The 57,671-nt window shown below is 61.5% G+C and carries 42 protein-coding genes, 5 tRNA genes and 2 pseudogenes (1 of these 49 running past the window's edge); 30 read left to right on the top strand and 19 right to left on the bottom strand.

Features of this window, described 5'->3' with window-relative positions:
* The 3 genes from pap to IE083_RS01090 form a co-directional block, all read left to right on the top strand.
* Positions 1-916, top strand: the 3' portion of a protein-coding gene (gene pap / locus IE083_RS01100) for a polyphosphate:AMP phosphotransferase (RefSeq protein WP_189351794.1). The gene continues 569 nt to the left of window position 1, outside the view; the window shows 916 of its 1,485 coding nt (coding positions 570-1,485); its start codon lies off the left edge, out of view; the stop codon is at positions 914-916.
* 223 nt (positions 917-1,139) lie between these two features.
* The gene (gene recD, locus IE083_RS01095) at positions 1,140-2,906 is read left to right on the top strand and encodes an exodeoxyribonuclease V subunit alpha (RefSeq protein WP_189351793.1); all 1,767 of its coding nucleotides are present in this window, start codon (positions 1,140-1,142) and stop codon (positions 2,904-2,906) included.
* Positions 2,907-3,004: 98 nt separating this feature from the next.
* A tRNA-Pro gene (locus tag IE083_RS01090) sits at positions 3,005-3,081 on the top strand.
* Between the two features lie 176 nt (positions 3,082-3,257).
* On the opposite strand, the gene IE083_RS01085 is transcribed toward IE083_RS01090, so the two are convergent.
* Positions 3,258-4,037 carry a ferredoxin--NADP reductase gene (locus tag IE083_RS01085; protein WP_189351792.1) on the bottom strand — a complete coding sequence of 260 codons (780 nt, stop codon included), beginning with the start codon at positions 4,035-4,037 and terminating at the stop codon, positions 3,258-3,260.
* Between the two features lie 244 nt (positions 4,038-4,281).
* Between IE083_RS01085 and IE083_RS01080 the strand changes: the two genes are divergently transcribed.
* Positions 4,282-5,274: an isocitrate/isopropylmalate dehydrogenase family protein gene (locus IE083_RS01080; protein ID WP_189351791.1), complete on the top strand. Its 993-nt coding sequence runs from the start codon at positions 4,282-4,284 to the stop codon at positions 5,272-5,274.
* Positions 5,275-5,348: 74 nt separating this feature from the next.
* Here the strand turns inward: IE083_RS01080 and IE083_RS15745 are convergent.
* A pseudogene (locus IE083_RS15745) lies at positions 5,349-5,417 on the bottom strand (GTP-binding protein); the annotation flags it as partial.
* Positions 5,418-5,563: 146 nt separating this feature from the next.
* A tRNA-Tyr gene (locus tag IE083_RS01075) sits at positions 5,564-5,648 on the bottom strand.
* Between the two features lie 134 nt (positions 5,649-5,782).
* Between IE083_RS01075 and IE083_RS01070 the strand changes: the two genes are divergently transcribed.
* On the top strand, positions 5,783-7,027 hold the full coding sequence (locus IE083_RS01070; protein WP_189351790.1) for a sensor histidine kinase: 1,245 nt from the start codon (positions 5,783-5,785) through the stop codon (positions 7,025-7,027).
* Positions 7,024-7,548, top strand: a complete 525-nt coding sequence (locus IE083_RS01065; protein ID WP_189351789.1) for a response regulator transcription factor — start codon at positions 7,024-7,026, stop codon at positions 7,546-7,548. The genes IE083_RS01070 and IE083_RS01065 overlap by 4 nt, the downstream gene beginning before the upstream one ends.
* 338 nt (positions 7,549-7,886) lie before the next feature.
* Here IE083_RS01065 and IE083_RS01060 read toward each other — a convergent pair whose 3' ends face one another.
* The 7 genes from IE083_RS01060 to IE083_RS01030 form a co-directional block, all read right to left on the bottom strand.
* Positions 7,887-9,269: an FAD-binding oxidoreductase gene (locus tag IE083_RS01060; protein WP_189351788.1), complete on the bottom strand. Its 1,383-nt coding sequence runs from the start codon at positions 9,267-9,269 to the stop codon at positions 7,887-7,889.
* Positions 9,266-9,598 (bottom strand): hypothetical protein, encoded by a 333-nt coding sequence (locus IE083_RS01055; protein ID WP_189351787.1) that lies wholly within the window; start codon positions 9,596-9,598, stop codon positions 9,266-9,268. The genes IE083_RS01060 and IE083_RS01055 overlap by 4 nt, the downstream gene beginning before the upstream one ends.
* Before the next feature lies 1 nt (position 9,599).
* The gene (locus IE083_RS01050; RefSeq protein ID WP_189351786.1) at positions 9,600-10,217 is read right to left on the bottom strand and encodes a glutathione S-transferase family protein; all 618 of its coding nucleotides are present in this window, start codon (positions 10,215-10,217) and stop codon (positions 9,600-9,602) included.
* 166 nt (positions 10,218-10,383) lie between these two features.
* Positions 10,384-11,016 (bottom strand): exopolysaccharide biosynthesis protein, encoded by a 633-nt coding sequence (locus tag IE083_RS01045; protein WP_189351785.1) that lies wholly within the window; start codon positions 11,014-11,016, stop codon positions 10,384-10,386.
* A gap of 81 nt (positions 11,017-11,097) precedes the next feature.
* Positions 11,098-12,453: an aldehyde dehydrogenase family protein gene (locus tag IE083_RS01040; protein ID WP_189351784.1), complete on the bottom strand. Its 1,356-nt coding sequence runs from the start codon at positions 12,451-12,453 to the stop codon at positions 11,098-11,100.
* A gap of 253 nt (positions 12,454-12,706) precedes the next feature.
* Positions 12,707-13,585 carry an NUDIX hydrolase gene (locus IE083_RS01035; protein ID WP_189351783.1) on the bottom strand — a complete coding sequence of 293 codons (879 nt, stop codon included), beginning with the start codon at positions 13,583-13,585 and terminating at the stop codon, positions 12,707-12,709.
* A 236-nt stretch (positions 13,586-13,821) separates the two neighbouring features.
* Positions 13,822-13,898, bottom strand: a tRNA-Arg gene (locus IE083_RS01030).
* A gap of 162 nt (positions 13,899-14,060) precedes the next feature.
* Here IE083_RS01030 and IE083_RS01025 point away from each other — a divergent pair.
* Positions 14,061-14,798, top strand: a complete 738-nt coding sequence (locus IE083_RS01025; RefSeq protein ID WP_189351782.1) for a c-type cytochrome — start codon at positions 14,061-14,063, stop codon at positions 14,796-14,798.
* Positions 14,799-14,879: 81 nt separating this feature from the next.
* Here the strand turns inward: IE083_RS01025 and IE083_RS01020 are convergent, their stop codons facing one another.
* Positions 14,880-16,895: a UvrD-helicase domain-containing protein gene (locus tag IE083_RS01020; RefSeq protein WP_189351781.1), complete on the bottom strand. Its 2,016-nt coding sequence runs from the start codon at positions 16,893-16,895 to the stop codon at positions 14,880-14,882.
* A gap of 176 nt (positions 16,896-17,071) precedes the next feature.
* On the opposite strand from IE083_RS01020, the gene IE083_RS01015 reads away from it, so the two are divergent.
* Entirely contained in the window at positions 17,072-17,899 is an 828-nt protein-coding gene (locus IE083_RS01015) for a symmetrical bis(5'-nucleosyl)-tetraphosphatase (RefSeq protein WP_189351780.1), read from the top strand.
* An 83-nt stretch (positions 17,900-17,982) separates the two neighbouring features.
* Here IE083_RS01015 and IE083_RS01010 read toward each other — a convergent pair whose 3' ends face one another.
* The 3 genes from IE083_RS01010 to mutM form a co-directional block, all read right to left on the bottom strand.
* Positions 17,983-19,308, bottom strand: a complete 1,326-nt coding sequence (locus tag IE083_RS01010; protein WP_189351779.1) for a dicarboxylate/amino acid:cation symporter — start codon at positions 19,306-19,308, stop codon at positions 17,983-17,985.
* Positions 19,309-19,534: 226 nt separating this feature from the next.
* Complete coding sequence (locus IE083_RS01005) at positions 19,535-20,323, bottom strand: lysophospholipid acyltransferase family protein (protein ID WP_229799534.1); 789 nt, start codon at positions 20,321-20,323, stop codon at positions 19,535-19,537.
* Between the two features lie 34 nt (positions 20,324-20,357).
* Entirely contained in the window at positions 20,358-21,173 is an 816-nt protein-coding gene (mutM, locus tag IE083_RS01000; protein WP_189351778.1) for a bifunctional DNA-formamidopyrimidine glycosylase/DNA-(apurinic or apyrimidinic site) lyase, read from the bottom strand.
* 79 nt (positions 21,174-21,252) lie between these two features.
* On the opposite strand from mutM, the gene IE083_RS00995 reads away from it, so the two are divergent.
* The 11 genes and pseudogenes from IE083_RS00995 (at position 21,253) to IE083_RS00945 (ending at position 28,411) form a co-directional block, all read left to right on the top strand.
* Positions 21,253-23,010, top strand: a complete 1,758-nt coding sequence (locus tag IE083_RS00995) for a tetratricopeptide repeat protein (protein WP_189351777.1) — start codon at positions 21,253-21,255, stop codon at positions 23,008-23,010.
* Positions 23,007-23,597, top strand: a complete 591-nt coding sequence (gene lolB / locus IE083_RS00990; RefSeq protein WP_189351776.1) for a lipoprotein insertase outer membrane protein LolB — start codon at positions 23,007-23,009, stop codon at positions 23,595-23,597. Before IE083_RS00995 ends, lolB begins: the two co-directional genes overlap by 4 nt.
* On the top strand, positions 23,594-24,448 hold the full coding sequence (gene ispE / locus IE083_RS00985) for a 4-(cytidine 5'-diphospho)-2-C-methyl-D-erythritol kinase (protein ID WP_189351775.1): 855 nt from the start codon (positions 23,594-23,596) through the stop codon (positions 24,446-24,448). The genes lolB and ispE overlap by 4 nt, the downstream gene beginning before the upstream one ends.
* A gap of 9 nt (positions 24,449-24,457) precedes the next feature.
* Positions 24,458-24,534: transfer RNA gene (locus IE083_RS00980), tRNA-Gln, on the top strand.
* A gap of 25 nt (positions 24,535-24,559) precedes the next feature.
* Positions 24,560-24,636 (top strand) — tRNA-Gln (locus tag IE083_RS00975).
* 88 nt (positions 24,637-24,724) lie between these two features.
* Positions 24,725-25,708 (top strand): ribose-phosphate pyrophosphokinase, encoded by a 984-nt coding sequence (locus tag IE083_RS00970; RefSeq protein ID WP_189351774.1) that lies wholly within the window; start codon positions 24,725-24,727, stop codon positions 25,706-25,708.
* Positions 25,709-25,778: 70 nt separating this feature from the next.
* Positions 25,779-26,066 (top strand): 50S ribosomal protein L25, encoded by a 288-nt coding sequence (gene rplY / locus IE083_RS00965; protein ID WP_189351773.1) that lies wholly within the window; start codon positions 25,779-25,781, stop codon positions 26,064-26,066.
* Between the two features lie 89 nt (positions 26,067-26,155).
* Complete coding sequence (pth, locus tag IE083_RS00960; RefSeq protein ID WP_189351772.1) at positions 26,156-26,737, top strand: aminoacyl-tRNA hydrolase; 582 nt, start codon at positions 26,156-26,158, stop codon at positions 26,735-26,737.
* A gap of 121 nt (positions 26,738-26,858) precedes the next feature.
* Positions 26,859-26,960, top strand: a pseudogene (locus IE083_RS00955) (GTPase); the annotation flags it as partial.
* Between the two features lie 438 nt (positions 26,961-27,398).
* On the top strand, positions 27,399-27,728 hold the full coding sequence (locus tag IE083_RS00950) for a hypothetical protein (RefSeq protein ID WP_189351771.1): 330 nt from the start codon (positions 27,399-27,401) through the stop codon (positions 27,726-27,728).
* Positions 27,729-28,018: 290 nt separating this feature from the next.
* Positions 28,019-28,411 (top strand): hypothetical protein, encoded by a 393-nt coding sequence (locus tag IE083_RS00945; RefSeq protein ID WP_189351770.1) that lies wholly within the window; start codon positions 28,019-28,021, stop codon positions 28,409-28,411.
* An 89-nt stretch (positions 28,412-28,500) separates the two neighbouring features.
* On the opposite strand, the gene IE083_RS00940 is transcribed toward IE083_RS00945, so the two are convergent.
* Positions 28,501-28,887 carry a hypothetical protein gene (locus IE083_RS00940; RefSeq protein WP_189351769.1) on the bottom strand — a complete coding sequence of 129 codons (387 nt, stop codon included), beginning with the start codon at positions 28,885-28,887 and terminating at the stop codon, positions 28,501-28,503.
* 141 nt (positions 28,888-29,028) lie between these two features.
* On the opposite strand from IE083_RS00940, the gene IE083_RS00935 reads away from it, so the two are divergent.
* A complete protein-coding gene (locus IE083_RS00935; protein WP_189351768.1) occupies positions 29,029-29,526 on the top strand; it encodes a helix-turn-helix domain-containing protein in 498 nt (165 codons plus the stop codon).
* A gap of 256 nt (positions 29,527-29,782) precedes the next feature.
* On the opposite strand, the gene IE083_RS00930 is transcribed toward IE083_RS00935, so the two are convergent.
* On the bottom strand, positions 29,783-31,165 hold the full coding sequence (locus IE083_RS00930) for a type II toxin-antitoxin system HipA family toxin (protein WP_189351767.1): 1,383 nt from the start codon (positions 31,163-31,165) through the stop codon (positions 29,783-29,785).
* A complete protein-coding gene (locus IE083_RS00925) occupies positions 31,165-31,554 on the bottom strand; it encodes a helix-turn-helix domain-containing protein (RefSeq protein ID WP_229799533.1) in 390 nt (129 codons plus the stop codon). Before IE083_RS00925 ends, IE083_RS00930 begins: the two co-directional genes overlap by 1 nt.
* A gap of 527 nt (positions 31,555-32,081) precedes the next feature.
* Between IE083_RS00925 and IE083_RS00920 the strand changes: the two genes are divergently transcribed.
* The gene (locus tag IE083_RS00920) at positions 32,082-32,402 is read left to right on the top strand and encodes a helix-turn-helix domain-containing protein (RefSeq protein ID WP_229799532.1); all 321 of its coding nucleotides are present in this window, start codon (positions 32,082-32,084) and stop codon (positions 32,400-32,402) included.
* 78 nt (positions 32,403-32,480) lie between these two features.
* Here the strand turns inward: IE083_RS00920 and IE083_RS00915 are convergent, their stop codons facing one another.
* On the bottom strand, positions 32,481-33,590 hold the full coding sequence (locus IE083_RS00915) for a replication initiation protein (protein ID WP_229799531.1): 1,110 nt from the start codon (positions 33,588-33,590) through the stop codon (positions 32,481-32,483).
* Between the two features lie 710 nt (positions 33,591-34,300).
* Between IE083_RS00915 and IE083_RS00910 the strand changes: the two genes are divergently transcribed.
* From IE083_RS00910 to IE083_RS00870, 9 genes are all read left to right on the top strand, one after another.
* Positions 34,301-34,597: a hypothetical protein gene (locus IE083_RS00910; protein WP_189351766.1), complete on the top strand. Its 297-nt coding sequence runs from the start codon at positions 34,301-34,303 to the stop codon at positions 34,595-34,597.
* Positions 34,598-34,999: 402 nt separating this feature from the next.
* Positions 35,000-40,315 carry a DEAD/DEAH box helicase family protein gene (locus IE083_RS00905; RefSeq protein WP_189351765.1) on the top strand — a complete coding sequence of 1,772 codons (5,316 nt, stop codon included), beginning with the start codon at positions 35,000-35,002 and terminating at the stop codon, positions 40,313-40,315.
* Between the two features lie 2 nt (positions 40,316-40,317).
* Positions 40,318-43,164, top strand: coding sequence for a DUF8741 domain-containing protein (locus IE083_RS00900; protein WP_189351764.1), 2,847 nt, complete (start codon positions 40,318-40,320; stop codon positions 43,162-43,164).
* 19 nt (positions 43,165-43,183) lie between these two features.
* Positions 43,184-47,620: an Eco57I restriction-modification methylase domain-containing protein gene (locus IE083_RS00895; RefSeq protein ID WP_189351763.1), complete on the top strand. Its 4,437-nt coding sequence runs from the start codon at positions 43,184-43,186 to the stop codon at positions 47,618-47,620.
* 78 nt (positions 47,621-47,698) lie between these two features.
* Complete coding sequence (locus IE083_RS00890) at positions 47,699-49,612, top strand: coiled-coil domain-containing protein (protein WP_189351762.1); 1,914 nt, start codon at positions 47,699-47,701, stop codon at positions 49,610-49,612.
* Between the two features lie 14 nt (positions 49,613-49,626).
* Positions 49,627-49,821, top strand: a complete 195-nt coding sequence (locus IE083_RS00885) for a hypothetical protein (protein WP_189351874.1) — start codon at positions 49,627-49,629, stop codon at positions 49,819-49,821.
* Between the two features lie 21 nt (positions 49,822-49,842).
* Positions 49,843-53,643 (top strand): hypothetical protein, encoded by a 3,801-nt coding sequence (locus IE083_RS00880; protein ID WP_189351761.1) that lies wholly within the window; start codon positions 49,843-49,845, stop codon positions 53,641-53,643.
* 619 nt (positions 53,644-54,262) lie between these two features.
* Positions 54,263-55,383, top strand: a protein-coding gene (locus IE083_RS00875) for an IS3 family transposase (protein WP_189351760.1) whose coding sequence is annotated in 2 segments (ribosomal slippage) — positions 54,263-54,521 and positions 54,521-55,383 — 1,122 coding nt in all. Because the reading frame shifts where the segments join, the coding sequence is not laid out codon by codon here.
* A 43-nt stretch (positions 55,384-55,426) separates the two neighbouring features.
* Positions 55,427-55,798, top strand: coding sequence for an HNH endonuclease (locus IE083_RS00870; RefSeq protein WP_229799530.1), 372 nt, complete (start codon positions 55,427-55,429; stop codon positions 55,796-55,798).
* Between the two features lie 362 nt (positions 55,799-56,160).
* Here the strand turns inward: IE083_RS00870 and IE083_RS15740 are convergent.
* The coding region (locus IE083_RS15740; RefSeq protein ID WP_229799529.1) for a hypothetical protein at positions 56,161-57,671 on the bottom strand (1,511 nt) is incomplete at its 5' end.

Here is a 57,671-nt window from a genome sequence, read left to right as displayed (position 1 = left end):
CAAGAACAATGCCGAGCACATGATGCGGCTGACCAACACCGCCTACGCGCCGTGGCTGGTGGTGGACGGCGAGGATGCCAACTACCGCAGCCTGACCGTCGGCCGCGCGCTGTTGCAGGCGCTGCAGCAGCGGCTGGCGCTGGATCACGTGTGGCAGGCGCGCTCCGACGTGGCGGCGATCACGCCGCCGGCGGACAACAAGCTGCTGCTGGAATCGCTGCAGCTGGATCAGGCGCTGTCCAAGGGCGACTACCAGCGGCAGCTGGAGGCGCTGCAGGGGCGGCTGAACGGGCTGACGCGGCATCCGAAGTTCGCCGAGCACTCGCTGGTGCTGGCCTTCGAGGGCAACGACGCGGCCGGCAAGGGCGGTGCCATCCGCCGCATCACCCAGGCGCTGGATGCCCGCCGCTACCGCGTGGTGCCGATAGCCGCTCCCACCGACGAGGAACGCGCACAGCCGTGGCTGTGGCGCTTCTGGCGTCACGTGCCGGGCAAGGGCAAGGTCGCCATCTTCGACCGCAGCTGGTACGGCCGCGTGCTGGTGGAGCGGGTGGAAGGCTTTGCCGAAACCGCCGACTGGATGCGCGGCTACTACGAGATCAACGACTTCGAGCACCAGCTGCGCGACAACAACGCCATCGTGCTCAAGTTCTGGCTGGCGATCAGCGCCGACGAGCAGCTGGCGCGCTTCAAGTCGCGCGAGGAAACCGGCTTCAAGCGCTTCAAGATCACCGAGGAAGACTGGCGCAACCGCGACAAGTGGGACGACTACAAGGTGGCGGTGTGCGACATGATCGACCGCACCAGCACCAGCGCGGTGCCGTGGACGCTGGTGCCGGCCAACAACAAGTACTACGCGCGCATCAGGATCCTGACCACCATCTGCGAGGCGCTGGAGGCGAAGCTGGGCGCCTGAGCGCACCGTGCGGTATCGTGATGCCGATTCCGCTTACCCGCTGCGGCGGGTAAGCGCCTGTTCACGATCCGCTGTATATCAATGGGGTGACATCACCTTGAAAACGGCTGTGGCCTGCAGGTTTATCTCCGGATAAACGCCGCCTGCGCAGCCGTTTGCGCCCGGTCTCGCGTGAGCGCGCGCGATCGTGAACACCTTCCAACGTCTTTTGCCAGGTTTGCCCATGACTGCCACTGTCAGCGACAGCTTTCTTCCCGACCAGCTCGCGCGCCTGTTCGCGCGGCTGGACCCCGAGCACGGCCCGGCGCTGCAGCCCTTGCTGCAACGGTTGCTGGCGGCGGTGGCCGGCGGCCACGTCTGCCTGGCCGGCCTGTCCGGCGACGACTACGCGCGGCTGCGGCACAGCCCGCTGGCCGGCCGCGCCGGCAATTACACGCCGCTGGTGCTGGACGAGGGCGGGCGGCTGTACCTCGCGCGCCACTGGCAGGACGAGACGCAGCTGGTGGCGGCGCTGACGCGGCTGGCGCGCGACCCGCAGCCGCTGGGCGGCGATATCGAGAGCGTGCTGGACGCGCTGTTCGGGCCAGCCGATGCCGGCGACTGGCAGCGGCTGGCCGCGCGGCTGGCCACCGAGCGCCGCTTCATGGTGATCTCCGGCGGCCCCGGCACCGGCAAGACCACCACCGTGGTGCGGCTGCTGGCGGCGCTGGCGGCATTGTCGCCACGGCCGCTGGTGATGGCGATGGCGGCGCCGACCGGCAAGGCGGCGGCGCGGCTGACCGAATCGGTGCGCGCCGCGCGCGATGCGCTGCCGGTGGCGGACGCGGTACGCGCGCAGCTACCGGACAAGGCGCAGACGCTGCACCGCCTGATCGGGCTGATCCCCGGCACCGCGCGGCCACGGCAGCATGCGGCCAACCCCCTGCCGCTGGACGTGCTGGTGGTGGACGAGGCGTCGATGGTGGACTTGAGCCTGATGGCGCAGACGGTGGCGGCGCTGCCGTCGCACGCGCGGCTGATTCTGCTTGGCGACCGCGACCAGCTGGCCTCGGTGGAAGCCGGTGCGGTGCTGGGCGACATCTGCAGCCGGCAGGCGTGGCGCAGCGACACGGCGCAAAGGTTGGCCGCAGCGGGCGTCAGCCTGCCCGGCGACATCGACGACAGCGCCATCCTCGCCGACAGCGTGGTGGTGCTGCAGAAAAGCCACCGCTTCGGTGCCGACTCCGGCATCGGCCGCCTGGCGCGCGCGGTCAATGCCGCGGCGCTGGACGAGGTGCACGCCTTGCTGGCACAGCCCGAGCTATCCGACATCCAGCTGCAGCCGGCACTGCCCGATGGCGCCGGCCTGCTGGCGCAGCGCGCCGGCTACTGGCAGGCGCTGGCGCAGCTGGATGAGGCCGACAGCGACTGGGCGCCGCTGTTTGCCGCCTTCCACCGCTTCATGCTGCTGGCGGCGGAGCGGCACACGGTGGCGGCCATCAACGCGCAGATCGAGACCGAGCTGGAAAAGCTGGGCCGCAAGGCCGCCGGCAGCGACTGGTACGCCGGCCGCCCGGTGATGGTGACGCGCAACGACTACGGCATCGGGCTGTTCAACGGCGACATCGGCCTCACCGTGGCGCGGGAAGGGCGGCTGCGGGTGGTGTTCCCCACCACCGACGGCGGCTGGCGTGAGGTGGCGCCGGCGCGGTTGCCGGAGCACGACACCGTGTACGCGATGACGGTGCACAAGTCGCAGGGTTCGGAGTTCGCCAGCGTGTGGCTGGCGCTGCCGGCGGCGCCGAGCGCGGTACTGACCCGCGCACTGGTGTATACCGCGATTACCCGCGCCCGCGATATGTTCGTGCTGGCCGGCAACCCGGCGGTGCTGGAGGCCGGCGTGCTCAACGCGCCGCCGCGGCAATCCGGCCTTGCCGGGCGGCTGTGGCCGCAGCCGGGGGCGTACGGCCTGCTGTCGGCCGGGGCGGAGGCCGTTGCGGAGGGTCATTGACCCGCAGCACGATGACTGTAGTCATGGCATTATTTTAATTAATGTCTTGACGCAATAAGGGCTGTTGACTACAATGTGCCCCACTTCTTCGGAAGTAACGGAGTGTAGCACAGCCCGGTAGTGCGCCTGCTTTGGGAGCAGGAGGTCCAAGGTTCGAATCCTTGTACTCCGACCAACATGAAAGCCAGTCATCCGCGTGATGACTGGCTTTTGCGTATCTGCGGCCCACCAGATCATTCTGGCGGGCCGTTGTCGTTTGTGTGCGGCCACTCCCGCCGGCTGGGCGTTCTAAAGAAAACACCCCGCACGCGGCGGGGTGTGACAGGCTGGCCGCAAGCGGCAGGGCCGGTATTACTTTTCGACGAAGGCGCGTTCGATGGCGTAGTGGCCGGGCTCACCCATGCGTGGCGACTCAATGAAGCCGAGGCTGTCCAGCATCTTGCAGGTGTCTTCCAGCATCGCCGGGCTGCCGCACAGCAGTGCGCGGTCGGTTTGCGGGTTCATCTGCGGCAGGCCGATATCGCTGGCCAGCTTGCCGTTCAGGATCAGGTCGGTCAGGCGGCCCTGGTTGCGGAACGGCTCGCGCGTCACGGTCGGGTAGTAGATCAGCTTTTCGCGGATCATCTCGCCCAGGAATTCGTGCTCGGCCAGTTCCTTGGTGATGTAGTCCTGGTAGCCCAGCTCGCTGACCCAGCGTACACCGTGGATCAGCACGATTTTTTCGTAGCGGTCGTACACGTCCGGGTCCTTGATGATGGACATGAACGGGGCGAGGCCGGTACCGGTGGACAGCAGGTACAGGTTCTTGGCGTCCGGCAGCAGGTTGTCCTGCACCAGGGTGCCGGTCGGCTTGCCGGAGATCACCACCTTGTCGCCCGGCTGGATGTTCTGCAGGCGCGAGGTCAGCGGACCGTTCGGCACTTTGATCGAGTAAAATTCAAGATGCTCTTCCCAGTTGGCGCTGGCCACCGAGTAGGCGCGGATCAGCGGTTTGCCGTTCACTTCCAGACCGATCATCACGAACTGGCCGTTGATGAAGCGCAGGCCGGGGTCGCGGGTGCAGGTGAAGCTGAACAGGGTATCGTTCCAGTGGTGAACGGACAGGACGGTTTCGGAGGAAAGAGTGGCCATGAGTGTCGTCTTTATCAAACGGGCAAATTCAACAAGTGCATATTCTAACCCGACTTCCAAATAACTGCTTGGATGTAAATGTTCTGTCTTTATTGCTTTTCTTGTGGGTGTCTGGTGGCAGAATGATACTGGTTCTCGAATGGCCCGCCGTGACGCGCTTGCCGGGGCCTGCGGCGGGGTGACTTGCCCTGCCGCTGGCGGCACGATATGTTGCTGTGCAACAACACGTTGGAGAGATCAGGGCATGAAACTGTGCGTGATAAACGGCGACGGCATCGGTCGCGAGGTGGTGCCGCAGGCGGTGCGGGTGTTGCGCCGGCTGCTGCCGGATCTGCAGACCGTCGACGCCGAGGCCGGCTGGGACACCTTCCGGCAGCAGGGCACGGCACTGCCGGCGGCCACGCTGGCGGCGGCGCGCGATTGTGGCGCGGTGCTGTTCGGCGCGGTCAGCTCGCCGGCCTATCCGGTGGCCGGCTACCGCTCGCCCATCGTGCAGCTACGGCGCGAGCTGGGCTGCCACGCCAATGTGCGGCCAACCCTGAGCCTGCCTGGCTGCGGCGCGGCCGGGGGCATCGACCTGCTGATCGTGCGCGAGAACACCGAAGACCTGTACGTCGGCGAGGAGCAGTCCGACGGCGACACCGCCACCGCCATCAAGCGCATCACCCGTGCCGCCTCGCGCCGCGTCGCCGAGACCGCGTTCCGGCTGGCGCAGGACGGCGGCCGCCGGCGCGTGACCATCGTGCACAAGGCCAACATCATGCCGCTCACCGACGGCCTGTTCCGCGACGCGGCGCGTGCTGTGGCGGCGGATTATCCGCAGATCGCGGTGGACGAGCTGCTGGTCGACACCGCCGCGCTGAAGCTGGCGCAGGCAGCGCAGGGTTTCGACGTGCTGCTGGCACCCAATCTCTACGGCGATATCCTGTCCGATCTGGCGGCGGCGTTCGGTGGCGGGCTGGGCGTGGCGGCGTCGCTGAATCTGGGCGCCGAGGCGGCGATCGCCGAGCCGGTGCACGGCTCGGCGCCGGACATCGCCGGCCGTGGCATCGCCAACCCGGTGGCCAGCTTGCTGTCGCTGGCGCTGCTGCTGCGCCACTGGTGGGCGCGGCCAACGTTGGCCGCAACGCTGGAGCAGGCGGTGCGGCGCACGCTGGGCGACGGCATCGCCACGCCCGACCTCGGCGGGGACGCCGGGACGGCGGCGTTTTGCGATGCGGTGCTGGCACGGCTCTGAGCCGGCCCTGCGGTGGCGACGTGAAAAACAAAAAAGCCCTGACGCGGTGCGCAGGGCCTTGATGAGTCTTGNCCATGGTCCACGTGACCGATGGTACCAACGTTTACGTGCGGCTTGGTCCGCGCAAACTTTTCCTTAGCCATGGCAAATTCCCTGAATACAATAAAATGAGTNCCGGGACGGCGGCGTTTTGCGATGCGGTGCTGGCACGGCTCTGAGCCGGCCCTGCGGTGGCGACGTGAAAAACAAAAAAGCCCTGACGCGGTGCGCAGGGCCTTGATGAGTCTTGTGGTGGGGGGAGAAGGATTCGAACCTTCGAAGGCTGAGCCGTCAGATTTACAGTCTGATCCCTTTGACCGCTCGGGAATCCCCCCCTGCAAGAGCAGGCGCATATTAGTTGTCCGCGGCTGGATTGTCAACCCTGCGATCGGCAAAAGACACGCCCGGCGGCCGCGACAAATCGTCGCAGCCTGCCGCGCAGGGCGACGGCGATGCTAAAGTAGCCGCCATGATGACTTCCACGTTTCCGGCATTGTTTGCGGCCAACCTTGGGCCGGTGGCGCAGGCGGTGCGGCGTCTGCGCTGGCTGATGCTGGGCGCGGCGCTGCTGACCCTGGCACTGGCCGCGCTGCTGGCGCTGCGGCTGCCATGGCTGCTGCTGGCACAGGCGCTGGCGACGCTGGCGCTGCTCAATCTCGTGCTGCGGCACTGGCCGTTGCCGCCACGCTCGCAGCTGGCGCTGGGCCTGTTCGGCGACGTGCTGGTGCTCTCCGAGGTGCTGGCTTTCAGCGGCGGCGCCGCCAACCCGCTGGCCTCGCTGTACCTGCCGCCGGTGCTGCTGGCGGCGCTGCTGCTGCCGCCGCGCCAGGCGTGGCTGCTGGCGCTGCTGAGCCTGGGCGGCTATGCGCTGCTGTTTGGCTGGCACCTGCCGTGGCCGCTGGCCGGTGACGATGCTGCCTACGCCTTCCGCCTGCATCTGGTCGGCATGTGGCTGACCTTTGCCGTGTCGGTGCTGCTGCTGACCGGCTTCGTGTCGTCGCTGGCGCGGCAGCTGGCACAGCGCGAGGCGGCGCTGGCGCAGGCGCGCGAGGCGCAGCTGCGCGACGAGCAGCTGGTGGCGCTGGGCGTGCAGGCGGCGGGCACCGCGCACAGCCTGTCGACGCCGCTCAATACGCTGACCCTGCTGTGCGACGAGCTGTGCGCCGGTACCGCCGGCGATGCCGCGCTGCAGGCCGATCTGCAACTGATGCGGCAGCAGCTGGCGCTGTGCCGCCAGGCGCTGGTGCAGCTGAAGGCCGGCGCCGAGAGGCGGCCGCCGCCGCAGCCCATCGGCGATACGCTGGCGCAGCAGCTGCAGGGCTGGCAGGCGACGCGGCCGGGGGTGCGGCTGCAGCGCGACGGCCTGCTGCACGGCGGGCCGGCGATGGCGCCGGACCCGCGCTTCTGGCCGGCGCTGTTCAACCTGCTCAACAACGCGGCGGAGGCCGGCGGCGGCGAGGTGGAGCTGGATGCCGCCATCGTTGCCGGCCAGCTGCAATTATGTATCCGCAACCGCCGCGGCCGGCTCAGCGCCGCGCAGCTGGCGCGGGCCGGGCTGGCGCCGCTGGACAGCGATAAGCCGGCCGGCCTCGGCCTCGGGGTGATGCTGTCACACGTGACGCTGTCGCACCTGGGCGGCGAATTGCGTCTGGAAAACGATGCTGCCGGCGGCGTGTGCGCCACGCTGCGGCTGCCACTGGAGGGCGACACATGATGGACATCCTGCTGGTAGAGGACGATGCGGCATTTGCCGCGATGCTGGCGCGCAGCCTGCAGCGACGCGGCCATACGGTACGCCATGCGGCCAACGTGGCCGCGGCACTGCAGGAAGCGGCCGCTGCGCCGCAGGCGATCATCCTCGACCTTAACCTCGACGGCGACAGCGGCCTGCGCCTGCTGCCGCAACTGCTGGCGGTGGCGCCGCAGGCCAGGCTGCTGGTGCTGACCGGCTATGCCAGCATTGCCACCGCAGTGGAGGCGGTGAAGCTGGGCGCGGTCAACTATCTGGCCAAACCGGCCGGCGCCGACGAGATTCTCGCCGCGCTCGGTGCGGTGGCGGCAAATCCGGAATGTGCGCTGCCGGCCGCGCCGATGTCACTGAAGCGCATCAGCTGGGAACACCTGCAGCGGGTGCTGGCTGAGAACAACGGCAATGTCTCTGCCACCGCGCGTGCGCTGAACATGCACCGCCGCAGCGTGCAGCGCATGCTGGCCAAGCACCCGGTGCACGATTGACCGGCCCGCTGGCGCAGAACAACGGTACGGCGTCCGGGCCGGCGCTGTGACAAAACAAGTGTTAACAGGCCCTAAACTACTGATAAAGCAGTGGACAAATTAGAGCAATTGCCTTAAATTGTGCGCTGCACTCAAGCCGAAAGGTTTTTGTGGTGTTAGCCCCTCGAAGCATCCGTCGGCCCTGTGCCGGTGTGGTGTTTCTTCCTCGTGTTGGCCCCTGCGGAAACCCTCAGGGGATTTTTTTTGCCTGCCGTTTTTGCCGGCCGGCAGCGGATACGACAATGCGGCCAACCTTGGTTCAAGGTTGGCCGCATCGTTTTGGGGGCGGGACTGGCGCGTTACAGCCACTTGCCCGGGTTCATGATGTGTTGCGGATCGAGCGCCTGTTTCACCGCGCGCATCACCGCCAGCGCCGCCGGGTCCTTGTAGCGTTGCAGCCAGTGGCCCTTGAGCTGGCCGACGCCGTGCTCGGCCGCCAGCGTGCCGCGCAGGCGGTGGACCTGTTCGTAGACGATGGCGTTGACCGCGTCCTCGTCGGCAAACAACTCGGCATTGCCGGGGCGGGTGTGGCTGATGTTGTAGTGCAGGTTGCCGTCGCCGGCGTGGCCGAAGGCGACGATGCGCACACCGGGGAAGGCGGCCTGCAGCGCGGCGCCGCAGGCGTCGAGAAAGGCCGGGATCGCCGAGGTCGGCACGCCGATATCGTGCTTGATGCTGGGGCCGTCGCGCTTTTGCAGCTCCGACATCTGCTCGCGCAGCTGCCACAGCCGCGCGCGTTCGCTGTCGTTCTGCGCCAGCACGCCGTCGCCGAGGCCGCGCGCGGCCAGCCACTGCAGCAGCCGCTCCTGCAGGCTGGTGTTGTCGCCGCTGTCGGACAGCTCGACCAGCAGCGCCCACGGCGCCGTAAACGGCAGCGCGCCCGGCTGGTACTTGTCGAGCAGCTGCTGGCACACCTCGGACATCATCTCGAAGCTGGTCAGCCGGTCGCCGAACGCCGCCTGCAGCGCGTTGAGGGTGGCGATGGCTTCGTCGGCGCCGGCGACGCCGAGCAGCGCGGTGGCGTGCGCGGTGGGCTGCGGGAACAGCTTCAGCGTGGCGGCGGTGATCAGCCCGAGCTGGCCCTCGGCGCCGATGAACAGCTGCTTCACGTCCAGGCCGCTGGTGTCCTTGCGCAGCGCGGTCAGCGCGTCCAGCAGCTGGCCGTCCGGCAGCACCACCTCCAGCCCCAGGGTCAGCTCGCGCATGGTGCCGAAACGCAGCACGGCGAGGCCGCCGGCGTTGGTGGACAGGTTGCCGCCGATCTGGCAGCTGCCCTCGCTCGCCAGCGACAGCGGGAACAGCAGCCCGGCATCGGCCGCCGCCGCCTGCACCGCCGCCAGCGTGCAGCCGGCCTCGACGGTGATGGTCTGGTTGGCCGCGTCGACGGCACGGATGCGGTTCAGGCGCCGAAAGGCGATCAGCAGCTGCCGGCCGCTGCCGTCCGGCGTCGCCGCGCCGCAGGTGGAGGTGTTGCCGCCCTGCGGCACGATGGCGATGCGGTGGGCGGCGCAGAAGCGCACCAGCGCCGCCACCTCGTCGCGGCTGGCCGGCAGCGCCACCGCCAGCGGCGCCCCGTGGTAGCGGCCGCGGTAGTCGGTAATGAAGGGCGCGATGTCGTGCGGTGCGGTCAGCAGGTTGGCGGCGCCGACAATGGCGGCCAGTGGCGCAAGCAGATCGGTCATGACGTGGTTTCCGGTTCGGCGCTGGTGTCGGAGTCGCAGCCGGCGCCGATGGCCAGATAGCGTCGCGCCAGTCGCGCGAACAGCGGCACGGCGACGGCGGGTAGCCAGCGCAGGTAGTGGGTGGGGGCGGTGAGCAGGCCGCAGTGGTAGCGCGCGGCCGTAGCCTGCCACTGCAGCGCCGGGCAGGCGCCGTCACGGTGGCGCAGCAGCAGGCGGGACAACGGGCAGGGCGCCGCGGCGCAGCACACCCCGCAACCGTTGCAGACGGCGCCGGACGCCGGTTTGGCCGGTGCGGCGCGGGCCAGCCAGATGCGCTGCGGCGCGCTCATGTCAGTTCTCCGGCGCCATCAGCGCGTCCGGATGCTGCCAGCCGGGCTGGGCGGCGATGCGCGCCAGCCAGGCGCCAACCTGCGGCCAAGCTTGCAGGTCGATGCCGGCGTCGGCGGCCCACCACAGGTAGGCGCTGGCCGACAGGTCGGCGAGCGACAGGCCGCCGGCGAGCAGGTAGTCCTGCGTCGCCAGTTGCGCGTCCAGCACGTCGAGGTCGGCGCGGCAGCGCTGTTCCAGCCAGGCTTCGACTGCCGCCGGCTGTGGCTCAAAACGGCGCGCGTAGCGCAGATTGGGCAGCGACAGGCCGATGCGGTTGCTCTCCCAGCTCAGCCATTCGCGCAGCACCTGGCGCTCGCCTGGCTGGCCGGCGAGCACGCCCTGGTTCTCCGCCAGCCACTGCAGGATGGCGTTGGATTGCACCATCGCCACGCCGTCGACCACCAGTGCCGGCACCTCGTCCCAGCGGCTGGCGGCGCGGAAGTCGGCCGGGCGCTCTGCGCGCGGCGTGGGCAGCGCAACGTGGCGGTATTGGTGTGCAACCTTGCCCAGCACCAGCGCCAGCCTGATCTTGTAGCTGTGGCCGGAGAGGCAGTTGCCGTAGAGGATGAGACTGCTCATGGGGGAATCCTGTGCCAGACGGGCGCTGCCCGCTCAAGCCCCCGATGATACGCGCAAGTGGCGGCCTGGCGCTGCTGGCAACGCCTCGCCGCGTCCCCGGGCGCGCCGATGCCGATCGTAGCAGGCGCAGGGCAAGGCGGCGCCACGCAGGATTGGGGCGTGGCGCTTAACCGGTCCAGCCGCCGCGCAGCAGGCGGTAGCCCCAGGCCAGGATTTCGGCGCCGGCCCACCACAGCAGCGCGACATAGACCCACGCCAGCACGGTGGCGACGTAGCCGGCCAGCAGCAGCGCGCCGTCGCGCAATCGCAGCCCCCACGCCAGCAGCGCCACCGCGGCGGCGGGCACCATATTGTCGAAGGAGATCACCGGCACTGGCACCATCATCGACAGCCCGGCCAGCGCCAGCATGCCGCCATTGAGGTAGCGGTAGCGCGGCGAGCTGAGCCGCAACAGTCGCGGCCGGCTGCGTGCCAGCAGGTGCTGGTTGAGCCGGGCCAGCAGCCCTTGCAGGCGCTCGCCCAGCGCCGGCGGCAGGCGGCGTTGCGCCAGCCATGCCGGCAGTGCCACCGGTCGCGCCAGCAGCAGGCCGCCGGCCAGCAGCAGGCACAGCGCGCCGACGCTGGTGGCCATGCCGGGTACGGTCAGCGGCAACAGCAGCGGCAGCGCCAGCAGCCCGAGCCAGCGCAACTGCTGGCGCGGGTGGCGGCCGACGGCCTCGCCCAGGGTGGCGTGCGACAGCGGGGGAGGGAGCGCGCGCGCCCGGCGGGTGCGGGCGGGGCGGGAGTGGTGAGGCAGCATGGCGGTCCACGGAATGAAGGCAACAAGCACTATGCGACCGGCGCATGGCGAATTTGTTGCAGGCCGCGGCCGCCACGGGGCTTATTTTTGCCAGTAGGTCTTCACGTTGACGAATTCGTACAGTCCGAATTCGGACAGCTCGCGGCCGTAGCCGGAAGCCTTGACGCCGCCGAAGGGCAGGCGCAGGTCGGAGCTGGTATAGCGGTTGATGAACACCGCGCCGGCCTCGATCTCGCGCCCCAGCCGCCACGCCTGCTCGGTGTCGGCGCTGAAGATGGTGGCGCCGAGGCCGAACGGGGTGTCGTTGGCCAGACGGATGGCGTCGTCGACGTTGGCCGCACGCAGGATGCTGGCCACCGGGCCGAACACCTCCTCGTGGTAGATGCGGCAGGCGCTGTTGACGTGGTCCAGCACCGTGGCCGGGTAGTAGAAGCCGGCGCCGTGCGGCATGAGGCCGCCGGCCAGCAGCTGCGCGCCGTGGCCCTGCGCATCCAGCACCTGCGCGTGCAGCGCCTCGCGCAGGTCGGCACGGGTCAGCGGCGCCAGCGTGGTGGCGGCGTCGGCCGGATGGCCGGGCACCAGCGCGCGGACGTGTTCGAGAAAGGCGGCGACGAAGGCGTCGGCGATCTCCGGCACCACGATCATGCGCTTGGCGGCGTTGCAGCTTTGGCCCGCGTCGCGAAAGCGCGAGTGCGCGGCCTCGCTGGCGGCGGCCTCGACGTCAGCGTCGGCCAGCACGATGAAGGGGTTGCTGCCACCCAGCTCCAGCACGGTTTTCTTCAGGTGGCGGCCGGCCATGGCCGCGATCTGGCGCCCGGTGGTGGTGGAGCCGGTGAAGGCCACCGCGTCGCAGCCGCGGATGGCGTCGTCGACCGCCTCGTGCTCGATCCATGCCATGTCCAGCACGTCCAGTCCGGCCTGACGCACGATGTCCAGCAGCAGCGCGCTGCACTGCGGCACCGACGGCGCCGGCTTCACCAGGCAGGCGTTGCCGGACATCAGCGCCGGCACCGCGAAGCGTAGCACCTGCCAGATCGGGTAGTTCCATGGCATGATCGCCAGCACGATGCCCAGCGGCTCGAAGGCGACGCCGCTCTTGCTGGCGCCGGTGGCGATGTCCTTGCTGGCCAGCAGCGTCGGCGCCAGGTCGGCGTAGTAGCGGATCAGCTGCACCGATTTGTCGATCTCGGCCAGGCATTCGCGCTCCAGCTTGCCCACTTCCAGCGACACCAGGGCCGCCAGCGCATGCCGGCTGGCTGCCAGCTGGTCGGCCAGCAGCAGCAGGCGCGCGGCGCGTTCGGCGGTCGCGAGGTGCGACCACGCGTGCTGTGCGCGGCGCAGTGCGGCCAGTTGTGGCGGCAGGGAATCGGCGGACAGGGCGGGGCGGGTGTACACCACCTCGCCGGAGGCAGGGTTGCAGCTGGTAAAGGCGGTCATGACGCGGCGGCTTGGCTACGGGGAAAGATGGTCACTGTAGCAAAAATCCATCCGCCGCGGCAGGCGGCAAGGTTGGCCGCAACGGTTGCGGCCAACCTTGTGTTGGCTTGGAACGTGTTCACGATCTCGCGCTTACGCGAGACCAAGGCGAAAACGGCTGAGGAAGCGGTGTTTATCCGGCTTTAAACACGCATGCCGAAGCCGTACTCACCGCGCAACGTTTCTCGAAGCACGGCAGAGTGTGAACAGGTTCTCAGCGGCCGGCGGTATCGGTGCCGGGCACGCCGCGCACCCCGGCCAGCAGCGCGTGCAGCGCGGCATCGTCGCCCCAGTAGCCCAGCCGTGCCAGGCAGTCGATGGCGGTCAGCGCGGCATCGCTCATGAACTGGCCGTTGACCAGATGCTGTTCCACTTCCGCCAGCGGCATCAGCACGTGCTCGGCCACTTCACCGTCCTGGTTCTGCGGGATTTCGCCTTCCTTCAGCCACAGGTCGAACACGTACAGCCATTCGCGGTGCAGGCCGCGCGGCACCGGGCGCTCGGCCAGCAAGAGCGCGGTCTGCGGCAGCAGCTCCAGCCGCGTCGGCGGGATGCCGGCTTCTTCCCAGCCCTCGCGCTCCAGCGCGATCTGGATGCTCTCGCCGGCGGCGATGCCGCCGCCCATCAGGTTGTCGAGGCGGTTGGGCGCCACGTCCTTGAACGGGCTGCGGCGGCCGACCCACATGCGGATCTCGCCGTCGGCCATGCGCTGCAGGCCGTTGAGGTGCACCGCGCGGCTGGTCAGCCCCAGCGGACGGAACGCGGCGCGTTCCATCGCGAAGGCCGGTGTGCCGTCGCTGAAATAGGCGGTGAATTTTTCGTCGCGCCAGCCGTTGAGCCAGCCGGCGTCGCGCCAGCGCAGCGCGGCGGCGGCGAGGGTGGCGCTGCGCGCGGTGAAGTCCGGCTCGTCATCCAGCGCCTTCAGCACGCCGTTTTCCTCGCGGAAGATCGCCGCTTCCTGCGCCAGCAGGCGTTCGCGCCAGATGTCGTTGACACAGCCGATACGCTGACCTGCGAGTTCGAGGGGGAAATAACCGGTCTTGTCGTAGCACACAATCTGTTCGAGTGCGCCGGTAACGGCTTGCAGCTGCATGACATCTCCTGCCAGTTTTCGTGAAGGCGACATCTTACGGAGATTTGCCGCGACGGGCAGGAATTTGCGGCAGGATGGCGGCCGCTGCGCGTGCCGGCGTGTGCATGTACAACAGTTGCCGCATGATCTGTCCGCCAGCCGGTATGGCCGGGCAGGGGGCTGGTTGCGGGGAGAACGCCGTAGCGGCGGGCCGGACCGCAGGACACGGTTCCGGGCTGCCGGACAATCCGGCAGACTGGCGCACCCGAGTGGGATCGAACCACTGACCTTCAGCTTCGGAAACTGACACTCTATCCAACTGAGCTACGGGTGCTGTCAGGAAAAGCAGGCGGATAATAGCGCAAGCGACCGGCAGCGTCCAGTCGTGGCCGCCGGTTTGCGCGATGGCAGGGGCGCTTCCGGCTCCTTTGCCTTGTGTGGGGCCTTTCCGTATAATTTGCCCGGATTTTTTGACATTTATGACAGCGAGGCTGGAATGAGTAACGAAACCAAAGCGCCAGGCCGGATCGTCACGATCCTGCTCGGTATCGTCGCACTGGTCGTGGTGGCCATCTGGCTGCTGGCGAGACTGGCCACCAGCGGTTTTGATGTCAATGCGGAAGTGATGAGCAAGGAAGCCGTTGCCGCCCGTCTCAAGCCGATCGGCGAATCGGTAGCCAGCGATGCGCCTCCGGGCATGCGTACCGGCGAGCAGGTCTATACCGGCATCTGCCTTTCCTGTCACGGCGCCGGCCTGGCTGGCGCACCGAAATTCGGCGATGCCGCCGCCTGGGGGCCGCGTGTGGCCCAGGGCTGGGATACCCTGGTCAAGCATGCGCTGGAAGGCTTCAACGCGATGCCGGCCAAGGGCGGTGCGGCCGACCTGTCCGACGACGAGTTGAAGCGCGCAGTGGCCTATATGGGTAATGCTGCGGGTGGCAAGTTCACCGAACCGCCGGTGGGTGGCGCCGAAGGTGCCGCGGCAGCCGACCCTGCGGTCGTCGGCAAGAAGGTGTACGAGAGCGTGTGCATGGCCTGCCATGACAGCGGCGCGGCCGGCGCACCGAAGTTCGGCGACAAGGCTGCCTGGGCACCGCGTCTGGCCAAGGGTGTGGACGGTCTGCTGGCGTCCGCCGCCAAGGGCCTGAATGCGATGCCTCCCAAGGGCGGCTACGGCGGTTCCGATGCCGAGTTCAAGGCGGCCGTGGAATACCTGGCCAATTCTGCCAAGTAAGTTTCCGGCAGTTGCCATCAAAAACGCCGCGCGGTTGCGCGGCGTTTTTCATTGCGGCCAACGTTGGCCGCAAGGCGGCGTTTACTGCTCCGGCTTCTGCACCTTGCTGTCGAGGCTGGCCATCAGGTTGGCAAGCTTGCTCTTGCCCTCGCGCTTGCTGACGATGGGTTCGGCGCCGGGCTTGCCGAAGTGGCGGATGTCGTCGCCGCTGATCTCGGCGATGAAGCGCGACGGTTCCACGAACAGCCACTCGCCGGCGCGGCGGCGCTTGACACAGTAGGTCAGCGTCAGGCTGCGCTGGGCGCGGGTGATGCCGACGTACATCAGGCGCCGTTCTTCCTCCACCATGCCGTTGTCCACCGATTCGCTGTGCGGCAGGATGCCTTCCTCGCAGCCGATCAGGAACACGTGCGGGTATTCCAGCCCTTTGGACGCGTGCAGGGTGGACATCTTCACCGCGTCGACTTCGCCCTCGTCGCGGCCTTCCAGCATGGTGATCAGCGCGATGGTCTGCGACAGCTCGATCAGGTTCTTGCCGTCGGCATCGCCTTTCTTCTGCAGCCAGGCCGCCAGCTCCGTCACGTTTTTCCACTTGATTTCGGCGGCACGCTGGCTGTCCTCGCTGTCGTACAGCCAGGCCTCGAAGCCGATCGCCTTCAGCATTTCCATCACCAGCTCGCCGGCCGGCTCGCGCGTGGCGCGGTATTGCAGGTTGGCGATGAAGCGGCAGAAGTCTTCCAGCGGCCTGAGCTGTGCATCCTGTACCTGTACGCGCAGGCCCGGTTCGTGAGCGGCGGCGAACAGGCTGTTGCCGCGCTGTCCGGCCCAGTTGCCCAGCTTTTCCAGCGTGGTGGCGCCGACGCCGCGCTTGGGGGTGGTGAGTGCGCGGATGAAGGCCGGGTCGTCGTCGGGGTTGGCGATCAGGCGCAGGTAGGCCAGTACGTCCTTGATTTCCGGCTTGTCGAAGAAGCTCTGCCCGCCGGCCATCTGGTACGGGATGCGCTGGTTGCGCAGTGCCTGTTCGAAGATGCGCGCCTGGTAGTTGCCGCGATAGAGGATGGCGTAATCCTTGAACGCCGTGCGGTGCTCGAACTTGTGCGCCAGGAGGCGCTGCACTACCACGTCGGCCTCATGTTCCTCGTCCTTGCACTGCACCACGTGGATGGGGTCGCCCAGGCCCAGCTCGCTCCACAGCTGCTTCTCGAACAGCTTGGGGTTGTTGGCGATCACCGAGTTGGCGGCACGCAGGATGCGTGCGGTGGAGCGGTAGTTCTGCTCCAGCTTGATCACCTTCAGCTTGGGAAAGTCGTGCTGCAGCAGGCGCAGGTTTTCCATGTTGGCGCCGCGCCAGGCGTAGATCGACTGGTCGTCGTCGCCCACCGCGGTAAACATGCCGCGCACACCGGTGAGCAGCTTCACCAGCTGGTACTGGCAGGTGTTGGTGTCCTGGTATTCGTCGATCAGCAGGTAGCGCAGCTTGCCTTGCCACTTGATCAGTATCTCGGGGTGGCTGCGCAGCAGCTCTACCGGGAAGCGGATCAGGTCGTCGAAGTCCATCGCCTGATAGGCGGTGAGCGTTGCCTGGTAGCCGGCGTAGGTCGTTGCGCAGATGCGGTCGAACTCGTTGTCGGCGGCCCGCAGCGCGGCGTCGGGGCCGAGCAGTTCGTTTTTCCACAGCGAGATGCGGCTTTGCACCTTGCGCACTTCGTCCTTGTGCGTGCTTTTCAGGATGTCGGAAATGATCTTGGCGGCGTCGTAGCTGTCGAGAATGGAAAACTGCGGCTTGTAGCCGAGGTGTGGCGCCTCCTGGCGCAGGAAATGCATGCCCAGCGAGTGAAAGGTGGACACGGTGATGCCTTTCAGCAGGCGGCTGTCCATCAGCTTGCCGACGCGCTCCAGCATCTCGCGTGCCGCCTTGTTGGTGAAGGTGATGGCGGCGATGTGGCGCGCGTCGTAACCGCCCTCGCGGATCAGGTACTCGATCTTCTGGGTGATCACCCGCGTCTTGCCGGAGCCGGCGCCGGCAAGTACCAGCAGCGGGCCGTCCAGCGACATGATGGCGGCGCGTTGCGGCGGATTCAGTTGCAGCAGGGACATGGGATGTCGTCAATCTTTCATGGACAACGCGCATTGTAGAGCCCGCGGCACAATACGGCCATGCGCTTTCCTTTATCATTGGCGGCCGGCCCACCGCCGTGGCAATAACGGCGGGCGCGACGGTGCGGCACGGCTCAGGCCAAGGTTGGCCGCATTCATCAACAGGACAACAACACATGGCCACCTACGCGATTGGCGATTTGCAGGGCTGCTTTGCGCCCTTTATGGCGCTCTTGCGCCAGATTGAATTCAACCCCGGCCGCGACACGCTGTGGCTGACCGGTGACCTGGTCAACCGCGGCCCGGAATCGCTGGCGGTGCTGCGCTGGGTGTACGAGCACCAGGACTGCACGCAGATGGTGCTCGGCAACCACGACCTGCACCTGCTGGCGGTGGCCGAGGGCTACGGCAAGATCCACAGCGACGACACCATTAACGACGTGCTGGACGCCGCCGACAGCAAGCTGCTGCTGGACTGGCTGCGCTGCCAGCCGCTGATGATCTACGAACAGGGCTACGCGATGGTGCACGCCGGCCTGCTGCCGGAGTGGAGCATCAACAAGGCGCTGCGACTGGCGGAGGAGGTGGAGGACGAGCTGTCGGGCAAGGACTACCGCAAGCTGTTCGCCAAGCTGTACGGCAACAAGCCCTCGCGCTGGCACGGCGAGCTGAAGGGCATGGATCGCTGGCGGCTGATCATCAACGCGATGACGCGGATGCGCTTCATCAACAGCGACGGCGAGCTGGACCTGTCCTACAAGGGCGAGCTGGACGGCGCGCCGGCGCAGCTGCGGCCGTGGTTTGCGGTGGACGGGCGGCGCAGCATGGACACGCCCATCGTCTGCGGCCACTGGTCGGCGCTGGGGCTGATGCTGAACGAGGATGTGCTGGCCATCGACAGCGGCTGCCTGTGGGGCGGCAGCCTGACCGCGGTGCGGCTGGAAGACCGCGCCTGCTTCTCGCTGCCGTGCCCGCCCTATCGCGAGATCGGCAAGGCCAGGTAAGGCGCGGCGGCTGCGGCCAACATTGGCCGCAAGAAAAAAGCCCCTGTCCTGTGACAGGGGCTTTGCGTTGGTAGTGAGCGGGATCAGCTCAGCTCTTGCGACACTTCGCGGATCAGGTGCGGCGCTTCCACCGGCAGGCCGTGCTGGATCGGGGTCGGGTTGGCCAGCTCGCGCTGCATCTGTGCCACGTCCAGCGAGTTTTCCCACTTCGCCACCACCACGGTGGCCACCGCGTTGCCGACCAGGTTGGTCAGTGCGCGCGCTTCGGACATGAAGCGGTCGATGCCGAGGATCAGCGCCAGGCCGGCGACCGGGATTTCCGGAATCGTCGCCAGGGTGGCGGCGAGGGTGATGAAGCCGGAGCCGGTGACGCCGGCGGCGCCCTTGGAGGTCAGCAGCAGCACGCCGATGATGGTCAGCTCCTGGGTCAGCGTCAGGTCGATGCCGCAGGCCTGGGCGATGAAGATCGCAGCCATGGTCAGGTAGATCGAGGTGCCGTCCAGGTTGAAGGAGTAACCGGTCGGCACTACCAGACCGACCACCGGCTTGGCACAGCCCAGCTGTTCCAGCTTGGCCATCAGCCGCGGCAGCGCCGACTCCGACGACGAAGTGCCCAGCACGATCAGCAGCTCTTCCTTGATGTACTTGATCAGCTTCCACACGCTGAAGCCGTTGGCACGGGCGATGGTGCCCAGCACCAGGCCGATGAACAGCACGCAGGTCAGGTAGAAGCTGCCCATCAATGCCGCCAGCTGCGCCAGGCTGCCGACGCCGTATTTGCCGATGGTGAACGCCATCGCGCCGAAGGCACCGATCGGGGCCAGCTTCATGATGAAGCCGATCACCGAGAACAGCACGTGCGAGACCTTCTCGAACAACTCCACCACCGGCTTGCCCTGCTTGCCCATCAGCGACAGGCCGACGCCGAACAGCACCGAGAACAGCAGTACTTGCAGGATTTCGCCCTCGGCGAAGGCGCCGACCACGCTATGCGGAATGATGTGCAGGATGAAATCGACCGTGCTCTGGCCGGCGGCCTTTTCGGTGTACTTGGCGATGGCGCCGGCATCCAGCGTGGCCGGATCGACGTTCATGCCGGCGCCGGGCTGCAGCACGTTGACTACCACCAGGCCGATGATCAGCGCCAGCGTGGTGACCACTTCGAAGTACAGCAAGGCCTTGCCGCCGACGCGGCCAACCTTTTTCATGTCTTCCATGCCGGCAATGCCGACCACGATGGTGCAGAAGATGATCGGCGCGATCATCATCTTCACCAGCTTGATGAAGCCGTCGCCCAGCGGTTTCATCTTGGCGCCGAGTTCCGGCATCAGGTGCCCGAGGGTCACCCCCAGTACGATGGCGACAATGACCTGAAAATACAGGCTCTTGTAAAAGGGTTTGTTCTGCATGGTGCACTCTCCTGTGTCCGGCGCCGTGATGGTCGCCCACGCTGTGTTGGCGTCTTGGCGAGGATCATGCGGCAGGCGGGCAGGGCGCCAACATTGGGTATTTCCCCATCGCGGAAAACCCTATTGGGGAATCTCCGTATTGGCTTTCGCCGCCTAGCAGGCTGGCATGGTTGCGGTGCAGCATCGGGATGCCCCATGCCGGCGGCGCGAGGGCAGGTGTGGACGGCTATTCGGCGGCGACGACGGGCTCGGCTGGCAGTTGCAGTGCGTCGCGGATGGCGTCGCGCGCGGTTTCCGATAGCTGGAAGCGGCTGGCCAGCGCGGTGTCGTAGGGCGGGATGGCGGCGGTGTAGCTCAGCTCCACCACCATGGCGCGGCTGGCCAGGATCAGGCACAGGCTCTGCCAGAAGCTGGTGTCGCCGGCGTAGGCGGCGGCGGCGCAGTAGTGGCCACCGGGGGTCAGGTAGCGGATCGCCACCGGCTGCACCGTGGCGTGCGCCAGGCGCGAGGCCTCGAACAGCGAGGCCTTGAACGGCAGCAGGCTGCGACCGTCGGAGGTGGTGGCCTCCGGGAACACCGCCATGCAGCCGCCGTCCTGCAAGGCCTTGGCCAGCTGTTCGTTGACGCGGCTGGCGTCGCGGCGGTTGTTGCGGTCGATGAACAGGGTGCCGGCGTTCTTGATCAGGAAGCCGGCCAGCGGCCAGTCGCGCAGCTCCTTCTTGGCCACGAAACGCGACACGGTGACGCTGTTGAGCGCGAAGATGTCCAGCCACGAGATGTGGTTGGCGACCACCAGGGTGTTGGCCGGATACACCGCTGGCGGCGTGCCGTGGACGCGCACCTTGATCGCCAGAATGTGCAGCAGGTGCCGCGACCAGCGCTGGGTGATCACCGCGCGGGCCGGTTGCGACAGGTGCGGATAGCGGGTGGCGATCACCAGCAGGCCGCGCAGCAAGTGCATGCCGAGGCGGCCGAGGCGGAGCAGGCGGGTAGGCCAGGAGGTGGGACGATGCACGATGGGCTTTATCAGTCAGGCGACGCGGCGCAATTTAACACGGCTGGCAATGCGGGCAAAAGCAGGAGCTGCGCTGCCCCTGGCGCAGCTCGCGGATCAGGCTGCCGCAGACGTGGCAGGGCAGGTCGCGGCGGCCGTAGACCATATAGCTTTGCTGGAAGTAGCCCGGCTTGCCGCGGGCGTCGACAAAATCGCGCAGCGTGCTGCCACCGGCGTCGATGGCGCGCGCCAGCACCGCCTTGATCTCGGCGGCCAGCCGCGCGTACTCCACGCCGCTGAGGCCGTTGGCGGCGCGGGCCGGGTGGATGCCGGCGTGGAACAGCGCCTCGTTGGCGTAGATGTTGCCGACGCCGACCACCACGTGGTTGTCCATGATCGCCAGCTTGATGGCGCTGCCGCGGCGCCGGAGCGCCTGCTGCAGCACCGCGCCGTCGAAGGCGTACGACAGCGGCTCCGGCCCCAGTTGCGCCAGCAGCGGATGCGCCAGGGCCGGGCCCTGCTGCCACAGGATGGCGCCAAAACGGCGCGGATCGCGATAACGCAGAACCGTTTGCCCCAGATCGATGTCTACATGGTCATGTTTTTCCGGCGGCGTGCCCGGCGCCACGAAGCGCAGGCTGCCGGACATGCCCAGATGCAGGATCAGCGTGCCGTGTTCGAAGTCGACGAGCAGGTACTTGGCGCGGCGGCTGATGCCGAGCACGCGGCGACCGGCAAGGTTGGCCGCAAGCTCCGGCGGCACCGGCCAGCGCAGACGCGCCTCGCGCACGGTCACGCCACGGATGGTGGCGTGCAGCAGCAGCGGCGCGATGCCGCGACAGGTGGTTTCGACTTCTGGCAATTCCGGCATTGCAGTTTTCCTTGCCGTGATCATGATTAAACGAACGGGCGTGGTATTCTACCCGCCTGAACCGATGTTTAGGCCAAGCATGAACGCACTACTCCGTATCGCCGCAGCACTTGCCCCCCTTGTCCTGGTCGCCTGCGCCAGCATCCCGCCTGCCCCCCCCGCGTCGTCTGCCAGTGCGGAAGCGGCAGCCGATGAGCCCGCCGATGAAACGGCCGGGGAGGCGGTGGCCGACAACCCGCGCATCCCCAGACTGGAGCTGAGCGAGGAGTGGCTGTACGGCCTGCTGGCCGGCGAGATCGTGGTGCAGCGCGGCGGCGCCGGTGTCGCCGCGGAAACCTATCTGCAACTGGCGCGCGAAACCCGCGACCCGCGCGTGGCGCAGCGTGCCTCCGAATTCGCGATGTTCTCCGGCAACGTGCGCCAGGCCTCCGAGGCGTTGGCCCTGTGGATCGAGCTGGACCCGGATGCCGATTCTGCGCGCGAACAGCTGCTGATCGCACTGCTGCGTGCCGGCAAACTGGCGGAAAGCCAGCCGCTGGTGGAAGGCATGCTGGCGCGGCAGCCGGCACGCGCCGGCGCCATCTTCGTGCAGCTGGCACGCCTGCTGGCGCGCCAGCCGGACCGGGTCGCCGCGGCAAAACTGGTCAGCGACCTGGCCGAACGCTATCCGGAGCTGCCGGAAGCACGCTTTGCCCACCTGGCGGTGGCCGCCGAGGCCGGTGAGCAGGCCGAGGTCGACAAGGAGTTCGTCCGTCTCGCCCAAATCGCCCCGAAGTGGGATCTGCCGCTGCTATGGCAGGTCGATCGCCTGCGTCGCCACTCGGTGCCCAATGCCATCGACTTCCTGCAGACGCAGCTGCAACTGCGTCCTGCCGCCAGCCTGGAGCTGAACCTGACCATGGTGCGGCTGCTGGCCGGCGAGAAGCGCTACACCGACGCGCAACGCCACGCCGAAAAGGCGCTGCAACAATACCCGAAACAGGCGGAACTGCTGAACATGGCCGGTCTGCTGGCGTTCCAGAACGGCAACCTGCCGCTGGCGCGCCGCCAGCTGGAGGCCGCGCTGCAGGCCGGTTACACCGATGCCGACACCCTGCGCTACACCCTGGGCCAGCTGGCGGACGAACAGAAACAGCCGCAACAGGCGCGCCACTGGTACCAGCAGGTGGGGCAGGGCGAGAACTACCTGCCGGCACGGTTGCGCCTGGCGCAGCTGGACGCCGCGGACGGCAACTGGCAGCAGGCGATCAACGACCTGCAGCCGCTGGCCGGCGACGGCAGCCAGCTGGTGCGGGTCGTCGCGCTGCAGGCGCAGATCGCCAGGAATGCCGGCGACCGCACGCAGGCGATGGCGCTGCTGAACCAGGGGCTGCAGCGCCAGCCGCGCGCCACCGAACTGCTGTACGACCGCGCACTGCTGGCGGAGCTGGACGGACAGTTCCCGCTGGCGGAAAAAGACCTGCTGCAGGTGCTGGAGCTGGTGCCGGACCACGTGCACGCGCTGAATGCGCTGGGCTACGCGCTCAGCAACCACACCACGCGCTACCGCGAGGCGCTGGCCTACGTGGAGAAGGCACACCAGGCGGCGCCGGGCGCCCCGACGATCCTCGACAGCCTGGGCTGGGTGTACTACAAGCTCGGCAAGCTGGAGCAGGCGCTGCAATACCTGCAGGCCTCCTACGCCAGCATGCCGGACGCTGAAGTGGCCGCCCATCTGGGCGAGGTGCTATGGCAGTCCGGGCGCCTCGACGAGGCGCGCAAGCTGTGGGCCGAGGCGCGCAAGAAAGAACCGGATCACCCGGTACTGAGTGAAACCCTGCAGCGCCTGCAGCCATGATTGCACGCTGGCTGTTACTGTTGCTGCCGCTGTGGCTGCTCACTGGCTGTGCCTCGTTCAAGGATGTGCCGTCCAGCGCGGCACCGTTGCAGCCGCAGGTGCAGGACCAGCCCTTCGACGTCGCCGGCCGCCTGGCGGTGAATCTGGACGGCAAGGGCCACGTCGCCGGCTTTGACTGGCAACACACCGCAAGCGACGACCAGCTGGCGATCAAGACGCCGGTGGGCAACACCGTCGCCAGCCTGCACCGCGACAGTCACGGCGTCACCCTGCTGGCCGACGGCCAGCAGCAGTTTGCCAGCGATGTCGAGACGCTGACCGAACGCCAGCTGGGCTGGCCGCTGCCGCTGGCCAACCTGGTGTGGTGGGTGCGCGGCCACCCGGCACCGCAGTTCCCCTACACCACCACCCCGGAAGGCCACCTGCAGCAGCAGGGCTGGCTGATCCGCATCCACCGCGATGCGGCCAACCTTGCCCAGCCGCGCCGCGTCGAGCTGGAGCGCGAGGGCCTGAGCATCCGCCTGGTGCTGTCCGACTGGCGCCAGTTTGTCCCCCTGCAATCCGATACTGTCGTTCCTGCTCCATGACCGAACCTGTGTTCCATACCTATCCCGCTCCGGCCAAGCTCAACCTCAATCTGCTGATCACCGGCAAGCGTGACGATGGCTACCACCTGCTGGACAGCGATTTCCGCTTCATCGACCTGTGCGACAGCATCGACATCGCACTGCGCGACGACGGCGACATCGTGCTGCTGAACCCGATTCCCGGCGTGCCGGCGGACAGTGATCTGACCGTGCGGGCGGCGCGGCTGTTGCAGCAGGCCAGCGGCAGCACGCAGGGCGCCAGCTTGCGCCTGCACAAGCGTATCCCGATGGGCGGCGGCCTCGGCGGCGGCTCCTCCGATGCGGCGACGGTGTTGCTGGCGCTCAACCGGCTGTGGGGCTGCGGCCTGTCACGCGCGGCGCTGATGCAGCTGGGCGTGAAGCTGGGGGCCGACGTACCGGTATTCATCTTCGGGCGCAATGCGCGCGCTACCGGCATCGGCGAACAGCTGAGCGAAATCAGCCTGCCCGAAGCCTGGTATGTGGTGCTGCAGCCAACAGTACAGGTGCCGACGGCAGCGGTTTTCAAGGAATTTTCACGCCGGGTGTTGACAGGGCAGGCCGGTTTCTCCACAATGCGAACCCTAGCAACGACGCCGCCAAGGCAAAACGATTTGCAAAGCGTTGTCTGCCAAATGTATCCAGCGGTAAATGAAGCCTTGAGCGCATTAAGAGAATGCGGCTCGCCGTTGATGACCGGTTCCGGAGCTTGTGTGTTTCTGGAATGCGGTGACGAAAATCAAGCAAAAACAGTATATCGTTCCCTGTCGTCACGATTCAGCGGTTTTGTTGCCAAGGGGTTGGCAGCGCATCCGATGTTTGACAGGGAATAGCAGTGCTACTGGGGAGTCGCCAAGTTGGTTAAGGCACCGGATTTTGATTCCGGCATGCGAAGGTTCGAATCCTTCCTCCTCAGCCAAAACCCTGCACAATTTAAAGAATACTGGGGAGTCGCCAAGTTGGTTAAGGCACCGGATTTTGATTCCGGCATGCGAAGGTTCGAATCCTTCCTCCTCAGCCAGGCTTACGAGAGTAAACTAAGAAAAAAAGCGTGTAAGGATCCTTACACGCTTTTTCTTTATCTACCGATTTAAGGCAATTCTTTTATTATGGCTGCATACGATAGTTTGATGGTCTTCACCGGGACGGCAAATCCGGAACTGGCGCAAAACGTGGTCAAGCACCTCGACATTTCGCTGGGACGCGCCGATGTCGGCAAATTCAGCGATGGCGAAGTGGCCGTTGAGCTGCTGGAAAACGTGCGCGGTCGCGACGTGTTCATCCTGCAATCGACCTGTGCACCGACCAACGACAATCTGATGGAGATCCTGACCATGGCCGATGCGCTCAAGCGCGCCTCCGCAGGTCGTATCACCGCCGCAATTCCGTACTTCGGCTACGCGCGCCAGGATCGTCGTCCGCGCTCCGCCCGGGTGCCGATTACCGCCAAACTGGTAGCCAACATGCTGACCAGCGCCGGCATCGACCGCGTACTGACCGTTGACCTGCACGCCGACCAGATCCAGGGCTTCTTCGACATGCCGGTGGACAACGTGTACGCCACGCCGGTGCTGCTGAAGGACATCCGTTCACAGCGCATCGAAGACCTGATCGTGGTCAGCCCGGACGTCGGCGGCGTGGTACGTGCCCGTGCCGTGGCCAAGGCGCTGAATACCGATCTCGCGATCATCGACAAGCGTCGTCCGAAAGCCAACGTGGCCGAAGTGATGAACATCATCGGTGACGTGCAGGGCCGGACCTGCCTGATCGTCGACGACATGATCGACACCGCGAACACCCTGTGCAAGGCCGCCTCCGCGCTGAAAGAGCGCGGTGCCGAGCGCGTGCTGGCCTATGCCTCGCACGCCATCTTCTCCGGCCAGGCCGTGGATCGCATCAACAATTCGGACATCGACCAGGTCGTGATCACCGATACCATTCCGCTGTCGGCGCAAGCCAAGCAGAGCAGCCGCATCCGTGTGGTATCGATTGGTGGCCTGATCGCAGAAACCCTGCGTCGTATCAACAACGAAGAATCGGTGTCCTACCTCTTCAATGAGGACCTGGTTTCGTCAGGCGCCTGCCTGCCGTAAGCGTTCAGCCCGCTGGTCGCGGTGGGCTGGAGATTTAAATCAAGCCGCAAGGCTAATCGGAGTTATTCAAATGACAATCGAAGTTATCGCTACCAAGCGCGTTGCTGAAGGTACGGGTGCGAGCCGCCGCCTGCGTCGTGCTGGTCAAACCCCTGCTGTCGTTTACGGCGCCGGCAAGGAAGCCGTGTCCATCACCTTGGACCACAACACCATGTACTACGCGCTGAAAAACGAAGCCTTCCACAATGAAGTGCTGGATCTGGTGATCGACGGTCAGAAAGAGCAAGTTAAAGTTGCTGCTTTCCAGAACCACCCGTTCAAGCAACTGGTGCTGCACATCGACTTCATTCGTGTGTAATGCTTAAGCGCCTCACCGTTTGACGGTGCGGTACGAGGCCCGCTGCTGATACGCTCCGCAGCGGGTTTTTCATTGTTGGGATCAAGAGAATGTCGGCAATCCGTCTGGTGGTGGGACTGGGGAATCCCGGGCCGGAATACGAAAGAACGCGCCATAACGCAGGCTTCTGGCTGGTGGACGAGCTGGCCTGGCAGCACAAGGCGCCGCTGCGTGGCGAGGGCAAGTATTTCGGCGAGGTCTCGCGCGCCACCTTGGCCGCAGGCGACCTGTGGCTGCTCAAGCCGATGACCTACATGAACCTGTCCGGCCAGGCGGTGGGTGCACTGGCGCGCTTCTACAAGATCGCGCCGGAAGAAATCCTGGTGGTGCACGACGAGCTGGACCTGCCGCCGGGCGCGGCACGGCTGAAGCAGGGCGGCGGTCACGGCGGCCACAACGGCCTGAAGGACATCATCGCCAAGCTGGGCTCGCCCAACTTCTGGCGCCTGCGCCTGGGCATCGGTCATCCCGGCGATCGCAACGAGGTCGCCAACTTCGTGCTGAAAAAGGCGCGCGCCGAAGAGCAGCAGGCGATCGACGACGCCATCGCCAAGGCGCTGCAGGTGATGCCGGACGTGCTGGCCGGCAACAGCGCGGCGGCGATGAAGACCCTGCACACCGCCGCCAAGTAAACGTTGGCCGCAGGCTGCGGCCAAGCCAGAGTGCACAAAAAATGATCGGCCAGGTGGTACAATGCCACCGGTCAATGCCTGCGGCGCCAAACGCGCAGGCCGGAAAATTCGAGGAATTCCCATGAGTCTGAAATGCGGTATTGTCGGTCTGCCCAACGTCGGCAAGTCCACCCTGTTCAATGCACTGACCAAGGCCGGTATCGAAGCGGCCAACTATCCGTTCTGGGTCGGCTAATAGGAAGTGCCGCAAAATCAAAGGCTTGGACTGTACTCCTCAGTGTTGATGACAAGAAAAAGCATAGATTTTTATTCGGATTTTGTAAACCTGTTGTGAGCTCTCCCTCACGAAAAGCGCCCGTTACGGGCGCTTTTTTGCTACCAGGAGGCAAGGGCCTGCTGCTTGGTGCCCACTGTTGTCCCGCCTCTCTCCTTACTTACCGCCAGTAGATTGCTCGGCTTCACGGAAGACCTGCGCTACGAGTTAGCAACTTACCTGTGGTCAGTTCCCTGGCGGCTACAGCTACCATGGTAGCGCGTTGTTCAAGGAAGGCTTCGAAGTCCGGTCACAACCGGGCGGCGAGCGCTTCGCCTTCAAGCGGTGTATCGCCTCCATTATGCGGCTTTGGACAGCGTTTCAAAGTCCAAGAGATGGATAAGCCGTATGCTCATTATTCTGCTCCACTCGGCCTTGCAGATACTCTCCTGCCGGTCATTGGCACCACGTCGGCTTACTATAGAAAATTTGAGAAGCAAGCCTTGTAGCCGGCGGGTACGGTCTTCGGCGATGCTTTTTGGGGCTGAAGCGATGGTGCCCATGTATGTGTTCAACGATGAAGTTGCGAAGGAGAAGCGCGCGGAGCTTCATCCGAAGCTGGTACGTATCGTGGACACCATTTGGGTTTGGGCCTACGACGTGGCGCTACAAAGGCAGCAACTTGCTGCACAACGTCATGCTGTAGCACAATTGAAAATTGTGCAGAACAGGCTGTAATTGTTTCTATGAAACCAAAAAATCCATTCACGCTCGTCGGCGGCACTGATTTTTCCACGAAGAGCGCTAATACGACTACAGCCACAACAAAGCCACGCCATTTTTGTGGGTATTCTGGGAGGGCGTCAATGGGAACCCTTGACCCGGATTGGCTGGACGCTGTAAAGGTGGGCAGAACTCTCCTTGACGCTCAGATATATGCGCAACCGCCAGAGGTAACTCCTCACAAAGGCCGCAGGCCTGGACGTCGAACCCGGGGTGCCATAAAAATCACATCAGCAGAGAAAGAGTTGGTCGTTAAATACGCTCCAGCACTGATTCGAATAATCTGGCACACCCCTTTAGTTGGGACGGACAAGGGCGACCCAGATACTGTAGGCGAGCTGCTGGTCGAACTCGAAAAACGTAACATGGGGTTGCTTGCGCTGACGTTAAGTGCCCCAATCGAAGACCTGTCCAAAGTCCTTGAGGATGAGAAAGCGGTCATCAAGCGCTATGAAGCAATTGCTTGTAGTCACGCGTTGCGTCCTTTGGGCGGATGTAGAGCACGGCTTACGGACCCTCATGGCCTAGAAGTGCTCGCACGTTGGCCCCATCTAGAAAGATTCTCCCAGTTGTTCTCGCTGCACAGCTATTGGGAGGTGATGCCGCCAGAGTTGATTGCTGAGTCACTGTGGAGTTGACCACGATTCCGCGGAGAGTTCGCGTAATAGTTTTCGCGTGCTGCAACCGGGCAAAGCCGGCCTCCGCGATTAAATAAGCAATAACAGGCCTAGACGTCATAAGGCAAAAGACGATTCAAATCGTGCTCTGAGAGCATGTACATCGGCGTACTTAATGAAAACCCTATCAGACTGTTGATGATGTAAATAGCGCTGAAGACTGGACAGCTACCTGTCGGCGTGTCGAAGTCATCTTCGCTCTTCAAGTTATTCTCGCAAAGACCACCTGCTAGTCGAACTTCATTCAATAGTTCGATGAGCTGTGGCTTGGCCGTTGACGCAGGCAAGCCAACACGTTTGCAGAACTCCTCAATGTTATGAATATGAAGTGAGCGAGTGCGGTTTTGTAGAGCAATCAGAATTGCGCCGTAGAGTACGTGCTTTGCAGCTGAAGACAGCCCCTCAGTATCTAAGGCATTCGGCAGGAAGTTTGGCATGGTGGCTCATAAAAATGGTCGAACGGCCAAAGCTACCTATCTGGGACTGGAAAGGAAAAATTATTACCTTCTGCAATAGATTATTGCTTTCAGCAATGACATTCAGGATGGCACTACCGGTTTGCCTATACGAGGTTGGGCATGTGCCCGACCATTGAGGCAATAATCATGCAAGCGGCAAACAAAAAAGGTAAACGATTGCGCGTGGCGTTAAAAAATACCCTGCGTAATAAAGGAGAAAGTATTTCTGGCCTAGCGGCTCAACTGGGTATCAGTCAGAGCTATCTGTCGCAATTGTTGAACGGCGACAAACCGATTGATGGCATTGACGACGACCTGATGCGCAAGTTTGCGGCCTACTTGGAAGTGCCCGGCGTAGCTGGATTCATCATGGCAGAGCGATTGTCAGCGGCAGATTTTCTGGCCCCATTTCCTTCGATGGCGGAGCGGCTCAGAGAGGCAATGACTCCTGTAAGTCAATCACCGGCTGCTATTGAATCTGGGGTGGATGAGGGGGCGTTGGAGGCACTCCCCGAAAAGATGAAGTTGTTGCTGGTTCTTCTTTGCCAGAAGGCGTACGGAGTCGAACTGCTTAATAACCCGAAGGGCTGGTGGTTCGGTGGTGGACGATATGTGTAAGACAACGTACTGATTTCTCACACTCCCTCAAAGAGGGAGTGTTTTTTTGTGTGTACAGTCTAGTTAGGGTGAAGGCCTGTCCTGCATTACCATCACCTGATGGCGCGGCAGGTGTGCTGTCATGTTCCCGCGAAATCGATTCACACATCAGAGAATGAAGGAGCATGAAATGTAAACCCAAGAGCGCTGTGTGGAAGAGGCTGGAGTAGCAATGGACCGCATCGTGCCGATGTAGCGATGTATTTCTGGATGCTGCTTACGCTCCGTGTCGAACTTCGTTAACAAGCATGGGGCTGGCGATGTGTTCCAGCTCGCGGAAGGCTCCCTCAACTTGAGCCAGGAGTTTGTCATCCGCCCCGTGGTTTGCGAAGGTCGTTTTCCACTCGCGTACCTCGCCCCAGACGCGTCGGATGATGTCGACGGCGCGTGCGCGCGCTGAGACAAAAGCAGAAAAATAACTCAGCGCGTTGTCCAGGGTGGCGAGTTTCCCCCTTTCCCCCACCTCCAGATGCAGCATGCGTTCGTAGGCCACGCCCGGGCGGGGCACTACGTCGTATAGCGGACTCAAGACCCAACCGTCTAGTCGCGGGTCGCGCACAAAGGCATGGTTGCGCAGATGGTCATCGTCATTGCTCACGAAGATGTTGAAGACCAGGCGTGCGAAGAGCTCCTCGCAATTGGCCTTGATGAGCGGCGGGTGAACGTACCGGCGGATGGCTTGCGCCAAATCGTGGTATCCCTTGGTCCGGGACTCAAACTCGGAGCAAGCCACCAGCGTCAAACCGCTGACCAAGGGTAGGCGTCCTTCGACCAAGGCAGCTCCAGGTCGGGTGTCATGCAAGGCCGTGTTTTCAGTCGGCAGTTCGCCAGGCGCAGCCCAATAGCGGTCAAAGCGGCGAATTAGCATCACGGGCTTGTTCCCCACCAGGAGGTAGCGCACTTCGGGAACCGTCAAACCGCAGCGCCGCGCCAACTCCAAGGTGCAGCTTTCTGCTCGTGCAACATCGAAGGTGTCGCCTTTGGCCGGAAACTTAGCCAACCACAAGGCGCCCTGTTCATCCCGCACTGACGCTTTTGGGCGTGCGCCGCCGGCAGAGGGTCCTGCCCCGAGGAATGCTTCCAAATTGGCAGGAACGGGAACACCTTGCTCGACCGCCTCGGCCGCCTGCAGCACGTATGTCAACGAGTGCATGTCACTGGCTGAAGGTGAGTCGGGGCTCCGGATGTCAGGTCGAACGTCCAATGCGCCCACACGGTCTCCCCCCGCTTCCAGGAGGTATTCGGCTTCGGATAGCGTATTGGCCGGGACTTTGCGTCTGGCTTCAATGACGCGGCGGCCCCAGGCATCTGGCGCGGCATCCCGAATGCCTCCAAATTCATCCAGACCATTGACTGGAAACAGTTCTTGGCCCCGCACGGCTTCTTTGTCGGCCAGCCCCAAACTCACCGGGTCGACCTCAAAAGACGTGGGGCGGTTGAGGTAGCCGAGGCCGTAGGCGAAGCGCGAGGTGAGCTCACGGCTCCGGACGTTGGCGCCAACGGTCTCCGAAAGGTTCAGCAGCCCCGCGGGGACAAACCGGCCTTCAGGCTTGTCTGGCAACCAGGCAAAAACAGCCAGTTTGAAGTGCTGGGTCGCCATCAGAAGTCCAACTCGTCCAGCTCAGATTTGCTCAGGGGCCGCACGCGTTTCGTGATTTCTTTGGCCCTGAGCGCCTTGAGCGATGGGTCGATTTCCTGCAGTAGACCCAGGAGGGTGAGCCCCGGTGCGATTGCCTCCAGGTAGCGCAGGATTTGTGCTTGCGTACGGCTGAGGTCGCCCTTTTCAATCAGCGCGGCCGTCGAGCGTGCCAAGCCTGCCCGGGCTGCGGCATCGGCTTGTCGCAGGCGGCGGGCCACGCGCAAGCGCGCCAGCTTTTCACCCAGCTCGTGCGCCTCCTGTATTCTGGCGGGCGTCAGTAACGGCGTCTCATCTCGTTTCATGTCTGCAATTACGGTCGCAATGAGATTAATGTCCTTGATTGCGGACAATGTAGGCTTTCTGGCCTAGAAAGTAAAGTCCGCAATCAAGGACGCAACAACGATAATGTCCGTGATTACGACAACCTGCTGATGTCAGCATGGTGTTGCCAAAGCCGCTGACGTTACCGCGGCCCTTGTGAATCAGTTTTGCCAAAATAGCAGACAGATGGTCCTCAGAACGCTATCGACACCGTTGCAGCTTCGCCAGTCGAGGGGGCTCAGCTGGCTGCCTTGCTGGAGGATAATGGCATTGACTGGAAAGAACAGCAGCTATTAGACAAGCCCAAGGGCTGTCCTGTATGACCATCTCCTGGTGGCACTGCAGGTGCTCTGACATGTAGCCGCGGAATCAATTCACTTCAGAGAATGGCGGGGTATGAAACGTAAACCCAAGTACGATGTATGGGGGGAGCACCAGTGGGTCACACGTATCACCCTCTCGCAATAACCGGCAAAAAATATCCTTTTATTGGTGATTTTAAGCAGTAAGGGGAATAATATTGCCGGTTGATGCGGGCGGTTTTCTGGAGGCATGTATGGCGATAAGCAGCACACAAAGGCATCAAACGGTGGGCGAAATAGAGGTGGAGTTGGGCGAGCGGTTGAAGACCCTTCGCATACATCAGAACCTCGACCAAGCAACGCTTGCCGAACGTGCGGCTATTAGCGTCCGTACTTTACGGAATTTGGAAGCCGGTTATGGTTCGTCGCTAGGAACGCTCATCCGTGTTGTTCGCATTTTGGGGCGGGAGTCATGGTTCGAAACGATTGCTCCCGTCACAAGTATCAATCCGCTGATGTTGACACGGACGGCTGCTCCTCGTAAGCGGGCCAGCAAAACTAAAAAGACAAGGTGACCATCTCGTACAGAGTAGACATCTCAATCGAGGTGTTCTGTTTTATAGGGGGTTCTGAGAAAATTTTTCTAAAAATATTTACTTGGCATTAAGTTTGTCACCCCACGCTTTGCGAATGACCATAAGTGTGTTGCCATCTTTCGAAAAGTGATAAGTGCTAACTTGACTACAGCTCGGCGTTTTCTCATGTTTCAGCTTATTCAGAGCACGGACAAGGCTGGCCTTGAAGTTGCGCATGTGCGATTCGTAGCCTGACAGCTTGTATAAACCTTCAACTGGTAGCCATTTGGGACCGAGGTGACTGGCGTAGAAACTGGCCAGCCAGCCCACTAGCCCGCCATAGCCCAATGTTTCTTTGTCAACGGCAGTCCACGCGCCAGGACCAAATAGCTCAGCAACGGATTCTGTGATTTGCAGTAGCAGTATATCGCTGCCCTTGAAGTCTCCCTCCCCGGCTTTTCCGTGGGCAAAGCTCACTGTCAGTAGCTTTGGTACCTCAATATTTCGCTGATTGAAGCGTAGTTGCATCTGGGCGAAGCTCAAGCGAAGCAGGCTAGCCCGGATGGCGTTGTGTGAGTCCAGGCTGTAGCTTCCGTCCATGCGCTTGGCGAACTCGTAAAATGAGGTGGGGATGTGATGGGTGGATTCTTCAGGAGCGAGTGGTCTCTCACGATAATAGTCCAAGCAGGTAGCATATACTTGGCGGTCGAATTGGCAGAGTTCATACCCGCTGAAAATCAGAGTCACATTCTGAAATGTTGCAATCTCTTTCCCGGCTACTAGAGGGCTCTGGTCACCTGCCAGCACTTTTGCATTCTGAGCTTGAGCACTGCGGCTGGCGGAGAAGAGTGCGGACCGCAGAAAGGCACTTGGTAGAGCCCGGTACATGGCGTCCCAACTGGGGAGGTAAACATCGGTGCCGCGGCAAGTTGCCTGACGGCGACGTGCTGTTTGCACTTCTTGTACGGTGGCATTCGGAGGGAGCATGGCGATTGCGGGTTCGACAGCCTCCCTTTTCGCCTTACGCTCAATATTGCCAGCAATGCGGTCAAGACACTCTGCCGCATCTAGGACGGTCAATTGCTGGTCTGGGGCTGCGGTAAGAGCGGCATCAGCAGCTCGGCGTGCCAGCGCTCGCAGTTCGTCAACATGGTCCTGGATTTTCTTTGGCGAAGTCAGCTTATTCACTTTTTTGTTTTGCCTCCTGGACAAAGTGTTCCATCAAAGCACGTATCATCTTGGAACCGGTTGTCCCTCGATTTTTGCAGACATCGTAAAACTGCGCGTGAAGCGAGTGAGGGATGCGGACAGCGAGTTGGAGCGTACTGGCAGAGTGGCGGGAAGTTGTTTGGCGGTTCATACCGTACACAGGGTGATTGAGACCTATGTGTATATACAAAATTGACCTGAATGATTTTGCCAAAGGCCGGGTTGGGTGTCCATCTCAGGGAAAAGGAGAACTAAAAGCGGCTGGATTTTTTCTGGAGAGGAATGGTACTTGTGGTCTACATCGATTTTGCTTGTGGTCTGCATCGTATCGACTTGTGGTTTGCATCGTTTTTGCTTGGGGTTGGCATCTCCTTTTGGTTAGAAAAGAAGAAAAAGCCATCTGAATACTGGGTGTTTTCGTATGTATGTACGCCCGCTTAGTATTTATAGACTTTGTAGCATAGTTAGCCCAGTTAGCCAGCCTTGGAGGCTGGTGAGGTGCTGCGTAATTGAAGAGCTTCTGGAGGCGTGGAACGGGAGGCTGCTGGCTTGTGCTCACAGACCGGAAAAAGCAACCGTCCCCACAAGGTGATTTCAGTCTGCCGGCCGCTGGTAATCTAATAATCTCTTAATCCTCACCATTGCTATCCCCCTGGCTCTGCGCCTCATCTTGTAAAAAGGAAACGCCTGTGGCAAACATCGATTCGCTGGCCAGGACGAGCATCATGCAACGCACACACCACGCATTTGGCAATGCTGACAGACCTGAATGCCGGGCCGATACCGGCCCGCCTGGCTGCCAGGTCTGCATGAGAGGGAATACGCAAAACACGCTTCGGGAGGAGCAGTGGGGGCATGGCGGCAGGCGTCATCGAGAAGAGCACCTTGAGCGAAGCTATGTTGGCTTAACCTCGGTCTTCACCACGATTGGCATGCCGGTTAAGCCATATGTTCGCAACCAAATTGAAACAAGGGAGAATGCGTAAGCAAAACGGCCACCGCTACAGCGAAGAGATGGCCGTTTGGTCTGGAGGCTGGGTTTGGTACAACGGTCAGGTTCCTGCGGCAGAAGTACCCACGTTGGCGCGTAGTGCCTCATACAGCTGCGCCGAACCAAGCAGTATGTCCATCCGCCCATCATAGAAACGTTCGGAACCCAGCGCCTGGCTGCTCATCGGGATGGGAACCAAACGCCAGCTGATGTGGGGCATGCCGGATTGGGGGGCAAAGGAACGTAGGCCTGATGCCCGAGGTGGTCGCAGTTTGCATCTGTTCGGTTTCGCTAAGCATTTTGCATCTGTAAAATACAGTTAGACAAAACCAAGTCGATGCCCATTTCTGGTATCGAAATAAGCGGCGCAACCGCGGCATAGGGAGGCCCACTTACAATGGATGTTTTTGAATTTCGAGGGAAGTTGGTTTCTGACTACGCGGCGTTTACCCGCAGTTTTACTCGCATCCACGCGCAAGACATCCAGACCTTTGTCGATGAAGCCTATGACTCGAGTCGTTACTGGCCAGCGCCTCTCGTGCAAGTCAACCCCAATTTCAAGACAGGGAGCACGGTAGAGTCCTTGGTTGAGCAAGGCGGTTTGCATGCCGAATGTGCCCGCATCTTCCGTGCAGGCAAGAATGCCGCTAGTGCCGGCGTGTCGCTGACCCTATTCAAGCATCAGGAAGAAGCCATCAGCTTTGCCCAGAGTGGCGAAAGCTATGTGCTGACCACCGGCACCGGTTCTGGCAAGTCGTTGGCTTACTTTATCCCGGTCATTGACGCCATCCTTAAGGCGAAAGCTGTCGACCCGACGCCGCGTACTCGGGCCATCGTTATTTACCCGATGAACGCCCTGGCCAACAGCCAGCTGGAAGAGTTGGGCAAGTTCCTGGCGGACTACGGTGACCATCCACCGGTCAGCTACGGTCGCTACACTGGTCAGGAAGACGAGGAAGAGCGCCAGCGTCTCGCGTCCAATCCACCAGACATCCTGCTCACCAACTTCATGATGCTTGAACTCCTGATGACCCGTCAGGACGACAAGGACAAGGCCGTCATTCGCAACGCCAAAGGGTTGCGCTTCCTGGTTCTCGATGAACTGCATACCTATCGGGGGCGGCAAGGCGCCGATGTGGCCTTGCTCGTCCGTCGCGTACGTGAGGCGCTGGCCGACCAGCTCCAGTGCATCGGCACCTCGGCCACCATGGCCACCGAAGGAACTGAACAGGAAAAAAACGCCAAGGTCGCCGAAGTCGCCAGCCGCCTGTTTGGTGTTCAGCTGACTGCCGCCAACGTCATCACGGAAACTTTGCAGCGGGTCACGCCTGAAGACCTCCTGGTCGAACACATTCGGCCGCAACTGGGCGCTGTAATTCGTGCCGGCCTGCCATTGGACGCTACGTTTCAGGAACTAGCTCACCACCCGCTAGCTATCTGGGTGGAACTGACGCTGGGGCTGACCCGCAACGAAGGCAAGTGGCGACGGGCTCAGCCCATGACCCTGGAAGCTGCTGCTGCCCGCCTTGCTGAGGACAGTGGCGTGGACGTTGAAAACGCCGGCCAAGTGCTGGCTGACTTCCTGCTGCTTGCCTACCGCACTACCGACAAGCCGACTGAGGCTGGTGGACGCAGCCTCTTTGCCTTCAAGCTGCACCAGTTTATCTCCGGGGGGAGCAAGGTGTATGGCACCCTGGAACCGGAAGATAAGCGTTACCTCTCGCTGGAGGGCAGCCAGTTCGTGCCAGGGGACCGAGCGCGGCGGCTTTACTCCCTGCACTTCTGTCGCGAATGCGGACAGGAATACGTTCCGGTATGGGACGAGAATACATCCGGCGGCCGTATCTTCAGTCCGCGTAGCATCGAAGAGCGTAACCATGACGACGAGGACATCAAGAGCGGTTACTTCATGCCTGACACCACCGGTGTTTGGGAAGACACTCTGGACCGCTACCCGGAGACCTGGCTTGAACGACGCCAGAATGGCGACTTCAAGCTCAAATCGAACTATAAGAAGCGCCAACCTTATCATGTCCGGGTCAATGCTGAGGGGACGCATACGGCGGATGGAACGCCAGGCTGGTACATCCCAGGCAGCTTTGGTTTCTGCCTGCGCTGCGGCGTTGTCCATCACACTGCCGGGAAGGAATCCCTGCGCTTGACTGGGCTTTCTGGCGAAGGCCGGAGCTCGGCAACGACCATGCTGACCCTGTCCGCCCTGCGCTATCTCTACGAAGAAGACGAGCAGCTTAAAGCGGAAGCCAAGAAAGTGCTCGGTTTTACCGACAACCGTCAAGATGCCGCCCTGCAGGTCGGGCATTTCAATGACTTCCTACAGGTGTTGCTGCAACGGGCTGCCCTGCTGACCGCAGTGCAAAAGGGCGGTGGTAGCCTCACCGAGGCCGAAGTGTCAGATGCCGTCTTCAAGGCCTTGGGCTTTGACCGCGACGACCCTGGTGTGCGCGCCGAGTATATGCAGGACCCCGATGTGAAGGGAAACGCCCGGCGTCAGGTGCAAGACATCATGCGGGCGATACTCGGTTATCGGGTTTATTACGACCTGCGGCGTGGCTGGCGTTTCAACAACCCAAACCTTGAGCAGCTCGGTCTCGTCCATATCGAGTACCAGGACCTCGATGAGCTGGTGGCTGACAAGGACTCCTGGGCCGATGCGCCGCTTATCCTACTGGCGGCGTCGCCAGAGGTACGTAAGCGTCTGCTCATCAAGCTCTTCGATGCCATGCGTCAAGGGTTGTGCCTGGCCTCGCGCTACCTCGACCGCACCGAGCTCGACCGCCTCAAGACTTCCAGTTACGCCAACCTGCGTGAACCCTGGGGGTTTACGGAGGATGAAACGCCTATCGCATCGAACTGGTTCATCACTATCGGCAAGCCACGGGACGAAGACCGACGCAACATTGACTACCTCGTGTCGGGCAGCGCTCGCTCCAAGCTGGGTAAAGACATCAAAAAGGCCAGCACCTGGCGGGAAGCCGATGGCAGCGATAACCCCCATGCAGACAAAATCAAGGACGAGCATTACGAGGAAATCGTCCGTGCCTTGCTTAGGGCTGCCAAGTCCTATGGTCTGGTCGTGGCCGAAGAAACCGAATTCGGCATGACCGGTTTCCAGCTAAACGGTACCAGCCTGCTCTGGACTTTGGGTGATGGGCAAAGCAAGAAGGGCTCGGACGACAATGCGTTCTTCCGTAGTCTCTATGGCAACATCGCGGGCCTTTTGGCCAACCCTGCGCATCGCCTCTACGACTTCGAAGCCCGGGAGCACACCGCCCAAGTCGAGCAGGATGACCGCCTGGAACGGGAGGCCCGATTCCGTTTCACCGAGAAGGACAAAGCCGATTGGCTGACCGCCAAAGGCAAGCAGCTGGAATGGCTGCCGGTGCTGTTCTGCTCACCCACGATGGAGCTAGGCGTCGACATCTCGTCGCTCAACACGGTCTACCTGCGCAACGTCCCGCCAACCCCCGCCAACTACGCGCAACGCAGCGGTCGGGCTGGACGGGCGGGACAGCCGGCGCTGGTCATTACCTACTGCGCCGCACAGTCGCCACATGACCAGTATTTCTTCCGCGACCCAGTGCGCATGGTACATGGACAGGTCAACCCACCAACCTTGGACCTCGCCAACCGGGAGCTCATTCAGAGCCACCTCCATGCGGTCTGGCTGGCTGAGACTGGCAAGAAGCTCGACAACAGCGTGCGTGGTCTGCTCGACATGAATGACCCACAGGCGCCACTGACCGACGAGTACAAACAGCAGATGGACGCGGACGCTCCACAGAAGCGAGCACATGTCCGAGGGTTGCGCATCCTGTCCATGCTGGCGGGCGAACTCACCCCGGAAAAGGCACCGTGGTACACAGAGCACTTTGCCGACCAGGTCTTCCGCCAGGCCTTCATTTCCTTCGACAAGGCGCTCAACCGGTGGCGGGACCTCTTCGCCGCCACCAAGCGCCAGATGGAAATCAATCAGAAGGTCATGAATAACCCGGCAGCCGGCGAACGCGACCGGCGTGATGCCAAGCAACGTCATGACGAAGCCTTTCGCCAGCAATCTCTCCTGCTACAGGAGTCCGGTTCGGCGAACTCGGACTTCTATACCTATCGCTACTTGGCAAGCCAGGGTTTCCTACCCGGTTACAACTTCCCGCGCCTGCCACTCATGGCCTACATTCCGGCGCGGAAAGGCAAGATTGGTCGGGAGAATTTCCTCTCCCGCCCGCGCTTCCTCGCATTGTCGGAGTTTGGCCCCTATAGCCTCATCTACCACGAAGGCAGCCAATACCGGGTGACTCGCGCCATGCTTTCAGTGGGGGCGGAAGACCAGGTATCGGTCGGTGCCAAGCTCACCACCGACGTGGCCCGCATTTGCCCGGCCTGTGGCTACGGTCACTTCCGCAACCAGCGTGATGCCGACCGTTGCGTATCCTGCAACGCGCCGCTTGCCGATGCCGTGGCCGTACAAAATCTCTACCGCATCGAGAACGTGTCGACCAAGCGGGCCGAGCGCATCACGGCCAATGAAGAAGAGCGGGTGCGTCAGGGCTACGAGATGCAGACCACCATCCAGTTCGGCGAGCAGGACGGAAAGCTGCAGGTCATGCATGCTGTGCTCAAGGCTGGCGATATCCCGGTGCTCGAACTGCAGTATGGTTCGGCGGCCACCGTCTGGCGCATGAACCTCGGCTGGCGCCGCCGCAAGGAAAAGAGCCTGCTCGGCTTCATGATTAACCCGGTCACCGGCCATTGGATGGGCGGGGCCGAGGAAGCCGGCGAGCCCGACCCTGAGACTCCACCCGACAAGACGCCGCCGCAACGTATCGTTCCCTACGTCGAAGACCGACGCAACGTGCTCATCGTCCGTCCGCTCGAAGAGCTGGACATCAAAACCATGGCAACGTTGCAGTTCGCCCTGAAGCGCGGTATCGAGGCCGTCTACCAGCTCGAGGAGAGCGAACTGATGGCCGAGCCGTTACCCAAGGCTGACCTGCGCCGGTCCATCCTGTTCTACGAATCGGCCGAAGGCGGAGCTGGCGTACTCACCCGCATCGCCACTGAACCGGATGCGCTGGCTCAGGTGGCTGACGAGGCACTGGCAATCATGCACTATCAACGCCCGGCCAACGGGTATTGGGACCGGACTGCACTCACTGAGGAGCTCGACTCACAAGGCCAGCCTATCTGCGAAGCGGGCTGCTACAAGTGCCTACTGTCCTATTACAACCAGCCGGACCACATTCATATCGACCGCCAGGACGCTGACAATGAAGGCAAGGCGCTGGACATCCTCTGCCAGCTGACCCGCTCCCGGGGTGAGGTCGGCAGCTTTGGCCGCAGTCCAGAGCAACAACAGGGTGAGCTAGAGCGCATCGCTGGCAGTTCTCTGGAGCAAGCCTGGTTGGAGCACGTCAAGGCCTATGGCTACCGCTTGCCCGATGCAGGCCAACACACCATCGAGCGCTGCCAGACTACCGCCGATTTCTTCTACGCCGACTGGAAGGCCGCCATCTTCATTGACGGTCCCCATCATGAAGCCGCTGCTCAAGCCGGTAAGGGCCAGGCCATCAATGCTTGCCTGGAAGCAGCTGGCTACTATGTCGTGCGCTTCCCCAAGGAAGCCAGCGCCTGGTCCGACATCTTCAAGGTGCATGCAGACCTCTTCGGCGCAGGGAATAATTCAGGAAATAACTAATAATGATGCAGCAAACCTCGTTTCAACCCGGCAGTCTGGTCTCGGCTCGTGGCCGAGAGTGGATTGTCCTGCCGCAATCCTCCGACGACACCCTACACTTGCGCCCGCTGGGTGCCGCCGAGGATGATGCGACGCTCATCTATCTGCCCATCGAACCCGGCCCAGTCGGTCCGGCGACCTTCCCGAAACCGACCGTGCAGCAGGCCGCCAATTTCGCCGCCGGCCAACTGTTGCGCGATGCACTGCAGCTAAAGCTGCGCACCGGTGCTGGGCCGTTCCGCAGCTTCGGAAACATTGCCGTCGAGCCGCGGGCCTATCAGCTCGTACCGCTACTGATGGCCTTGAAACAGGAGGTGGTGCGCCTGCTGATTGCCGACGACGTTGGTATCGGCAAAACCATTGAGGCGGCGCTCATCGTCCGCGAACTGCTTGACCGCGGGGAAATTTCCCGCATGGCCGTGCTCTGTCCGCCGCATCTGTGCGAGCAGTGGCAACGTGAACTGAAAGAGCGTTTCCACATCAATGCCGTGGTCGTGCGCAATACTACTGCCAACCGGCTGGAACGGGGGTTGCCGGCCAACCAGTCGGTGTTCGAGGCCTATCCGTTCACCGTGGTCAGTCTCGACTACATCAAGTCCGACCGCCGGCGGGACGAATTTCAGCGCGCCTGTCCGGAATGCGTGATTGTCGATGAGGCCCACACTTGCACGGTCAGCGGCCAAGGTAAACAGCAGCGCTACACCCTGCTCAAGGGGCTCGCCGAGAACCCTGAACGCCACATGGTGCTGCTCACGGCCACCCCGCACTCTGGCGATGAAGAAGCCTTCTACAACCTGCTAGGTCTGCTCAAACCCGAGTTCAAGGAGTTGAAGGACATCCCCTCGGATAGCCGCGGTCCCTTGCGCGAACAACTGGCCAATCATTTCGTTCAGCGCCGGCGCCCCAATATTGCTGAGTGGCAGGACAGCAGCGTTTTCCCTGAACGGTTCTCGGCTGAAATCACCTACAAGCTCACGGGCGATTGGGGCCGGCTCTTTGATGACGTGCTCGAGTACGCCCGCGAGCTCGTCATTCGTACCGAGGGCCAAGGCCTCCTGCAGCAGCGCATGAGCTGGTGGGCTGCGTTGGCTCTGCTACGCTGCATTTCCTCCTCGCCAGCCGCCGCCGTCAATGCGCTGCGTACGCGTCTGAACGGTAGTGGATTTTCCGGAGGCTCCGGCGAAGAAATGACTCTGACCCTGGAAGAAGCCGAAGAGCAAGGCCGCGAACGTATTCTCGACGGCTTGGAGGACAACCTCTCCATTCAGGACATCGAGCCAGGCGCCCGTACAGAGGACAGCGAGTGGCTGACGGACCTAATCGCCCGTACTGAAGGACTGACGGGCAGTGCCAAGGACCCCAAGCTCAAGCGCCTCATCGAGCACTTGAGGGAGCTCGTTGCTGCCGGCTTTCAGCCGGTCGTGTTCTGTCGCTATATTGCCACCGCTCACTACGTTGCCGAGCAACTGCGTTCAGTTTTCCGCAACCATCAGGTCACCGCGGTCACAGGCGAATTTGCCCCCTCGGAGCGCGAGGCCACGGTAGAGGCGATGGGCGAGGCCGAGCAGCGCATCCTGGTGGCTACCGACTGCCTTTCCGAAGGTATCAACCTGCAGAATCTCTTTACCGCTGTCGTGCACTACGACTTGTCCTGGAACCCCACCCGCCACGAACAGCGGGAAGGCCGGGTCGACCGCTTTGGCCAGAAGGCCCGCGAAGTGCGCACGATCATGCTCTACGGTCAGGACAATCCAGTAGACGGAGCCGTGCTGCAGGTTATCCTGCGCAAGGCCGAGAGCATCCGTAAGGAACTCGGCGTACTCGTCCCTATACCTGACGATGAAGGCAAGCTTACTCAGGCGCTGGTGGGCGCCGTTCTGCTGCGCAAAGGTAGCACGACGAGCAAAATGCCCCAGATGGGCCTCGATTTCGGCGAACCTGAAGCTGCTTTCGACACTGCCTGGCAATCAGCCCGAGACAAGGCTTCCAAGAGCCGTACGTTGTTCAATCAAGGTCGTTTGAAGCCTGAAAATGTTTTGCCTGAGTGGAATAAGACATTAGCCGTCCTTGGTGGAGAAGAAGACGTCGAACGCTTCGTCAAACGCGCCGCTATTCAGCTTGGCGCGCCACTGGAGGCCACCAACCAGGCAGGCTCCAGTCACTGGAAATTGTATACCGGTAGCCTGCCCGCGGCCGTTCGAGAACGATTGGAAGGCGAGGGCCTGGTCGGGACATTGCGCATTGATTTCCATCAGCCGGCAGCACCTAGGGCACAATTTATTCACCGTACCCATCCACTGGTATCGGTGCTGGCCGACCATCTGCTCGAATCCGCGCTTGAAGGTACAACGACCAGCGACGAGCCACTCGATGCGGTTGCGCGGGCTGGAGCCATCTTTACCGAGTCGGTTCAGGTCAAGACGACCGTTCTCCTGGTCCGCCTGCGCCACCAGCTGACCGTCACCCACCGGGGGCAGTCCCGCCTGTTGCTGTGCGAGGAAACCCTGACCATTGGATTGCCCGCCGAGGAAGGCCTGCCCCTACTGGAGGATGAATCAGCCCGCGTCCTGATGGCGGCCGAGCCTGCCCGCAATATGCCAATGCCGCTGCGTGACCAGCACATCCAGCGCACGCTCGACCAACTGGACGCGCACCAGCCAACTCTGGAAGCCTTGGCCCGCAAACGGGCGCAATTGCTACTGGAAGACCACCGGCGCGTCCGTGAGGCCGCCCAGGGGCGAGGCGAATACCGCGTTACTCCCAGTCTGCCCGTCGATGTGATGGGTGTCTTCGTCCTTATTCCGGCCTAAAACAGGAGTTCAGAACAATATGGCTCGCCGTAACAACCACGAACTCGCTTTCCCTGCTCTGAGCATCGAAGGCGGTCTGCTTGCCCCAGACTTCCTTAACAAGGTTGCTCATCTTGAGGCCGCTGAGCAGACCGAGGCCGAGTACGACACCCCCCGTGGCCTCAAGCTGCGCGATGAAATCGGCCGCTATTGGAAGATTGCCCAGAACCTCTGGCAGGACTTCGCCGCCAAGCGAGAGCGAACGGACGTCAATACCAACGCCGTGACTGTTAGGGACTTTCTGGAGCCACTGATGCGTCATGTACTCTGCTTTGGTGACCTCAAGGCCGTCGGGCAGATTACGCTGGATGAGCGGCTGTTTCCCATCGGCTTTGTCGCCGGTGAGGGCCGAGTGCCCGTGGTGTTTGCCGCGCACGACCAAGGCCTCGACAGACCCAGCACCCTGCATGGTGATGGTACCCGCCGCCGCTCGCCCTTCCTGCTTGCTCAGGAATACCTCAATGCCAGCGAGGGTGTCCTCTGGGCGGTGGTCAGCAATGGCCTGAAAATCCGAATCCTGCGCGACAACCCCAGTCTCACCCGTCCGGCCTACATCGAAGCCGACCTCGAGGCCATCTTCGGCGAAGGCCTTTACCCGGATTTCACGGCCCTCTGGCTGTTGGCTCATGCCTCCCGCTTCGGCAAGGCCGGTAGTGAATCTGTTGATTGCCCGCTGGAACGCTGGCGTAACACAGCGCAGGAAGACGGCATCCGTGCCCGCGACCGCTTGCGCATCGGCGTTACTGAAGCCCTGCGTGCGCTCGGCACAGGTTTCCTTGCTCATTCAGCCAACACGGAACTGCGCCACCGCCTCGAAGCCGGAGAACTCACCACCCAGGCTTATTTCGAGCAGTTGTTGCGGCTCGTTTATCGCTTCATCTTTCTTGCCACCATAGAGGACCGGGAACTGGTGTTTGCCCCCGATGCAAGCGCCGAGGCCAAGGCGCGCTACCTCACCGGCTACAGTCTCACCCGTCTACGCCAGCTCGCAGCACGTCGCCGTAGCTATGACCGCCACGCTGACCTCTGGCAGGCATTGACTATCACCTTCTCCAGTCTCGGCAAAGGGCAGCCCGCCCTGGGGTTGCCGGCCCTCGGTGGCTTGTTCACCGCAGGCCAGTGCCCGGACCTCGATGCGGCTCAACTCGACAATGCCGCGCTGCTGTCAGCCCTGTTCAGCCTCTGCTTCTTCCGCGATGGAGCGGCGCTTTCTCGCGTCAATTACCGCGATATGGATTCCGAGGAACTGGGCAGCGTCTATGAAAGCCTGCTGGAATTAGTGCCGCAGGTAACGTTGACCGCAGGCGCTCGCCGCTTCGGCTTTATCGGCGATGAGGAAGAAGGCTCCACCAAAGGCAACGCCCGCAAGCTCACCGGTTCCTACTACACCCCGGACAGCCTGGTACAGGAACTCATCAAGAGCGCGCTGGAGCCGGTCATCGAACGCACCCTCGCTGAAAACCCGCAGGAGCCGGTCAAGGCGCTGCTCTCGCTGTCGGTCTGCGACCCAGCCTGCGGTTCCGGCCACTTTCTGCTCGCCGCGGCCCGTCGTATCGCCGAAGAGGTGGCACGGCTTAATGTTGCCGACGGCAACCCGTTGCCCGCCGACTTCCGCCGGGCGCTACGCGACGTGGTGGCCCACTGCATTTATGGTGTAGACAAGAATTCGATGGCGGTGGAACTGGCCCGTACCGCCCTGTGGCTGGAGGCCTATACACCGGAACGTCCACTCACCTTCCTCGATGCCCACCTGCGTTGTGGTGACGCGCTGCTCGGGGTGCTCGACCCGGCCATCCTCACGACTGGAATCCCCGACAAAGCCTTCAACGCTCTCTCCGGTGATGACAAGGAAGTCGTCAAGCGCCTCAAGAAAGCCAACCGTGACGCCTTGAAAGCGATTGCTAAGGCACAGGTTCCGTCCGGTCAGTTCAGCCTCGGTCTGCAAACTGAAGCTGACGCAGCCGCTTTCGAAAGTCTGCCTGACGACACGTTGGAAGCCGTTGAGGCTAAGCGCGCCGCCTATGCCACCATACTAGCACGCATGGCCGACTCACATGCCCGGCTGGCGGCTGACCTGTTCGTGGCCACCTTTGTGCAGCCCAAGACGCCGGAAAACGAACCGCACGTGCCGACCAGCCAGGACTTGTGGCTAGTGCAGAACGGCAGTAGCCCACGCCCTGGCGTGGCGGACGCTGCCCATCGGGCGGCCGAAGCGGCCCAGGCATTCCACTGGTGGCAGGCCTTCCCACAGATTCAAGCCAAGGGCGGTTTTGACGTGTTGCTTGGCAACCCGCCGTGGGAGCGCATCAAGTTGCAGGAAGAAGAATTCTTCGCCAGCCGTAGTCCGCTCATAGCAGAAGCTCCACACAAAGCCGAGCGCGGCCGGCGCATTGCCCTGCTTGCAGAGGGCATGCTGCTGCACTCCTTATATCCGGAAGTCGAAGCCGCCCAGGGATTGGTGCCGCCTAATGCCGCCGAGCACGCGCTCTACGCCGAGTTTCTCGATGCCAAGCGTGGGGCCGAAGCGGCCAGTCTGTTCGCACACGACGCCGGCCGTTACCCGCTTACCGGCGTGGGTGACGTGAACACCTATGCGCTCTTTGCCGAAACCTTTGCGCAATTGGTCAGCGCTCAGGGGCGGGCCGGTTTCATTGTTCCGACCGGCATTGCCACCGATGACAGCACCAAGGCCTACTTTGCAGCCCTGACGCAGAATAGCCGGCTGGTTAGTCTCTATGATATTGAAAACCGGGACCGCCTATTCCCTGCGGTGGATAGCCGCATGAAGTTCTGTCTGATTACCTTGGGTATCGCACCGGAGGCGGAGTTCGTTTGCTTTGCCACCCAGGTGACTCAACTCACCGACCAACGCCGTCGTTTCCGGCTGGTGCCGGAAGAGTTCGCTCTCGTCAACCCCAATACGCTCACCTGCCCGGTGTTCCGCTCTGAGCGCGACGCTGAGCTGACCAAGAAGCTCTACCGGAACAGTATCGTTTTAAAGTCAAGAGAGGGTTCCTTTGAACTTGGCAGAATTGGTTGGAACATTACGTTACGAACAATGTTCCATAAGTCAGGAGATTCTGCGCTATTTGTTGAAAGCGAAGTCAGCAAGGAGGAAATGCCGCACTTACCACTCTTCGAAGGTGGTCTTGGGCACCAATTCAATTGCCGTTACTCCGAATTTCGAGATGGGCATGAGATTGAGTCCGACTATTCGCAGCTTGCAGACCCTGGCTATTTTCCGCTAACTGAATGGTCGGTTCAGCGTTCTGACTTTGAAAAGAAATGCGAATCTATGCGCTTGAGTGAGCTTGCTCGGTGTCGAAGTGCATTTCTAGGGTTTCGTCGAGTAGCCCGTAATACAGACGAACGTACAGTAATTGCCTGTATCTTCCCTTGGATGCCGTCGACCTACGGTTGGATTCTCACCTTCGGTGTTGACGCCAAACAGATGGCCGTTCTTTGTGGCGTCTACAACAGCTTGGTATTTGATTACCTACTCAGAACATCTTTGAGTCAGCCGAGTATTCCGCAAGGTACTTTTGAGCAAGTAGCGTTACCTCCCCCGGACCGCTACACCGATGCCGACCTCACCTTCATTGTTCCTCGTGTGCTGGAACTCACCTACACCGCCCACGATTTAAAGCCTTGGGCAGAAGACCTTGGTCACAATGGCGAACCCTTCCCATGGAATCCCGAACGACGTGCCCAACTCCGTGCCGAACTGGACGCCTACTACGCCCTCCTGTATGGCCTGACCCGTGATGAGCTGCGCTATATCCTCGACCCAGCGGACGTGATGGGGGAGGACTACCCATCCGAGACCTTCCGGGTACTCAAGAACAACGAGTTGCGCGAGTTTGGCGAGTACCGCACCCGACGGTTGGTTTTGGAGGCTTGGGACAGGCTTGCCGCTGAACAGAGCGATGTATCGGCCAGTACGGCAGTATTTAGCGAACAAGGGTTAATTCGGAATGCTGATGAGGCCGATTTTGCTGGCATTGTTATTGAGGTCATCAGGCAGCTTTCGGAGGGAATTTCTGCTGGCGACCTCCAGACACTGGTTGCTTGTGCGATGCAGCCAACTATCGTCTCTCAATTTGTCGACCAAGCGTCTGCAGCAAGGCTAAATGAACTAATGAGTATGATTTGCCGGGTTGATTTTGGCATGGCCATCCAACTGATACCGAATGTTCTGCATCGACTTCAGACGACTGGAGCCTGCCGCTCGGCGAAGCGCGGTGACACGGTCGTGTATGTGGTTGGCACAGGCGTACCTCCTGTCGACGTACGCTGCACCCAAGAGCATGCAGAACTGGGGGGCTTGTTATTGGAACTGGATACGAAACGCAGGGCCAATGCTCAAGCAGAACAGACTGGGCAGCAAAGTACAGATTCCCAAAGAGGGGTTGCCTAAGGGGGCGATATGACAAGTTGGTTGTCTGAGTATAAGGCGACTCGGCAGTCGCCAAGACTTTGGGTTGAGGATGTTTGGTTGCTCGACTCGGTCGAGCCGCTCTCCATTACTCGCAATCTGAAACTTCGCCAAGGGTTGAACGTTGTTTGGGCGCGTGAGCCGGAAACAGACCTCGCCTCTGGATTGGCCAGCGCTGGGCATGGTGTAGGAAAGACATCGCTGTGCTACCTATTGAGACACTGCCTTGGTGACGAGGCGTCTTCGATTACGGTCCTTTGCGATAAGGCATCCGGAGCCTTCCCAAAAGGAGGTGTGGCGGCCAAGGTGCACCTGGATGACACGACTTGGGTTGTATTCAGACCTTATGCCCGTTTTGGGCGCTCGCTTGCCGGGATAGGTGAAAGCCTGAGCGAATTGTTGGCCGGGCAGTTGGCAGGTAGTTTCGCCGAATATCAGGACGAACTACAGGCTGCGTTTATCGGGAAGCTCCCCAATTCAACTTTGCCGGGTAGTGCTCAAGTCCTTGAGTGGCGCCATCTGCTCGCATGGTGTATCAGGGACCAGAAGACGCGATTTGATGCCTTTTTCCATTGGCGAGATGGCGATGGGTTAGGTTTCCGACGCTCACGTCAGGACCCTCCATTATTCGTTCGTTCCGTGTTGGGACTGCACGATGCAAATGTCGACCGGCTAATGCGTGAAGTAGATATGCGGCAATCCAGCTTATCCAAGCTGGAAGCCGAAATTCCGGAGCTGGAGCGCTTGCCAGCATTAGAGGTGACTCTTGCTGAACGCCGTCTGAGGGCACGGCTGGGAGCTTCCGATGATGAGCCCGCTTTCAAGGATTTGGTAAGTACCTCACTGGAGCAACTGCTGGAACGTCGGATTGAGCACTTGGAGATGCAGTGTCGGAAAGCAGAACCTGCTGCTGAAAGGGCTGAGCTGGCACTTGGGCGAGCATTGGCTACCCACAGTGACCTGGACCAGAAAGCCCGTGTACTCGAACTTGAAGCGGAGATTGCGCAGTCGGTGCTGGAGAACAACGAGATTGCGTTCAATCGGCTTTCCGAAGAGGTAAGAGAACTTGAGCTATTAGCTGGACAGTGCAGGCACGGAGACATTGATTTTTCCCACTGTTCGCATGTTATCCAGCGACGCTCCACTCAGAGCCTGTCTTGGCACTTCAGAAAGCAAGCCGCAGCTGCAAATTTAGCGAACCAATCGAAGGCGCTACGCGAGGCAAAATTGAAAGCAGATGCAGCCAGAAGTGATGTCGTAGCCCAAGATGCAGTGGTGGACCAGTTTCGGCAGGCTGCTCGAAAAATTCAATTGCAGTTGGCCTCCAACCTGAACGATGCCGAATCCCTTCGTAACCAGTGGGACGAATTTGTCAGGATTTGGAAACGTTTACAAAACGGGGTTAGCTCAACGGAGTTGGAAACGGCGAGAAATCGCAAAGATTGGCTTGAAGAGGACCTGCAAAAGAAGCAAACCGAGCTCTTTGTTATCCGACAGCAGAGTTCTGCACGTAGCAATTTTCTGAAGGCACTTACCAAAACGGTAGCCTACCGAATGTTGGGAGAAGACGGATTCGGCATTTTTAAGCCGGAATCAGACACGCAACCATTCGAGCTCAGTGTAGGGGGAGAGGCCTACCAAGTTCTTGAAGTTCTCCTCGGGGATATTACAACCCTGCTGGACTCCGCCCTGTCGGATGCCACTCTGCATCCGGGCCTGATAGTCCACGACTGTCCTCGTGAGGCCGACATGAGCGAACGGCTCTACCGAGAATTTCTCCTGCTAGTCAGTGAGGCGGAGGCACAGTTGAGTATTGGCAGCATAGTTCCTTTTCAATACATTGTGACCACAACTTCACCGCCGCCCGAGACCCTTGGCAAAGAACCATACCTAGTCCTTGAATTACGCCCAGGTGACGAAAACTACTCCTTATTTAAGAAACAGCTTGAACCAAGGTTGCCCAGCATAGCTTGATTGGAATAAGAAAAATGGATAGCACGCTTTTCAAAAAGGTCGATTACAGCCTTGGCAAGCTTATGCAGGGCATCGCCATCGGGAGTCTTGGCTTGCCCGACATCCAGCGCCCGTTTGTATGGCCCAATGCCAAGGTACGCGACCTCTTTGACAAAGGCTACCGCACGCAGCGACACGTATTGAGACGCGAGGGATACCATGGAGCATAACTGGACAGCACGAGCCACAGCATGAGCATCGTTCGAGACAAGTACCGATTTCTCGCTCCACGTGTCAGTTTGTTGAGCGATGTCGTTGTGCTCGCTCAAGCCTGGAAGAAGGCTCACACCTATATCCGTCGACACAACTGGTATGCTGATACCTTGGAGTTGGATTGCTCGGCGGTCGACCTAGACCAGAGGCTTCGCCAGTGGTCCGAGGAACTTAAGGACGGAGGGTTTCGGCCGAGCCCGGCTTTGCTTGTTCCTGCGCCAAAAAATGGCTCGTGGGGATTTGGGGAGGCGTTTACTGGCGGGTGGGGCGCCGTGCTTGGCGACGAAGGGGCGCGCCCTGTTCTTCGTCCACTCGCTCATCTCGGTATCCGCGAGCAAACCGTTCTGACTGCTGCGATGCTTTGCCTTGCTGACTGTATCGAAACCGCTCAGGGCAACACTTCCTTGCCAGCTGAAGAGGCCCTCGCCGGTGGAGTGTTTAGTTATGGCAACCGGCTCTACTGCAGGTGGTCGGGTGACAACTCTCGAGCCCATTTCTCTTGGGGTAATGCGACGTCCTACAGTCGTTATTTCCAGGACTATCAGCAGTTTGTGGAACGCCCCAATGTACTTGCCCGCAAGGTTGAAAATGAAAACCCTGATGTGGATGTTTTCATTGTCAAACTGGACCTCAGTGCGTTCTATGACAACGTTGACGTCAAAACACTGGTCAGCAAACTGAGAACGACTTACTCGGCGTTTAAACGACGTTATGCAGAGGTGCCAGCAGCCGACCCTCAGTTCTGGCCCCTCCTGCGGAAGATACTGACCTTCGCCTGGAGGGAAGAAGACTGCGAATTGAGAGGGCTCTTCAGGGATAAGGTCCTCCCACGAGGGTTGCCTCAGGGGTTATTGGCGAGTGGATTCCTCGCGAATGCCTACATGCTGGCGTTCGACAAGGCGCTTGGAGCGGTTGCTCAAGCGGGCGGCTCTGTTGGTGAACATGAACCCGTCACGGTTCACGACTATTGCCGGTATGTGGATGACTTGCGCTTGGTTGTGTCCGTGCGTGATTGGCCAAATCCCGAGGCGCTGATTAGAGAGGCCATTCCCCAGTGGGTACAAGAGCAACTGGATGCGACGACCGGAGCGGGGCGCCTGCGTATCAATCAAGACAAGACGGAGGTTGAGCCGTACCGAGCCGTTGGTGGGGATGCAGGGACCGCAGCTCGCATGAAGCTGCTGCAGCATCAGCTGAGCGGCCCGTTCGATGTAGCCACATTGCAGCAAGTTGAAGCTGGCCTGAATGGTTTGCTGGCCTTGGCCGAACTTGGTGCAGCGACCGCGAGCTCAGGTTCCGACCTCTCCTCAATTCCACTCTTGGCCTCTGTGGCGCGGCCCAAGCTTGAAGTCCGGGACGACACTCTGACCCGGTTCTCCGCCTACCGCCTCACTCGGTCGCTTCGCATGCGTCGCAGCATGACCAACCTCACGGAAGAACTGCCGGAGGGCGGAACAGCCAAGGAAGCGCTGCTGCACGACTTCGAAGTCACGGCGCGAAGACTGGTTGCCGCTTGGTCCGTTAATCCTTCGCTCGTTCAGGTGTTGCGATATGCCCTGGACCTTTTCCCGAGTCCGGATTTGCTCAAGCCGGTGCTTGAGGCTTTGAAGACCAAGCTTCGGGAGGAGGAGACACCTGATGATGAGAAGCGAGTCGCCTACTATGTGCTTGCCGAACTGTTCAAGGCAGGAGCGATGGAAACCGGCCGGCAGGCTTCCCGCGATGTCGCTTTCGCTGTTGGCGACCAGGAAGCCTATCGGAATGAACTTGTCGTCCTAGCGACCGAGGTTCTTGAAGCATGGCCATGTGTGCCTTGGTATGTCCAGCAGCAGGCCTCTCTCCTTCTCTCCTCCTCGCGTACTCCTTTGGATGCTCTGCCAACGACGCCTGAGCTCTCCTACCACCGGGCGCTCAATGATTACATGAAGGGTGAGAGCCGCTGTCGAGAGTTGCCCGCTTGTGATGAGGTCGCGGTTTCACTGGTAGGCATGCAGCTTGATTCAGACGAAAAGCACTATGTTGGCTGGTTCCGCGATTTTTCGAAGGGGCGCCCGAAGAAGGATGTTTCCGAAGTGGTTCGATTGATTGGGCACACAAACCACGACCTCCTTGCTGCAGTGGTCGGAAGGGGCAAGAAGTTCCGACCTCCAGAATACCTTCGCGTGTATCTCGATTGCCGTTTGCGGTCACCAGCTTCGCAACTTGAGACAAACGTCTTGATTCCGTTTCTCAAGGTGATTTCGCATCCGCAGGCCGTTTTCTCTGAAGAGAACGCGCTGTTGCACCTCGCTCAGTGTTTTACGACCGATTTGCCAAAAAGGGTGCTGAAGCATCCGCACGGGCTTACACCGGCAAGTTTGAGCCTGAGTTGTACCGATTGGAACAAACTCAAGGACCCGACAGCTAAAGTTCTTGAGGTTAGCTGGCGTGCTGATGTCGAAACTGACCCGACATACGAAACCCCTACCTGGTGCGGGAAAGGCTGGGGATGGATGTATGCCTTCGGACGACTCCTAAGGGCCGCTGCGACAGGACAGCCGGATTTCACTGCACGGAACTGGCTTCTCACTGAAGACGGTACGGGTTGGTATCGCGGAATAAGGAGCACTTGGCAAAGTCGACGAACGGGGATGGTCCATACATCGACTGCACTGGTTGGAACCACGTCGGCCATTACGCCTTGGATGTCGGCGTTGCTCCTGGAGTTACTGCAATGGCCAGGTATCGCAAATGGAAATGGAGAGTCACTGCTCGCGGACATCGACAGTGTCGAGGAGTTCTCCGAGTTGATAGCGGAGCGTTTGCGGGAACAGTCCGAAATCTATGGATATGGTTCCGACATGCCGATGTATCGCTATCCCGTGCAGTGGCCGTTACGCGAAAGCCGTTCCTTGAGAGTTGTTCAAGTTCAGGGGCTGATGCCTGCCTGCTCCGATTTTGTCGATGGACTTGAAGGCCTCGATGCTCTCGGTTACAGGGAGCGACATCGGAATCACACCGCGGCGCTCCTGCATCTGGCGCACAGACACATCAAAGTGCGTGATGAAGTTCTCGGGCGGCAAGAGAAACCTGAAGTCGACTTGGTCATCTTCCCTGAGTTCGCGATTCATGTAGACGACCAAGACTTGATGAGGGCGTTTTCAGATGCTACCGGCGCGATGCTCTTCTATGGCCTTGTTGGCGCCACCGCTCCCGGTGTTTCTGGTCCCGTCAATGCGGCACGTTGGCTTGTTCCTCAGCGAAGAGGTGGTAGGCGTTCCTGGGTGGAGGTGGACCAGGGAAAGTGGCATTTGACTGCTGATGAAGAGAACATCCTTGGTATTTCCCCATGGCGCCCATACCAGGTTGTTATTGAGCTTCAAAATGGGAGCGAGCGTCCGTACCGTATAGCCGGCGCCATCTGTTACGACGCGACGGATTTGGCGCTTGCGGCGGACTTGCGAGACGAAGCGCACATGTTTGTCATCGCGGCCATGAACAAGGACGTCAAGACCTTTGACAGTATGGTTTCCGCGCTGCGCTACCACATGTACCAACACGTGCTGGTCGTTAATTGTGGCGAGTATGGTGGTTCGACGGCTCAGGCTCCCTATGATGCCGAACATAAGCGGTTGATTTCGCATGCGCATGGCGGAAACCAGCTCTCGATAGCCATCTTTGATATTGAACTGGATGATTTTGGGCCATTGCTCAGGGCTGCAGCGCCACCAGTGGCAGTGATGAAGGAGGTTCGAGAAAGAATTGGAAAGACGCGACCAGCTGGTTTGAATAGACGGTAGCGCTTAGTCCTCCCTGATTGTGGGTCCGTAGCGCCTATGCAATTGACGTGTTGAGGTGATTGGCTTGGCGAAGCTGTCTTGGCTACTCGACGACTTCCTCTTCGCACTAGACGATTACGCGTCGAACGGTATGAACAGTTGACTGGAGCTAAAGGCACATGAGCCAGGCGTCAAAGTTATCAGCAGGTAATCTCCTCAGGCTCGAGCGGATTCGGGTGAAAAAGGCAGCCCAGGATGCAGGGTTTGACCTCAGTCCAATCCAAGAGGGTGATTTGCTTGTCTTCCGGTCAACACTGCTTCCAGGACGCGTTGGCGTTGCCATCAAACACGCCGGTGTCTACCGGGTCGTTATATCGGACGAAAGCGTGGGGAGCAAGGCGGCCAAGGATTGCGACAACATAACAGCACAAGCTGACCCACCATGGCCGGTGCAAGTGGATGCAATACAAGGCTTCGAGGCGCTGCACCGCTTGCTCTTACGTACTGTAACGTTGGAGCACGTGATGGGGGAGGCGCCGGCTGCCGTCTTTCGTGCCCGCACAAGCAGCCTGCCGACGTCCCCCCGGTATTGAGTAGCACGTGACTTTAGAGTCCAATCAACCACACATGGAGATTGGACATGAAGAAACGCTTCACCGAAGAACAGATCATCGGCTTCCTGCGAGAAGCCGAAACCGGCATCCCGGTGGCAGAACTCTGCCGCAAGCACGCCTTCTCCGAGGCCAGCTACTACCTCTGGCGCAGCAAGTTTGGCGGCATGAACGTCTCGGAGGCCAAGCGCCTTAAGGAACTGGAAACCGAGAACGCACGGCTGAAGAAGCTCCTGGCCGAAACGATGCTCGAGAACGAGATTGCCAAAGAGGCCCTGCGAAAAAAGTGGTGAGCGCACCGTCACGGCGGGAGCTGGTGCGCCATCTGGTGGGCAATGGGCTCAGCGAGCGTCGATCGCTGCGTCTAGCCGGCATGAGCCCCAGTTCATTCCGTTACCAGCCCGCCACCGACCGCAATGTCGCCTTGAAAGCGAAGATCATCGCGCTCGCGCAACGTCACCGACGCTACGGGGCCGGCATGATCTACCTGAAGCTGCGGCAGGAAGGCATGCGGGTCAATCACAAGCGGGTGGATCGGCTCTATGCCGAGGCGGGTCTGCAAATTCGCCGGCGTAAGCGCAAGAAGGTGCCGGTGGCAGCTCGTCACCCGCTGGCTCGCCCCTTGGCCGCCAACCAAGTCTGGTCGATGGACTTCGTGTTCGACCGGACGGCAGAGGGCCGTGTCATCAAGAGCCTGACCGTTGTCGATGATGCAACACACGAGGCCGTCGCCATTGTGCCGGAACGGGCGATGAGCGGCCTGCACCTGACCCGAGTCCTCGACCAGTTGGCGAAAACACGCGGCTTGCCCAAAGCGATCAGGACCGATAACGGCAAGGAGTTCTGCAGCCGCGCCATGCTTACCTGGGCGCATGCTCGTGGCGTTCAGCTCTTCCTCATCGAGCCCGGCAAGCCCAATCAGAACGCCTACATCGAATCGTTTAACGGGCGTTTCCGGGATGAGTGCCTGAACGAGCACTGGTTCACCAGCCTGCGCCATGCACAGGTGGTGATCGAAGCGTGGCGAAAGGAGTACAACCATGAAAGACCGAAGAGAGCACTGGGTGGTTTGACGCCAGCGGCCTACGCCAAATCACTCGCAGAGAAATCAGGTAAATTAGCCTCGGACTCTAATGCTCAGTGCTACTGAGAACGGGGGGACGTCGCTGCCTACATCCACTGAGGCAGAGCGCTTGGTCGTCCAGCGTGTTGGTCAGGATATTTTCCGGCAAGCGCTCATCGACTATTGGCAGGGGCGCTGTGCTGTCACCGGGTTGGATGTCGTGCCGTTGCTGCGCGCCTCCCACATCAAACCCTGGGCCGACTGCGTATCTGATGCAGAACGACTCGATGTGTTCAACGGCCTGCTGCTAGCACCGCACCTTGATGCATTGTTTGATGGGGGCTGGGTGACGTTCCTGGACTCGGGCGGTATTCAGATTTCTGAGCGACTGGATGTCGACCGCCGAGCTCTCATGGGTCTCTCGGGGGCAGAGGTTATTTCTGGTCTGACTGAGCAGCACAGGGCCTATCTCGAGTGGCATCGTGAGCATTGCTTTCGCTGATAACTATCGTCCATCTAATCATGTGAGAAGGCACCATGGGCAGCGATGGAGAAACAGGCTTGCTGGCCCCTTGTGTTTTCTCAAATTTTGAATTCAAGCTATTGAGCAGACACTGTTTTTCTGCATTTTCTACATCTGACCTGCAACGGGCTGGCGGGTGCCATTTTGTGAGAGGACAACAAAATGGAGAAACCCCAGCGGGAACGTTTGCTGGCGCATTTGGGGCCTAGGGTGAGGCGTAATCTGATGATGGTGGTCGAACGGCTGCATCAAGTGCCGCTCTCACAGTAAGCCCAACACATGGTGTTGGGCTTTGATGGGAGGGTGAGACTGAAAATGCGGCTGCTCTGAATCGTAGCGACTTACATACGGCTGAACTGAGGCCCGAGCAAGCGTCCCATTTCCATGGCTCCGTCGTTGCTGGTAAGCCCATCGTAATGCTTCTCAATGGTCTCTACCCGGTCGTTCAGTACCCGTGCTGCCGTTTTATGTGTGCCGCCATCGGCTTTCAAAATGGACGTAGCGACGATGTGTCGGAAGGCGTGAGCCCTGAAGCCAGAACACTGGGGAATGTACTTGGCCGTCAGTTCATATATTTTTGCACTCAACTCCGCCCATGGTTGATGGGAGGTCGTCCCGCACTCGAGCCTGGTCAGAAAGACCAAGTCGGTAGGGAAGCGCAGCAGTTTGGGCCGATAGATGAACAGGTAGCGTTCAAGGTCTGCCCAAGCAGAAGATTGCACTTCGCAATCATAGATGGAGTTCCCCGCGGCACCGTTGCGGTTTTTGAACTTGGTTTTGGAGATGCGAATCCACCATGACCCATCAGCACGCTGATAGAGCTCACCCGTATTGTCGGGGCGCCACGTCAAGTGCGCCAGGTTCCTGCGGCGAAGCGGGTTCGAGATGATGAGCTTGATAAGGGCCAGGTCTCTGGCCCAGATAGCCTCCAGGGATGGGGAGCCTACTGGGCGGTTGGCACGCATGCGTTGAACCATATCCACGATAGCTTCCATTGGCTGACGTAATTCGACAAGCTTGCGAATGGGCGCAAACGAGTCTCGTGAGACTTCGATTTCCCCTTGGTAAGCCGATACCAGTTGCTCGGTCAAGTCAAATTGCCGCTCGCAGAGCGCCGTCCATTCTTCAGTGGCATATTCAGCAGGCAAGGTCGCCAGCATGTCAGGTTGCTGCCACAGGTAGCCAAAGCGTGGGCGAACCAGTGATGCAACGAATGCCAAAAACTGAGTGGTACCCCGGTTGCGCGTTCCGACCCTTTCCTTGCACCAATCCAGGTATTCTTCCAGAAAGTCGGGGACGGCCAGCCAAGCCAGCGTCTGTACGCTATCTATAGGCAATCCCTTGCCACCGCGTTCCTGAGGAAGTGACAGCCATCCAAGGTAGGAAGACGTCTTGTGCCAGGCAATCCGTGCTGAGGCGACTTCTTTGCCATCATGGAATGCCCACCAGTTCGCATCAGTGCTTGGGGATAGCGGACATGGAGAGAATCGCCATTTGCCGCGCTTGGTCCGCTTTAAGATGGGAACGGCTGCAGTCTTGTACGCCACGTATTCGTACCATTGCTGACGCAAGGGAGAATCCGGTTCCGGCTTACAGCAATATTGCTGCTGGGTAAGCGCTAGGACCGTTTGATTGTATTGAATCTGGGCAGGCTGCCCGCCGAGTTGGGCTTTGTAACCCCGTGGCTTCACGCCAGCTAAGTTGATGAGACTGCTTCGCTCCAGGCCAAAGAACGCTTCGATACGCATGAGATACTTGGCACTCGATGGGCGTGGTTGCTTGCCGAGCAGCCATCCTCTCAGCATGTCTTGAGGGACGCCGGCTTGCCTTGCAACCCGTTTCACGGGAGTGA

This window comes from Vogesella fluminis, from assembly GCF_014652335.1.
In the GTDB taxonomy this organism is placed as follows: Bacteria; Pseudomonadota; Gammaproteobacteria; order Burkholderiales; family Chromobacteriaceae; genus Vogesella; species Vogesella fluminis.
The sequence above is the reverse complement of the archived record's forward strand: the minus strand, read 5'-3'. Positions and strand labels throughout refer to the sequence as shown.

Coding starts and splice junctions, on each gene's coding strand:
- pth (WP_189351772.1), top strand. CDS start 26,156: ATGTCGGCAATCCGTCTGGTGGTGGGACTGGGGAATCCCGGGCCGGAA.
- IE083_RS00920 (WP_229799532.1), top strand. CDS start 32,082: ATGGCGATAAGCAGCACACAAAGGCATCAAACGGTGGGCGAAATAGAG.
- IE083_RS01045 (WP_189351785.1), bottom strand. CDS start 11,016: ATGCTGCCTCACCACTCCCGCCCCGCCCGCACCCGCCGGGCGCGCGCG.
- IE083_RS01050 (WP_189351786.1), bottom strand. CDS start 10,217: ATGAGCAGTCTCATCCTCTACGGCAACTGCCTCTCCGGCCACAGCTAC.
- IE083_RS00880 (WP_189351761.1), top strand. CDS start 49,843: ATGAGCATCGTTCGAGACAAGTACCGATTTCTCGCTCCACGTGTCAGT.
- IE083_RS01015 (WP_189351780.1), top strand. CDS start 17,072: ATGGCCACCTACGCGATTGGCGATTTGCAGGGCTGCTTTGCGCCCTTT.
- IE083_RS01035 (WP_189351783.1), bottom strand. CDS start 13,585: ATGCAGCTGCAAGCCGTTACCGGCGCACTCGAACAGATTGTGTGCTAC.
- IE083_RS00900 (WP_189351764.1), top strand. CDS start 40,318: ATGATGCAGCAAACCTCGTTTCAACCCGGCAGTCTGGTCTCGGCTCGT.
- IE083_RS00895 (WP_189351763.1), top strand. CDS start 43,184: ATGGCTCGCCGTAACAACCACGAACTCGCTTTCCCTGCTCTGAGCATC.
- IE083_RS01080 (WP_189351791.1), top strand. CDS start 4,282: ATGAAACTGTGCGTGATAAACGGCGACGGCATCGGTCGCGAGGTGGTG.
- lolB (WP_189351776.1), top strand. CDS start 23,007: ATGATTGCACGCTGGCTGTTACTGTTGCTGCCGCTGTGGCTGCTCACT.
- IE083_RS01070 (WP_189351790.1), top strand. CDS start 5,783: ATGATGACTTCCACGTTTCCGGCATTGTTTGCGGCCAACCTTGGGCCG.
- IE083_RS00935 (WP_189351768.1), top strand. CDS start 29,029: ATGTGCCCGACCATTGAGGCAATAATCATGCAAGCGGCAAACAAAAAA.
- IE083_RS01085 (WP_189351792.1), bottom strand. CDS start 4,037: ATGGCCACTCTTTCCTCCGAAACCGTCCTGTCCGTTCACCACTGGAAC.
- IE083_RS01025 (WP_189351782.1), top strand. CDS start 14,061: ATGAGTAACGAAACCAAAGCGCCAGGCCGGATCGTCACGATCCTGCTC.
- IE083_RS01020 (WP_189351781.1), bottom strand. CDS start 16,895: ATGTCCCTGCTGCAACTGAATCCGCCGCAACGCGCCGCCATCATGTCG.
- IE083_RS00885 (WP_189351874.1), top strand. CDS start 49,627: ATGGATAGCACGCTTTTCAAAAAGGTCGATTACAGCCTTGGCAAGCTT.
- IE083_RS01060 (WP_189351788.1), bottom strand. CDS start 9,269: ATGACCGATCTGCTTGCGCCACTGGCCGCCATTGTCGGCGCCGCCAAC.
- IE083_RS01010 (WP_189351779.1), bottom strand. CDS start 19,308: ATGCAGAACAAACCCTTTTACAAGAGCCTGTATTTTCAGGTCATTGTC.
- IE083_RS01065 (WP_189351789.1), top strand. CDS start 7,024: ATGATGGACATCCTGCTGGTAGAGGACGATGCGGCATTTGCCGCGATG.
- ispE (WP_189351775.1), top strand. CDS start 23,594: ATGACCGAACCTGTGTTCCATACCTATCCCGCTCCGGCCAAGCTCAAC.
- IE083_RS01055 (WP_189351787.1), bottom strand. CDS start 9,598: ATGAGCGCGCCGCAGCGCATCTGGCTGGCCCGCGCCGCACCGGCCAAA.
- recD (WP_189351793.1), top strand. CDS start 1,140: ATGACTGCCACTGTCAGCGACAGCTTTCTTCCCGACCAGCTCGCGCGC.
- IE083_RS00905 (WP_189351765.1), top strand. CDS start 35,000: ATGGATGTTTTTGAATTTCGAGGGAAGTTGGTTTCTGACTACGCGGCG.
- IE083_RS00950 (WP_189351771.1), top strand. CDS start 27,399: ATGCTCATTATTCTGCTCCACTCGGCCTTGCAGATACTCTCCTGCCGG.
- IE083_RS00995 (WP_189351777.1), top strand. CDS start 21,253: ATGAACGCACTACTCCGTATCGCCGCAGCACTTGCCCCCCTTGTCCTG.
- IE083_RS00930 (WP_189351767.1), bottom strand. CDS start 31,165: ATGGCGACCCAGCACTTCAAACTGGCTGTTTTTGCCTGGTTGCCAGAC.
- IE083_RS00940 (WP_189351769.1), bottom strand. CDS start 28,887: ATGCCAAACTTCCTGCCGAATGCCTTAGATACTGAGGGGCTGTCTTCA.
- rplY (WP_189351773.1), top strand. CDS start 25,779: ATGACAATCGAAGTTATCGCTACCAAGCGCGTTGCTGAAGGTACGGGT.
- IE083_RS00970 (WP_189351774.1), top strand. CDS start 24,725: ATGGCTGCATACGATAGTTTGATGGTCTTCACCGGGACGGCAAATCCG.
- IE083_RS01040 (WP_189351784.1), bottom strand. CDS start 12,453: ATGACCGCCTTTACCAGCTGCAACCCTGCCTCCGGCGAGGTGGTGTAC.
- mutM (WP_189351778.1), bottom strand. CDS start 21,173: ATGCCGGAATTGCCAGAAGTCGAAACCACCTGTCGCGGCATCGCGCCG.